55 protein-coding genes, 1 tRNA gene and 1 riboswitch (1 of these 57 running past the window's edge) are annotated in these 57,671 nt (G+C 42.7%); of the genes, 5 read left to right on the top strand and 51 right to left on the bottom strand.

Features of this window, described 5'->3' with window-relative positions; translation table 11 throughout:
• Positions 1-255: 255 nt before the first annotated feature.
• The 15 genes from PHU20_RS17510 to PHU20_RS17580 all read right to left on the bottom strand — a co-directional run bounded on the left by PHU20_RS17510 (position 256) and on the right by PHU20_RS17580 (position 16,318).
• Positions 256-329 (bottom strand) — tRNA-Arg (locus PHU20_RS17510).
• Positions 330-358: 29 nt separating this feature from the next.
• A complete protein-coding gene (locus PHU20_RS17515) occupies positions 359-808 on the bottom strand; it encodes a GatB/YqeY domain-containing protein (protein ID WP_274826707.1) in 450 nt (149 codons plus the stop codon).
• A gap of 89 nt (positions 809-897) precedes the next feature.
• A complete protein-coding gene (gene ftsZ, locus PHU20_RS17520; RefSeq protein WP_274826708.1) occupies positions 898-2,799 on the bottom strand; it encodes a cell division protein FtsZ in 1,902 nt (633 codons plus the stop codon).
• A gap of 48 nt (positions 2,800-2,847) precedes the next feature.
• Positions 2,848-4,173 (bottom strand): cell division protein FtsA, encoded by a 1,326-nt coding sequence (gene ftsA / locus PHU20_RS17525; protein ID WP_274826709.1) that lies wholly within the window; start codon positions 4,171-4,173, stop codon positions 2,848-2,850.
• An 8-nt stretch (positions 4,174-4,181) separates the two neighbouring features.
• A complete protein-coding gene (locus PHU20_RS17530; protein WP_274826805.1) occupies positions 4,182-4,901 on the bottom strand; it encodes a cell division protein FtsQ/DivIB in 720 nt (239 codons plus the stop codon).
• Complete coding sequence (gene murC, locus PHU20_RS17535; protein ID WP_274826710.1) at positions 4,891-6,243, bottom strand: UDP-N-acetylmuramate--L-alanine ligase; 1,353 nt, start codon at positions 6,241-6,243, stop codon at positions 4,891-4,893. The genes PHU20_RS17530 and murC overlap by 11 nt, the downstream gene beginning before the upstream one ends.
• A 6-nt stretch (positions 6,244-6,249) precedes the next feature.
• The gene (gene murG / locus PHU20_RS17540; RefSeq protein WP_274826711.1) at positions 6,250-7,380 is read right to left on the bottom strand and encodes an undecaprenyldiphospho-muramoylpentapeptide beta-N-acetylglucosaminyltransferase; all 1,131 of its coding nucleotides are present in this window, start codon (positions 7,378-7,380) and stop codon (positions 6,250-6,252) included.
• 8 nt (positions 7,381-7,388) lie between these two features.
• Positions 7,389-8,588 (bottom strand): FtsW/RodA/SpoVE family cell cycle protein, encoded by a 1,200-nt coding sequence (locus PHU20_RS17545; protein ID WP_274826712.1) that lies wholly within the window; start codon positions 8,586-8,588, stop codon positions 7,389-7,391.
• A 2-nt stretch (positions 8,589-8,590) separates the two neighbouring features.
• Positions 8,591-9,925, bottom strand: a complete 1,335-nt coding sequence (gene murD, locus PHU20_RS17550; RefSeq protein ID WP_274826713.1) for a UDP-N-acetylmuramoyl-L-alanine--D-glutamate ligase — start codon at positions 9,923-9,925, stop codon at positions 8,591-8,593.
• Complete coding sequence (gene mraY / locus PHU20_RS17555; protein ID WP_274826714.1) at positions 9,926-11,146, bottom strand: phospho-N-acetylmuramoyl-pentapeptide-transferase; 1,221 nt, start codon at positions 11,144-11,146, stop codon at positions 9,926-9,928. It abuts the gene before it with no gap.
• Between the two features lie 21 nt (positions 11,147-11,167).
• On the bottom strand, positions 11,168-12,631 hold the full coding sequence (locus PHU20_RS17560; protein ID WP_274826715.1) for a UDP-N-acetylmuramoyl-L-alanyl-D-glutamate--2,6-diaminopimelate ligase: 1,464 nt from the start codon (positions 12,629-12,631) through the stop codon (positions 11,168-11,170).
• Positions 12,628-14,634 carry a penicillin-binding protein gene (locus PHU20_RS17565; RefSeq protein ID WP_274826716.1) on the bottom strand — a complete coding sequence of 669 codons (2,007 nt, stop codon included), beginning with the start codon at positions 14,632-14,634 and terminating at the stop codon, positions 12,628-12,630. Before PHU20_RS17565 ends, PHU20_RS17560 begins: the two co-directional genes overlap by 4 nt.
• A complete protein-coding gene (locus PHU20_RS17570; RefSeq protein ID WP_274826717.1) occupies positions 14,634-14,954 on the bottom strand; it encodes an FtsL-like putative cell division protein in 321 nt (106 codons plus the stop codon). Before PHU20_RS17570 ends, PHU20_RS17565 begins: the two co-directional genes overlap by 1 nt.
• Before the next feature lie 7 nt (positions 14,955-14,961).
• The gene (gene rsmH / locus PHU20_RS17575; protein ID WP_274826718.1) at positions 14,962-15,855 is read right to left on the bottom strand and encodes a 16S rRNA (cytosine(1402)-N(4))-methyltransferase RsmH; all 894 of its coding nucleotides are present in this window, start codon (positions 15,853-15,855) and stop codon (positions 14,962-14,964) included.
• Positions 15,845-16,318, bottom strand: coding sequence for a division/cell wall cluster transcriptional repressor MraZ (locus PHU20_RS17580; RefSeq protein ID WP_274826719.1), 474 nt, complete (start codon positions 16,316-16,318; stop codon positions 15,845-15,847). The genes rsmH and PHU20_RS17580 overlap by 11 nt, the downstream gene beginning before the upstream one ends.
• A gap of 256 nt (positions 16,319-16,574) precedes the next feature.
• Between PHU20_RS17580 and PHU20_RS17585 the strand changes: the two genes are divergently transcribed.
• Positions 16,575-17,339: an alpha/beta fold hydrolase gene (locus PHU20_RS17585; RefSeq protein ID WP_274826720.1), complete on the top strand. Its 765-nt coding sequence runs from the start codon at positions 16,575-16,577 to the stop codon at positions 17,337-17,339.
• Between the two features lie 11 nt (positions 17,340-17,350).
• Complete coding sequence (yihA, locus tag PHU20_RS17590; RefSeq protein ID WP_274826721.1) at positions 17,351-17,968, top strand: ribosome biogenesis GTP-binding protein YihA/YsxC; 618 nt, start codon at positions 17,351-17,353, stop codon at positions 17,966-17,968.
• Here the strand turns inward: yihA and PHU20_RS17595 are convergent.
• From PHU20_RS17595 to gldB, 4 genes are all read right to left on the bottom strand, one after another.
• Complete coding sequence (locus PHU20_RS17595) at positions 17,963-18,364, bottom strand: GTPase (protein ID WP_274826722.1); 402 nt, start codon at positions 18,362-18,364, stop codon at positions 17,963-17,965. The two genes, yihA and PHU20_RS17595, sit on opposite strands and share 6 nt — an antisense overlap.
• Before the next feature lie 114 nt (positions 18,365-18,478).
• Positions 18,479-19,807: an ATP-dependent 6-phosphofructokinase gene (locus tag PHU20_RS17600; protein WP_274826723.1), complete on the bottom strand. Its 1,329-nt coding sequence runs from the start codon at positions 19,805-19,807 to the stop codon at positions 18,479-18,481.
• A gap of 194 nt (positions 19,808-20,001) precedes the next feature.
• Complete coding sequence (gldC, locus tag PHU20_RS17605) at positions 20,002-20,337, bottom strand: gliding motility protein GldC (protein ID WP_274826724.1); 336 nt, start codon at positions 20,335-20,337, stop codon at positions 20,002-20,004.
• On the bottom strand, positions 20,338-21,294 hold the full coding sequence (gldB, locus tag PHU20_RS17610) for a gliding motility lipoprotein GldB (RefSeq protein WP_274826725.1): 957 nt from the start codon (positions 21,292-21,294) through the stop codon (positions 20,338-20,340).
• Positions 21,295-21,832: 538 nt separating this feature from the next.
• On the opposite strand from gldB, the gene PHU20_RS17615 reads away from it, so the two are divergent.
• Entirely contained in the window at positions 21,833-22,462 is a 630-nt protein-coding gene (locus PHU20_RS17615; RefSeq protein ID WP_274826726.1) for a response regulator, read from the top strand.
• A gap of 87 nt (positions 22,463-22,549) precedes the next feature.
• Here the strand turns inward: PHU20_RS17615 and dnaG are convergent, their stop codons facing one another.
• Positions 22,550-24,529, bottom strand: coding sequence for a DNA primase (gene dnaG, locus PHU20_RS17620; RefSeq protein ID WP_274826727.1), 1,980 nt, complete (start codon positions 24,527-24,529; stop codon positions 22,550-22,552).
• Between the two features lie 68 nt (positions 24,530-24,597).
• On the opposite strand from dnaG, the gene PHU20_RS17625 reads away from it, so the two are divergent.
• Complete coding sequence (locus PHU20_RS17625; RefSeq protein WP_274826728.1) at positions 24,598-24,855, top strand: zinc-ribbon domain-containing protein; 258 nt, start codon at positions 24,598-24,600, stop codon at positions 24,853-24,855.
• Positions 24,856-24,916: 61 nt separating this feature from the next.
• Here PHU20_RS17625 and PHU20_RS17630 read toward each other — a convergent pair whose 3' ends face one another.
• From PHU20_RS17630 to rsgA, 10 genes are all read right to left on the bottom strand, one after another.
• Entirely contained in the window at positions 24,917-26,002 is a 1,086-nt protein-coding gene (locus PHU20_RS17630) for a porin family protein (RefSeq protein ID WP_274826729.1), read from the bottom strand.
• Positions 26,003-26,087: 85 nt separating this feature from the next.
• Positions 26,088-26,828: a hypothetical protein gene (locus tag PHU20_RS17635; protein ID WP_274826730.1), complete on the bottom strand. Its 741-nt coding sequence runs from the start codon at positions 26,826-26,828 to the stop codon at positions 26,088-26,090.
• Positions 26,815-27,378, bottom strand: a complete 564-nt coding sequence (locus tag PHU20_RS17640; RefSeq protein ID WP_274826731.1) for an RNA polymerase sigma factor — start codon at positions 27,376-27,378, stop codon at positions 26,815-26,817. The genes PHU20_RS17635 and PHU20_RS17640 overlap by 14 nt, the downstream gene beginning before the upstream one ends.
• Positions 27,379-27,493: 115 nt before the next feature.
• Positions 27,494-28,471 (bottom strand): polyprenyl synthetase family protein, encoded by a 978-nt coding sequence (locus tag PHU20_RS17645; protein ID WP_274826732.1) that lies wholly within the window; start codon positions 28,469-28,471, stop codon positions 27,494-27,496.
• Between the two features lie 93 nt (positions 28,472-28,564).
• Positions 28,565-29,611 carry a dual-specificity RNA methyltransferase RlmN gene (gene rlmN, locus PHU20_RS17650; protein ID WP_274826733.1) on the bottom strand — a complete coding sequence of 349 codons (1,047 nt, stop codon included), beginning with the start codon at positions 29,609-29,611 and terminating at the stop codon, positions 28,565-28,567.
• Between the two features lie 105 nt (positions 29,612-29,716).
• A complete protein-coding gene (queA, locus tag PHU20_RS17655) occupies positions 29,717-30,766 on the bottom strand; it encodes a tRNA preQ1(34) S-adenosylmethionine ribosyltransferase-isomerase QueA (RefSeq protein ID WP_274826734.1) in 1,050 nt (349 codons plus the stop codon).
• 99 nt (positions 30,767-30,865) lie between these two features.
• A complete protein-coding gene (gene aroA, locus PHU20_RS17660) occupies positions 30,866-32,095 on the bottom strand; it encodes a 3-phosphoshikimate 1-carboxyvinyltransferase (RefSeq protein WP_274826735.1) in 1,230 nt (409 codons plus the stop codon).
• 35 nt (positions 32,096-32,130) lie between these two features.
• A complete protein-coding gene (locus PHU20_RS17665; protein ID WP_274826736.1) occupies positions 32,131-32,457 on the bottom strand; it encodes a nucleotide pyrophosphohydrolase in 327 nt (108 codons plus the stop codon).
• Positions 32,457-32,909: a D-aminoacyl-tRNA deacylase gene (dtd, locus tag PHU20_RS17670; RefSeq protein WP_274826737.1), complete on the bottom strand. Its 453-nt coding sequence runs from the start codon at positions 32,907-32,909 to the stop codon at positions 32,457-32,459. The genes PHU20_RS17665 and dtd overlap by 1 nt, the downstream gene beginning before the upstream one ends.
• Positions 32,910-32,942: 33 nt before the next feature.
• Positions 32,943-33,893, bottom strand: coding sequence for a ribosome small subunit-dependent GTPase A (gene rsgA, locus PHU20_RS17675; RefSeq protein ID WP_274826738.1), 951 nt, complete (start codon positions 33,891-33,893; stop codon positions 32,943-32,945).
• Between the two features lie 110 nt (positions 33,894-34,003).
• Here rsgA and PHU20_RS17680 point away from each other — a divergent pair, with 110 nt between their 5' ends.
• Positions 34,004-34,444, top strand: a complete 441-nt coding sequence (locus PHU20_RS17680; RefSeq protein WP_274826739.1) for a hypothetical protein — start codon at positions 34,004-34,006, stop codon at positions 34,442-34,444.
• Positions 34,445-34,491: 47 nt separating this feature from the next.
• Here the strand turns inward: PHU20_RS17680 and PHU20_RS17685 are convergent, their stop codons facing one another.
• The 21 genes from PHU20_RS17685 to thrA form a co-directional block, all read right to left on the bottom strand.
• Positions 34,492-35,166 carry a head GIN domain-containing protein gene (locus PHU20_RS17685; RefSeq protein WP_274826740.1) on the bottom strand — a complete coding sequence of 225 codons (675 nt, stop codon included), beginning with the start codon at positions 35,164-35,166 and terminating at the stop codon, positions 34,492-34,494.
• Between the two features lie 99 nt (positions 35,167-35,265).
• Positions 35,266-36,348 carry a bifunctional 3-deoxy-7-phosphoheptulonate synthase/chorismate mutase type II gene (locus tag PHU20_RS17690; RefSeq protein WP_274826741.1) on the bottom strand — a complete coding sequence of 361 codons (1,083 nt, stop codon included), beginning with the start codon at positions 36,346-36,348 and terminating at the stop codon, positions 35,266-35,268.
• Positions 36,349-36,360: 12 nt separating this feature from the next.
• Positions 36,361-37,218 carry a prephenate dehydrogenase gene (locus tag PHU20_RS17695; RefSeq protein ID WP_274826742.1) on the bottom strand — a complete coding sequence of 286 codons (858 nt, stop codon included), beginning with the start codon at positions 37,216-37,218 and terminating at the stop codon, positions 36,361-36,363.
• 1 nt (position 37,219) lies between these two features.
• A complete protein-coding gene (locus PHU20_RS17700; protein WP_274826743.1) occupies positions 37,220-38,365 on the bottom strand; it encodes a pyridoxal phosphate-dependent aminotransferase in 1,146 nt (381 codons plus the stop codon).
• Entirely contained in the window at positions 38,362-39,189 is an 828-nt protein-coding gene (locus PHU20_RS17705) for a prephenate dehydratase (protein WP_274826744.1), read from the bottom strand. Before PHU20_RS17705 ends, PHU20_RS17700 begins: the two co-directional genes overlap by 4 nt.
• 291 nt (positions 39,190-39,480) lie before the next feature.
• Entirely contained in the window at positions 39,481-40,578 is a 1,098-nt protein-coding gene (locus tag PHU20_RS17710; protein ID WP_274826745.1) for a serine hydrolase domain-containing protein, read from the bottom strand.
• Positions 40,579-40,663: 85 nt separating this feature from the next.
• Positions 40,664-41,458: a head GIN domain-containing protein gene (locus tag PHU20_RS17715; protein WP_274826746.1), complete on the bottom strand. Its 795-nt coding sequence runs from the start codon at positions 41,456-41,458 to the stop codon at positions 40,664-40,666.
• 17 nt (positions 41,459-41,475) lie between these two features.
• Positions 41,476-42,576, bottom strand: a complete 1,101-nt coding sequence (locus PHU20_RS17720; RefSeq protein WP_420828688.1) for an acyloxyacyl hydrolase — start codon at positions 42,574-42,576, stop codon at positions 41,476-41,478.
• Positions 42,577-42,674: 98 nt separating this feature from the next.
• Positions 42,675-43,628, bottom strand: coding sequence for a methylenetetrahydrofolate reductase [NAD(P)H] (gene metF, locus PHU20_RS17725; protein WP_274826748.1), 954 nt, complete (start codon positions 43,626-43,628; stop codon positions 42,675-42,677).
• Positions 43,629-43,795: 167 nt separating this feature from the next.
• On the bottom strand, positions 43,796-46,522 hold the full coding sequence (metH, locus tag PHU20_RS17730) for a methionine synthase (protein WP_274826749.1): 2,727 nt from the start codon (positions 46,520-46,522) through the stop codon (positions 43,796-43,798).
• Positions 46,523-46,590: 68 nt separating this feature from the next.
• Complete coding sequence (locus tag PHU20_RS17735; RefSeq protein ID WP_274826750.1) at positions 46,591-47,592, bottom strand: homocysteine S-methyltransferase family protein; 1,002 nt, start codon at positions 47,590-47,592, stop codon at positions 46,591-46,593.
• A 229-nt stretch (positions 47,593-47,821) separates the two neighbouring features.
• A riboswitch (SAM riboswitch) is annotated at positions 47,822-47,942 on the bottom strand.
• Between the two features lie 94 nt (positions 47,943-48,036).
• A complete protein-coding gene (locus PHU20_RS17740) occupies positions 48,037-48,615 on the bottom strand; it encodes a precorrin-2 dehydrogenase/sirohydrochlorin ferrochelatase family protein (protein WP_274826751.1) in 579 nt (192 codons plus the stop codon).
• A gap of 2 nt (positions 48,616-48,617) precedes the next feature.
• Complete coding sequence (gene cobA / locus PHU20_RS17745; RefSeq protein WP_274826752.1) at positions 48,618-49,385, bottom strand: uroporphyrinogen-III C-methyltransferase; 768 nt, start codon at positions 49,383-49,385, stop codon at positions 48,618-48,620.
• Positions 49,378-51,471 (bottom strand): nitrite reductase, encoded by a 2,094-nt coding sequence (locus PHU20_RS17750; protein ID WP_274826753.1) that lies wholly within the window; start codon positions 51,469-51,471, stop codon positions 49,378-49,380. Before PHU20_RS17750 ends, cobA begins: the two co-directional genes overlap by 8 nt.
• 126 nt (positions 51,472-51,597) lie before the next feature.
• On the bottom strand, positions 51,598-52,845 hold the full coding sequence (locus PHU20_RS17755) for a sulfate adenylyltransferase subunit 1 (protein ID WP_274826754.1): 1,248 nt from the start codon (positions 52,843-52,845) through the stop codon (positions 51,598-51,600).
• Between the two features lie 69 nt (positions 52,846-52,914).
• Entirely contained in the window at positions 52,915-53,823 is a 909-nt protein-coding gene (cysD, locus tag PHU20_RS17760; RefSeq protein WP_274826755.1) for a sulfate adenylyltransferase subunit CysD, read from the bottom strand.
• Positions 53,824-53,847: 24 nt separating this feature from the next.
• Complete coding sequence (locus tag PHU20_RS17765; protein WP_274826756.1) at positions 53,848-54,471, bottom strand: phosphoadenosine phosphosulfate reductase domain-containing protein; 624 nt, start codon at positions 54,469-54,471, stop codon at positions 53,848-53,850.
• A 26-nt stretch (positions 54,472-54,497) separates the two neighbouring features.
• Positions 54,498-54,764: a DUF2061 domain-containing protein gene (locus tag PHU20_RS17770; protein WP_274826757.1), complete on the bottom strand. Its 267-nt coding sequence runs from the start codon at positions 54,762-54,764 to the stop codon at positions 54,498-54,500.
• Between the two features lie 226 nt (positions 54,765-54,990).
• Positions 54,991-55,401 carry an RrF2 family transcriptional regulator gene (locus tag PHU20_RS17775; RefSeq protein WP_274826758.1) on the bottom strand — a complete coding sequence of 137 codons (411 nt, stop codon included), beginning with the start codon at positions 55,399-55,401 and terminating at the stop codon, positions 54,991-54,993.
• 50 nt (positions 55,402-55,451) lie between these two features.
• Positions 55,452-56,621 (bottom strand): trans-sulfuration enzyme family protein, encoded by a 1,170-nt coding sequence (locus tag PHU20_RS17780; protein WP_274826759.1) that lies wholly within the window; start codon positions 56,619-56,621, stop codon positions 55,452-55,454.
• Between the two features lie 2 nt (positions 56,622-56,623).
• A protein-coding gene (thrA, locus tag PHU20_RS17785; RefSeq protein WP_274826760.1) for a bifunctional aspartate kinase/homoserine dehydrogenase I crosses the window boundary here: on the bottom strand, positions 56,624-57,671 show its final stretch. The gene runs 2,339 nt beyond the window's last position; only the last 1,048 of its 3,387 coding nucleotides appear in the window; the start codon falls outside the window, past its right edge; the stop codon is at positions 56,624-56,626.

Raw genomic sequence — 57,671 nt, forward strand, 5'->3', positions numbered from 1 at the left:
AAGCCACGAAACCATACAGGGATTGGCTAACGCCTTTCCCTACAAGGCTCCGCCTTGAAAGTCAAAAAGCCACAAAACCATACTGGGATTGGCTAGCGCCTTTCCCTACAAGGCTCCACCTTGAAAGTCAAAAAGCCACGAAACCATACAGGGATTGGCTAACGCCTTTCCCTACAAGGCTCCGCCTTGAAAGTCAAAAAGCCACAAAATCAAAAAAGCAAGCTTTATGATTTAGCTTGCTTTTTGACTTATTCGTGACCCCGGAGGGATTCAAACCCCCAACCCTCAGAGCCGAAATCTGATGCGCTATTCAGTTGCGCCACGGAGCCAGATAATATAACACTCGGTTAAGAGCGCGCTAATATAGTTTATTTTTTACAATGGAGGAAATGGTTTTTCCATCTGCTTGTCCGGCGAGTTCCTTGGACACTATGCCCATAACCTTCCCCATATCCTTCATACCTTCCGCACCAATGGAATCAATGGTCTGTACCACCACTTTCTCTATTTCCTCTTCGGTCAATTGCTCAGGTAAAAATTGTTCTATTATGGCAGCTTGTGCAAGTTCTGGTTCAGCCAGATCCTCACGCCCCTGCTCTTTGAAGATCGCTGCACTATCTTTTCTTTGTTTAACCAATTTTTGAACCAACTTGGTTTCTTCAACTTCGGATAATTCGCCCCCTGCCCCACTGCTGGTCTGTTCTAAAAGCAAGGCGGATTTAATGGCCCGCAACGATTCCAACGCTACGGTATCCTTAGCTTTCATCGCTGCCTTCATTTTTTCCATTACCTGTGTTTGCAAACTCATAACCCAAAATTTTTTAAGACTACGAAGATAAAAAATAAACCCGAAAATAGCGCTTATTTTCGGGTTTAAAGTAGGTTGTTCACCAGTGGTTAATCCACATTGTCATGTAAAAATGAGTTGTTGGAACGCAATTGGATCTCATCATTACTATCCTCACTCAATGTAGTCCTGGAAACTTTCTTTTGAATCGGATTTTCGTTTAAGTTGACACCATGTCGCTTATATGCCGGTTCCTTTTCAATTTCATCGATATTACTCAGGTTATTCTGGAATTTATAATTGAAATCCTTCAGTTTCCTTCTTCGTTCATCGGCACGTTGTTTCAATAGTTCCTCTATGGGGCTATCCATAGGGTCTACTTCTTCAATTGGCTGCGGAGCTTTTTTTATGGTTTTCCTTTCAAAAACCAGTTCCTCTTCCATGATTTTCGGCTCAAACTCCTCGGCCTTTGATTTGGCCCCCGTAAGCTTGTTCTCCAACTCCATATAATCATCCAAACTATATCGGGTCTCACCTTCCTTGTTATATTCCAAAACCGGAATGACTTCCACATGCTCATTCACGTCCATGTCCTTAACCTCATCGTTAAGATTAAAGGTTACGACATTTTCCTTTTCTTCCTTCGCATCATTCAATGGCATATCAAAACTGAAGGTAAATTGATCTTCATCGACCTTCGTTGATGGAACTTCTTCCTGATCGATCACTTCAATGTCCCTGACCTTATCCTTGGTTTCAAAAATCACAAAATCATCTTCAGAAACATTTTCCGCAATGACCTCGTCGTAAAAAACATTGAAGTTCCTGATATAATTCGTGGTCGGGATCAAATCCAAACCATCATTTTGTTCCTTTTTCGATTTAACGAACAATGAAGCGATTTCCTCTTCATCTTCCACCAATTGGTGCACCACGTTTTGGGGTGTTAGATTCTGGACAGCTTTTTGCTCATCTTCAAGGGTATGGATTATTTTTTTTGATTCCGTATTTACGATATCATCTTGTTGATCTACATTAAAACCCGTAGCAATAACGGTTACTGCTATGGCCTCGCCTAAAGATTCGTCCTCACCGACACCCATTATGATATTGGCGCCAAACCCGGCTTCCGTTTGTATATGGTCGTTTATTTCACCGATTTCATCAATAGTGATTTCCTGTGAGCCTGAAACGATCAACAGCAATACGTTCTTGGCCCCCGAAATCTTATTATCGTTCAACAAGGGTGAATCCAACGCCTTCATTATGGCCTCATTGGCCCTTGAAGAACCGGACGCCATCGCAGAACCCATGATAGCGGTTCCACTATTGGAAAGAACGGTCTTAGCGTCGCGTAAATCTATATTCTGTGTGTAATGATGGGTAATAACTTCTGCGATACCGCGGGCAGCGGTTGCCAACACTTCATCTGCCTTGGAAAAACCAGCCTTAAATCCAAGATTACCGTACACCTCCCTTAACTTGTTGTTATTGATGACTATGAGCGAGTCAACATTAGCGCGAAGTTTCTCGATACCCTGTTGGGCTTGTTCACATCGCATTTTACCTTCAAATTGAAAAGGCATGGTTACGATACCAACGGTAAGAACATCCATTTCCTTGGCCTGCTTGGCAATGACAGGGGCAGCACCAGTACCTGTTCCCCCACCCATACCGGCAGTTATGAATATCATCTTTGTGGTAGTGTCCAACATGGCCTTTATGTCTTCCATACTCTCTATGGCAGCTTGTTCCCCGACCTCGGGATTTGCCCCGGCACCCAACCCTTCGGTCAAAGAGACACCAAGTTGGATTTTGTTTGGGACCGGACTATTGTTCAAAGCCTGTGAATCGGTATTGCAGATAACGAAATCAACACCGTTTATTCCGGCTTGGAACATGTGGTTTATGGCATTGCTACCACCCCCACCTACACCAATGACCTTTATGACATTGCTTTGGTTCTTTGGTAAATCAAAGGAGATACTATCTATTTCAGTGTTCTTGCTCATACTGTTTATATTACTGGTTTTTATAAGTGTTCTTTTTATACACGCCGATTATTCCGCGTTGTCCAAGAAATCCTTCAATTTTTCGGACCATTTATCAAATACTGATTTTCGTTCCCGTTTCTGGGGCGTTCCATTCGCGTTTACTTCATCTTCATTGGCAAAGACCATTTCCTTCTCTTCTTGTTGATCTCTTTGGGGAATTTTAACCTTTCTATCGTTCTTAACGGCGTTCATTAGCAATCCAACCGCGGTAGCATATAAAGGACTTGCGACCTCCTCATCGGAATCCCCTGCCAAATGCTCATTGGGGTACCCGATCCGGGTATCCATTCCGGTGATATATTCAACCAATTGCTTAAGATGTTTTAACTGACTACCGCCACCTGTCAACACAATGCCCGCAATCAATTTTTTCTTTTGCTCGTCGTGCCCATAGTTCTTTATTTCAACATAAACCTGCTCGATGATCTCAACAACCCTGGCATGGATTATCTTCGATAGGTTCTTAAGGGTGATTTCCTTAGGCTCACGACCCCGTAATCCGGGTATGGAGACTATTTCGTTATCTTTATTTTCACCTGGCCATGCCGATCCGAATTTGATCTTCAAAAGCTCGGCTTGCTTTTCAATGATCGAACAACCTTCTTTTATGTCTTCGGTAATAACCCCCCCTCCAAAAGGGATGACCGCGGTATGACGGATAATTCCATCCTTGAAAATGGCCAAATCGGTAGTACCGCCTCCTATATCGATCAATGCAACGCCGGCTTCTTTTTCCTCCTGACTCAAAACGGCGTCTGAGGAAGCCAATGGTTCCAAGGTGATTTTCCCCAAATCCAATCCGGCACTTTTAATACACCTACCTACATTCTTTATGGACGACACCTGACCTACGACCACATGAAAATTGGCCTCGAGCCTTCCTCCGTACATTCCCATGGGCTCTTTGATCTCTGCTTGCCCGTCTACCTTATATTCCTGGGGCAATACGTGTATGATCTCCTCTCCGGGAAGCATAACCAGCTTATACACCTGATTGCACAGTCTATCCAGATCATCCTCATTGATCACTTCTTCAGAATCTGCCCTCGTGATGTAATCACTATGCTGTAGACTACGGATATGTTGGCCGGCGATACCTACGACCACGGACCCTATTTTCAATCCTGAATTGACCTCTGCTTGCTCGACCGCCTGTTGGATCGATTTTATGGTTTGGGTTATATTATTGACTACACCTCGGTGTACACCCAGACTTTTAGACCTACCGATACCCAATATCTCAATTTTGCCATATTCGTTTTCCTTACCGATTATGGCCACTATTTTGGTAGTTCCAATATCTAACCCAACTGAATATTTCCCCTGTTCCATTTCCTTACTTATATTTTGGTGCACACTACTTGATTGTTAAACTCTAGACTTACAACATTGTATTCTCCCAAGGTACCATCCTTGTCCGCTTTTGAGTAAAATGCCTTGAAGTTGTTGAATTTCACATCCAAATTCACTATGTCCCCCAAGTTTACTACAAACTGTTCCATCCGAAACCTTAATTGATAATGCCCCACATCAACGATATGGATACCAATTACGTTCTTTCGCAAAAAATCGTCTTTGTTTATATATTGTAAAGTTTTATAAACATCCTCGATACTTTTACCTGTCACCTTTCCCGTGATCAATGGGACTCTTGCGGAATGACTGACGGATAACGGCATACGTTTCCCTTGATCATCCAAATAACACTTCAAATCCCCCTCTATTCTTCCGATTGGCTTACGTTGTGTGATTTTCGACGTAAGCTCCCCATTTACAGCAAGATACACTTGGGCACTTTTCACCATTTCATTGGTCTCAATGACCTTCTCTATAGTATTCAAAACTAATTTTTCTTTAGGCACATTTACAAGGGGTCCAAATTTTTGTATTAACAATTTATTAACCATGCCTTCGGTGATGTACAAATTGTTATCCCCTATGAATTCTATATGCACTTCCTTTACGTTTTTCCGACTACTCCTATGGTTCGAAAATGCGTATAGTCCTGTTATGACGAACAGTAGAACCCCCAGTTTTATGTAGTTCCAATCAATGCGCATGTTCATATCCATTTTGTATTTTTGACACTTCCAATCCAATATCCCCAGCACCCATAGTCACCAGTATATCAGGACTCTGCGACTTTATCTCTTCCAAGAGATCGTCTTTACTTACCAGTTTTTTCTTCGGGCCCGCTATCTTATCCAGCAACCATGACGCGGTAATCCCCGGTATGGGCTCCTCCCTTGCGGGATAGATATCCAACAAAAGAACACTCTGGAATTTCGACAAACTTTCCGCAAAGGCATCGGCAAAATCCCTGGTCCTGGAAAATAGATGGGGCTGAAAAACCGCCAATACCCCCTTATTCGGATGCATTTCGGTAATTGCCTGATATACCGCATTTATTTCCGTCGGGTGATGTGCATAGTCATCGATGAAAACAAAATCTTCCCCCTTGATCTTATATGAAAATCTACGCTGCACCCCTTTAAAGGTCTCCAAAGCCTTGACCAAAAGATCAGGTGAAGCACCGACTTCCAGTGCCATTGCAAAGGCCACAAGTCCATTAAGCAGATTGTGCTTTCCCGGTTTGTTGAACCTGACTTTGGCCATGGTCCTCCCCGGCGTTACCAAATCAAACACATAAGTCCCTTTTTGGATCCTTAAATTTTGGATACAAAAATCCGAATCATCTTCAATACCATAGGTTATGCCCTTTATCGGCAAACCCTTGCGAACGAATAATTTACCTTCAGGGGCTACCTTATCCGCGAATTCCCCGAAAGACTTTATCAGTTCATCCTTGGTACCATAAATATCCAAATGGTCGGCATCCATAGAGGTAATACAGGCCACATCGGGATGTAATCTCAAGAACGAACGGTCGAACTCATCGGCCTCCACAACGGAATATTTCGACCCCTTGTACAAAAAATTACTGTTGAAATCTTCCGAAATCCCTCCTAAAAAGGCCGTAAACGGAGTACCCGTCTCATTCAGCAAGTGTGCCAAAATACTCGAAGTGGTCGTTTTGCCATGGGTACCCGCAACTGCAAGACAAAACGTATCCTTGGTAATGAGACCCAAAACCTCGGATCGCTTTAATACCCCAAAACCATGGCCTAGAAAATACCGGTACTCCGAATGGTTCCCGGGTACGGCAGGCGTATAAACCACCAAGGTATTACGGGCATCCAAAAAGCGATCATCAATGGCCTTGACATCATCATGGTAATGGATCGCGATACCCAATTCGGAAAGTTCTTCCGTTAACGGGGTCTTGGTTTTATCGTAACCTGCAACATTCTTTTTAAGGAACTTAAAATAACGCGCTAAGGCGGACATACCTATGCCCCCTATGCCTATAAAATATACGTTATGTATTTCTTTAAGATCCATTTATCCTTACCCTATCAATTTTTCAATTTCATCAACAATCGAAGCGGTCGCATATGGCATCGCCAACTTCTTGATGTTTTTTCCCAATTGTTCTTGTTTTTCCTTTGAGTGTAACACTTCCGAAAAAACTTGCTCAAAACTTCCGTCCAAATCCTTTTCCTTCACCATTACCGCCGCATCTTCGTTTACCAAAGCCCTGGCATTCTTCGTTTGGTGGTCTTCGGCCACATTAGGCGAAGGGATAAAAAGCACTGGTTTACCTACGATACAAAGTTCGGACACCGAGCTTGCCCCTGCCCTCGAAATGATCATATCGCCGGCCGTATAAGCAAGATCCATCCTATTCAAAAAATCAAGCACCTTAACGTGTTCCGAATTGAACTTTTTATATTCCTCAAAATAGATCTTACCACATTGCCAGATTACCTGAATTCCCAGATCCTCGAAATAATCCAATTTTTGGGCAATCAGCTGGTTGACCCTTCTTGCCCCCAAACTTCCACCCAATACCAAGAGTACGGGCCGATCGGGATTCAATCCAAAAAAGTGCAACGCTTCCTCTTTACCCGTTCCCAAGGCCACCAAATCCCCTCGGACAGGGTTACCGGTTTTTACGATCTTATCCGACGGAAAAAAAGCCTCCATACCATCATAGGCCACACAAATTTTGGCTACTTTATCTTTCAACAATCTATTGGTTATGCCCGCATAGGAATTTTGCTCCTGCAAGACACACGGTATTCCCCGGCCGGAAGCTACCCTTAAAACGGGACCACTGGCAAACCCCCCGGTACCGATTACGGCATGGGGTTTGAATTTGGATACTATTTTACCTGCTTTGAACAAACTACTTATCAATTTAATCGGAAACATCAAATTCTTTAAGGTCAGTTTGCGTTGTAACCCGGTTATCCATAATCCTTCGATCCGGTACCCGGCTTGGGGTACTTTTTCCATCTCCATTCTATCCTTGGCCCCTACAAAGAGAAACTCGGCATTCGGATGCCTGTTTTTCAATTCATTCGCAATGGCGATGGCCGGATAGATATGCCCCCCTGTACCGCCACCGGAAAGTATGAATCTAAGAACTTTTCCAGGGTTCTTACCATCCGCTAAGTTTTGCTCTTTTAAGCCCATACCTCAATTTATAATTGTCCACTTAAAATCTCCAACGGATTGGAATCATCCATCCCGATTTGTGTATCCTCCACTTCTTCACTTTTTCTACTGGCACTCAATATGATCCCAATAGCCAAACATGTCATCCAGCTAGACGTACCCCCACTACTGATCAACGGTAGGGTTTGACCCGTTACCGGAAATAGCTCTACGGCTACCGCCATATTGATCATGGCCTGAAAAACAATGGGCAATCCCACTCCCAGTACCAACAATTTACCAAAGATCGTTTTATTGGCATTGGCCACCACTACGATACGAAACAATAGCAGCAGGTAGAAAAACATAAGGACAAATCCCCCCAACAAACCGTACTCCTCAATAATAATGGCATAAATAAAATCCGAAGAACTTTGTGGCAAAAAGTTTTTTTGAACACTCTTGCCCGCCCCTCTGCCGATCAATCCACCAGAGGCTATCGCTATTTTCGCCCTTTCGATTTGATAATCGGCCTCGGTATCCTCGGGGTTTGCGAAATTCTCTATCCTACTTATCCATGTATCCACCCGATTGGGAAACATATCCGGTGCCACCTTGGCGGTCAAAACAAACAGGGTTAGGAACAAAATACCCGTACCCACGATACCCAGCAAATATTTTATGGGATATCCGCCCAAAAAACACAACAACAACACCATGGAAAACATGATGGCGGCGGTGGAAAAGTTAGCGGGCAGAATCAATATCAACACCAAGAATACCGGTAACCATAGGGGAAGTATGCTTTTTTTAAAGGTGATGACCTCATCCTTGACCTTGGTCAGATAGCGCGCCACATAAATCATCAAAACCACTGCCGCAAGATTGGAGGTCTGAAAGGTGAAACCAACCAAAGGGATACGGATCCATCGACTGGCATTGGCCCCATCAATAGTGGTTCCCTGTGCCAGGGTAAACAGCAATAACACCAAAACAATCGGCATTGCAATCAAGGAAAGCCCCTTAAAGAAATGAACGGGAATTTTATGGACCCCATAAATAATACCGAAACCTAAAAACAGCAAAAAGGCATGTTTCACCAAATGTCCGCCAGTGGTACCATTACCGACCACATAGACTAAATTACTACTGGCGCTATAGACGGGCAAAAACGAAAACAAGGCCAAAAGTGCAACTACGGCCCAAATGGCTTTATCCCCTTCGATATTTTTAAAAAAGTTCAACACCCCTATAGATTTTTAACAGCTTCTTTAAATTGATCACCCCTATCTTCATAGTTCTTGAACAGGTCAAAACTCGCACAGGCCGGTGACAACAATACGGTATCGCCACGTTCGGCTATTTTGTAGGCTACTTTCACGGCCTCATCCATAGCAAAGGTTTCAACCAAAAGATCGACAACATTACCAAAGGCATCAATGATCTTTGAATTATCAGTACCCAAACAAATAATGGCCTTGACCTTTTCGCGTACCAAAGGCATCAATTCCTTATAATTATTACCCTTATCGACACCCCCGACAATCCAGACCGTTGGAGCGCTCATGCTATCCAACGCATAATAGGTCGCATTCACATTCGTCGCTTTCGAGTCATTGATATATTGGACATGCTGAATTTTAAGCACCTTCTCCAAACGGTGCTCCGCCCCCTGGAAATTGGCTACACACTCGCGTATGGTCTGCTTTCGGATTCCAACAAGCTTGGCCGCCAATGATGCCGCCATAGTGTTCTTTACATTGTGTTTTCCTTCCAGTGCCAGTGTATTCTCTTTCATTTCAAATGTTTCGTTATTAATCTTTATTATTATTTTATCATCTTTTAAAAATGCCCCTTGATCCATTTCCTTTTTAATCGAAAATGGCATTAACATGGATTTAACCGGGTGCTTGGCCAACCAACTTTCAATCACTTCATCGTCTGCATCATAGATAAGGTAATCTTCAACGGTCTGGTTCATTGCAATCCTGAATTTAGACGCTATATAATTCTCAAATCTGTAAGCATAGCGATCTAAATGATCGGGTGTAATATTCGTGATAATGGCCACATGGGGCTTAAACCCTACAATGCCATCCAACTGAAAACTACTTATTTCCAATACATAATTCCCATACTCATTTTCAGCAACCATCTTGGCGAAACTGTCACCGATATTTCCTGCCATCCCGACACTTTGCCCGCCTCCCTTTAAAATATGGTGGGTAAGCATCGTAGTCGTGGTTTTGCCATTACTACCCGTAATCCCTATGATTACCGCATCGGTAAATTGTGATGCGAATTCTATTTCGGAGATCACAGGGATGCCCGCCTCGACCAACTCAAGGACCAAAGGAACCGTATCAGGTATTCCCGGACTCTTCATGACTACATCCGCATGTAATATCCTTGATTTGGTATGGGCCTTTTCTTCCCAATCAATCCCATAATGTTCAAGAACTTTTTTATACTTTTCCTTTATTTCCCCTTTATCGGAAACAAAGACCCTATATCCTTTTTTCAACCCCAAAATGGCAGTACCTACGCCACTTTCCCCTCCACCAAGGACTACCAAGCACTCCATTTATCGGACTTTAAGGGTAATGACCGTTATTATTGCCAACATGACACCCACAATCCAAAAACGGGTTACTATCTTGCTCTCATGATACCCCCTTTTCTGATAGTGATGATGCAACGGTGCCATCAGGAATATCCGCTTTCCTTCCCCTAGGGTTTTCTTGGTATACTTAAAATATCCAACCTGCAACATGACGGAAATGGACTCCGCAAAGAAAATCCCGCACAATACCGGTATCAATAATTCCTTGCGTATGATAATGGCTATTACGGCGATTACCCCACCAATGGTCAAACTCCCGGTATCCCCCATGAATACGGTAGCGGGAAACGCATTGTACCACAAGAAACCGACCAAGGCACCTACAAAGGCCGTAATAAAAACCAATAGCTCACCAACACCTGTGATGTACATAATATCCAAATAGTCGGAAAATATAATATTCCCGGACACCCAAGTAAAAACCCCCAGGGTAAAGACGATGATCGCCGACGTCCCGGCCGCCAATCCATCTATCCCATCGGTTAGGTTCGCCCCATTGGAAACCGCCGTAACGATCAATATGATCATCGGAATGAATATCAACCAGGCATAATCCTTGGCCCCTTCTCCGGCCCAAGCGATAAGGTTACCATAATCGAATTCATTGTTCTTTATGAAGGGTACCGTTGTACGGGTTGATTTTATATCGGCCCCTTTGACCTGCTCAACCTTGTACTCGGCGTTTATTATGGTTTTGTCATGATCACGCATTGTTACTTCGGGATGAAAATACAAGGTAGCCCCTACGATGAGCCCTAAAACCACTTGACCCAAGATCTTAAACCGCCCTTTCAATCCCTCTTTATCCTTTTTAAAGGTCTTGATATAATCATCGACAAACCCGATAATCCCCATCCAGAGCATTGTCACGATCAAAAGAATGATATAAATATTAAGGATATCGGCAAACAACAATACAGGGATCAATGTGGCCAAAATAATTATGAGACCACCCATGGTAGGCGTACCTGCTTTTTGCTCTTGACCTTGCAGTCCCAGGTCCCTGATCTGCTCCCCGATTTGCTTTCGTTGCAAAAACAAAATCACTTTTTTACCGTAAACCGTAGCAATAATCAAGGAAAACAGAATGGTCATGGCCGCACGAAAGGTGGTAAAACCGAAGAGGCCCGCCCCCGGCAGCTGGTATTCCTTTTCCAAATATTCAAACAGATAATATAGCATTCCTAGTGATCGTTATGTATTTTATTTATCCAATGTCCTTAAAACTTCCCTTACTATTTTAAAATCGTCGAAATCAATCCGCTTCCCATTGGTTTCCTGATAGGTTTCGTGTCCTTTACCTGCGATAAGGATAATATCTTTGGGCATCGCCAATTGACAGGCCGTCTTTATCGCCTGTTTTCTATTTTCTATAGACAATACTTTACCGACATATTGAGGTTCTACCCCGGCTTCCATTTCCTCAATGATGACCGCTGGAAGTTCAGACCTCGGATTATCGGAGGTGAAAATGACCTTATCACTCATTTGGGCAGCGATTTTACCCATTACCGGACGCTTAGACTTGTCTCTATCGCCACCACACCCCACAACGGTGATGACGTTTTCATTTCCTGTCCTCAATGTTTCGATTGTCTCAAGTACATTCTTCAAAGCATCCGGAGTATGGGCATAATCCACTATAGCCGTAATTTTTTCTTTTGATATATGATATTGGAACCTTCCGTCCACAGTATCCAATTCACTGAGTAAACGAAGGGTCTCCAATTTTTCTAGCCCCAACAAATCGGCCGTGGCATAAATGGCCAAAACATTGTAGGCATTAAAACTCCCAATAAGTTTCGTCCACAATTGATCCTCATCAATCCGCAACAATTGTCCGTCAAACTGATTCTCAAGAATCTGGGCCCTATAATCGGCATAGGTCTTTAAAGCATAAGTGACTTTTCTGGCCTTGGTATTCTGTACCATGACCAAACCGTTCTTATCGTCGATGTTGGTAAGGGCAAATGCTTTTTTCGATAAATTATCGAACAATGATTTCTTGGTATCACGATAATCCGCGAACGATTTATGGTAATCCAAGTGATCATGGGTAAGATTCGTAAATATCGCCCCTTCGAACTGTAACCCTTCGGTTCGTTTTTGATGGATCCCATGGGAACTCACCTCCATAAAACAAAATTCGACCCCCTCATCGTTCATTAGGGCCAAGTACTTATTTATGGTCAAAGCATCAGGGGTGGTATGCAATGTTTTGAATTCCTTGTCATCGACCATTATTTTAATAGTGGATATCAGCCCCACCTTAAAACCGGCCTTTTTGAACAATTGATACAATAGACTACTTATGGTGGTCTTACCATTCGTTCCCGTGATTCCGATCAATTTTAAATTTCGGGATGGGTTCCCGTAATAATTGGAAGCCATTATGGCCAAAGCTTTGTTCGCATTATCGACTTCGACATAGACCACACCGTCTATCAATTGCTCGGGCATCGTTTCACACACAATGCAGACCGCACCCGAATCAATGGCCTTTTCAATATACTTATGACCGTCTGTCAAAACCCCTTTGATTGCCACAAAGACATCATCCAAACCCACTTTTCGCGAATCGAAAGTTATGGCATTTACCATGGTAGTGGTAGAACCACTCACCGCGGAGATACTGACCCCGAACAATATGTCTTTTAATAGATTCACGAAAGTTCCAATATTATCGTTTTAACTTTATTGATATCCGTTCCCTGCGAAATGGATTGTTTTTTGACCTTACCGTTACCTTTGACTTCTACATTCAATCCCAGGTTCTCAAGGATGGCTACGGCATCCATACCGCACATTCCCTTTACGTTAGGCACTTTTTCATATTTCTTTTGGGCTTCGGCATAGTACTTTTGATACGATTGTTCCAATCGCTCATCTTCCTCCTTGATCATTTCAACTTCATCGACCAATGGACTGGTGGCGTATACCTTTTGGGCCACCGATTTAAAAACAGGTCCCGAAACATCGGCCCCATAATATCCTACACTTTTGTCGGGCTCATGAATGACCACGATACAGGAATATTTCGGATTTTCGGCAGGAAAATAGCCCGCAAAAGTGGAAATATACCTTAGTTTATCGGGATCCTTGGACACATAATTCTTTTGTGCCGTACCTGTTTTACCCGCCATGGAAAAATTAGGGGAATACAACCTATGCCCCGTTCCGTGTTTTTTCTCCACAACATCCTTAAGTAACTGCTGTACTTTTTCGACGGTTTCCTTAGAGCATATTGAAGGATTGATCACTTCCTTATCAAATTTCACAATGGTCCTGTTCCACTCTTTAACCTCTTTGATCAATCTGGGCTTAACCATTTCCCCATCGTTCGCAATGGCATTATAAAAGGTCAGAACCTGCAGGGGCGTCATCGAGACCTCGTAACCATAAGCCATTTGCGCCAAGGAAAGGCCAGACCAACCCTTATCGCCGGGAGAACGCAATACGGGTTTACCTTCTCCCTTTATCGGCAGCCCCAATTCCGCACCGACCCCCATACTAAGAAGACGGTTCACATATTTCGAAGGCTTCTCTTTATAGCCGTTGTGGATTGTTTTTGCAAAAGCCGTATTTGAGGAAACCTCAAAAGCCTTTGCCATTGAAATTTTACCATATCCCCCGTGTTTGGAATCCTTTACCCTATGGTTATAGATCTTCCAATATCCTTTTTCCGTATCAACAACCGAACTCGTATCGATTACCTTATCCTCCAAAGCGGCAACCAAATTCATTAATTTAAAGGTCGATCCCGGTTCATGGGACTCCCCAATGGCATAGTTCAATCGCTCGTAGTATTTTCCTTCTTGGGTTCTACCCAAATTGGAAATGGCCTTAACTTCCCCCGTTTGGGTCTCCATAACGATCACCGTCCCATGTTCGGCCTTATAATGTTCCAATTGCCTTAACAAGGCATGATGGGCGATATCCTGAATATTGATATCTATGGTCGATATCACGTCGTACCCATCTTTTGGCTCAACGATATTATCCATACCGATGGGCTTCCATTGGCCCTTCGCTATTTTTTGTTTTAAACGCTTACCCTCAACACCGCGCAAATACTGACCGAAAGCACCTTCCAATCCAACCCGGGTATAGTAGCCGTTTTCATCCCTTCGTTCATACCCCACACTGCGTTCCGCGATTTTCCCCAAAGGGTGTTCCCGAACCGTTTTCTGCTCAACGATCAATCCGCCCTTATACGGTCCTTTATTCAACAAAGGAAAGCCCTTAACAGCCATATAATCGGAATAATCCAGATTGCGCACCAAAAGTGTGTACCGATTTTTATTGGCCTTCGCCTTACGTAAGATCTGTTGGTAATGGGAAGACGTCTTTCCGGTCAACTTGGACAACGCATCGGAAAGCGGCTTTACATTCTCTTTGAAATCGGCATCACTTACGGTAACGGCATCAAAGCGAATCGTATATTTCGACACCGAGGTTGCCAACAAGCTACCATCATCGGAATACAGGTTACCCCGATTTGGCGCAATGGTAAACATCTTCTCTGTTCGCTTATAGGCCAGATCCCTGTATTTATCCCCATCCACCAATTGGATGGACACCATCTTGAAAAGCACGGCACAAGCGAACAGGAATAGAAATACCGCCACAACGTATAACCTATTTAATATTCTCTTTTCGGAAACTGCCATTATTCCTTAAATGATTTAACCTTTATTTTCTTTGGGGGTGTTTCAGAGGGATACAATCCCTTACTTTCCACAATCTTCGTAATTGTGGATTCCAACTTTAAACGCTGTACATCGGAACGTAGTTCAACAAATTCGCTACGCAGTTCCTTCACCTCTTCGTTCAGGGCGGCAATCTGATGCACTTTCCTATCGGCACTGTGTGAACTACCGATCATCACCGTTGCCAAAAAGGAGACGAAAATAATAAACAACCAGTGTTTCGGGGCGTCTCCGCTCACCAAAAACTTACCTTTCAAGACGTCCAATATTCCTTTTTTCATCGTGTTGTCAAATGCGTTCCGCTATTCTCAATTTCGCACTTCGCGCCCTGTTGTTCACTGCAATTTCCTCTTTCGTCGGCACTACCAAACCACCAACTTTCCTTAAGGGCACATCAATGTTCCCATAAAAATCCTTCTCAGGCTCCCCTTCGAACAGTCCCGACCTAATAAAGCGTTTCACTAACCGATCCTCCAAAGAGTGATAACTGATAACACTTAATCTACCACCGGGTTTCAGCAATTCAGGCACCTGTTGTAAAAATTCCTTGATCACCTCGATTTCCTGGTTCACCTCTATACGGATGGCCTGATAAATCTGGGCCAAGATCTTATGCTCTTTATGCTTTGGTAAAAACCTCCCCAACACCTCCTTCAATTGGGCCGAGGTTTTTATCGGAGCTTTCTCCCTACTTGCAACGATCACATTCGCCATGGCGTTGGCATTTCGCAAATCACCATATTGAAACAACACCCGCCTCAAGTCATTATATTCGTAGGAATTCACGACATCATAAGCCGATACAAGTCCTTTTTGACTCATTCTCATATCCAAATCGGCATCAAAACGCGTGGAAAATCCACGTTCCGCCTTATCGAACTGATGGGAAGAAACCCCAAAATCGGCCAGGATACCATCTACTTTTCGAATGCCATAGAACTTTAAAAACTGCCTTATATACCTAAAATTTTCATTGATCAATGTTAACCTAGCGTCATCCACTTTGTTATCCAACGCCTCTTCATCCTGATCAAAAGCAAACAACCTACCTTCCGGACCGAGGCGTTTCAGGATTTCTTTTGAATGCCCTCCTCCTCCGTAGGTCACATCCACATAAACCCCATCGGCCTTGATATCAAGTCCATCAACGGACGCCTCGAGAAGTACCGGATTATGATACATCAGGAATGTTTTCACCTAGACCTCCCATAACTTCCTCTGCCAAGACCTCAAAATCATCATCAGTGATCTCGATGGCCTTTTCATAACTGTCCTTATCCCATATCTCAATAATATCAACAGACGGACTTAGCGCTATTTCCTTTACGATGCCCGCTATTGACATTAGATTTTTCGGAATCAACAACCGCCCTGCATTATCAACCTCAACCTCTTTTACCCCAGCCATGAAAATGCGAATGAAATCATTGTTCTTTTTAACAAAGCGATTCAACTTTTTGATCTTAAGCATCATCTCGTTCCACTGGGCCATGGGCCAAAGCTCCAAACAAGCACCACTGACCGAACGCTTTAAGACAAAGCCTTCGTTCAAAACCGGCAATAGCCTATTTTTGAGGGCAGATGGTAACATTACCCTACCTTTGGCATCAGCTTTACAGTAATATGCTTCGTTAAAATTTATCACCCTAAACGGTTGGTTTTCTTATATAGAACTCAAATATATAGAATTTATTACCACTATTTACCACTATTTACCACTTTGTTAATAAATTCATGGCTTTCGAAGCTTTTTTCGGCCATGGGCCGAGTTGACACCTTTCGTGGTTTTTAAAAAAAGCTTTGGTTATTCCTTAGTGAAAACAGCCAATTACCAATCAGATCAATAGATATATCAATAAGGAATTGCCTATATTTGTCAATTCAGACCAGAAGTATTCTCAATGGAAGAAAAGATTATTACAGAGGGCAAATACCGATATATTGAGAAAGGAGAAGGAATCCCGATTATTATTTTGCATGGACTTATGGGAGGTTTAAGCAATTTCAAAGGGGTCTCTGAACATTTCCCGAAAAAAGGCTACAAAGTGTTGATCCCGGAATTACCCATCTACACCATGCCCCTGTTAAAGACCACAGTAAAGAGTTTTGCCAAATACCTTGAAGGCTTCATAGAATATAAAGGGCTGAAAGATGTGATTTTATTGGGCAATTCCCTAGGAGGACACATAGGACTGCTACATACCAAATTGTACCCCGAAATGGTAAAAGCCCTTGTCATTACCGGTAGTTCCGGACTTTATGAAAGTGCCATGGGTGATGGGTACCCCAAACGAGGCGATTACGAATTCATAAAGAAAAAGGCCCAAGACGTATTTTATGACCCTGCGGTCGCAACCAAAGAAATCGTTGATGAAGTTTTTGCAACGGTAAACGACCGGGTCAAACTGGTAAAAACATTGGCCATCGCAAAGAGTGCCATTCGCCACAACATGTCCAAGGACCTGCCCAAAATGAAAACCCCCACCTGTATAATCTGGGGGGAGAACGACTCGGTCACCCCTCCCAATGTGGCGAAGGAATTTCACGAACTATTACCCGATTCCGAATTGTTCTGGATAAAGAAATGCGGGCATGCCCCGATGATGGAGCACCCCAACGAGTTTAATGAGATACTCGATGCCTGGTTGGAAAAACGGAATTTTTAAACCCGAATTACATGAAAATCAAGTCGGCCGACTTTGTAATGAGCAATTCCGATGTTGCCAAATGCCCTAACGAGCCTTTACCCGAGTACGCCTTTATCGGCCGGTCCAATGTCGGAAAATCCTCCTTGATAAACATGCTTACAGAACGTAAGAGTTTGGCCAAAACATCGGGAAGACCGGGAAAGACCCAACTGATCAATCATTTCAAAATAAACGACAATTGGTTTTTGGTGGATTTACCGGGGTACGGTTACGCCCGTGTTTCCAAAAAGGACAAAAAAACTTTTCAAAAATACATTACCGATTACTTTTTAAAACGGAAACAACTGGTAAGTGCCTTTGTATTGGTTGATATTCGTCATACCCCACAGAAAATAGACATGGAATTCATGGAGTATCTGGGCGAAAACATGATTCCGTTCAGTATTGTGTTTACCAAAGCCGACAAATTGAAGCCCGCGAGCATCGCGAAGAACGTGGATGCCTATCTCAACGAATTGATGACCGGTGTTTGGGAAGAAGCCCCCAACCATTTCATCACCTCTTCATCCAAGAATGTTGGGCGGGAGGAACTGCTGACCTATATCGACGAAGTTAACCGACTGTTTTTTGAAGAGAACAAATTATAACCCCATTCTCGATTGTAGCAATTGAATCAATTCTTCCGGATTTTCGATGGCATCAAGTCGATCCTTGGCCACTAGCACCTCCATACCACCTTTTGAAGCCACTAAGATTATGGGATACTGAAACGCATAACCGAATTTTGAAGCGTATTGTTTTTGAAACTCATCTTTATGCAAGAATTCCAATTCCCTTGCAGCTTTTTTCCTGAAGTCTTTCCAAGCCTTCTTTTCAGAAAATACCCCGAAAGTCACATTACAAAGATTACAATCGTATGTTTTCGGACTCCATATTTTATGCAAACTATCCATGACCCCATTGCGGATACCGGAATTCGCATTATACACAAATATGAGCTTTTCCTGATTTGATTTTCCCCGATGTAAAGTCCCCGAATCCATATTTCCTTTCTGAATTGGTCTTTCGGGATCCAAAAAACTTACAATGATGTAACACGGGCCATACGTGATAGCGGTCAGCAGCTTAAAGCCACTGACCGCATTATGGTTTCGATATTATCTCATTTCGAATGGTTGCCCGGTACTTTCAAGCGCGGCAAACCAGAATCCACCCTCCATGTTGATCTTCTTTCTTGAAGAAGTAACGGCACTGATCGGCAGGTACACATATTGGTTATTTACCACGCCTACAACGAACTTCGTTTTACCGGCCATGGCCCCATGGAGCGCATGATATGCCAAACCGCTACAAAATACGCTATCGCCTGGATTGGCAGGAGCACTTCTGATGATATAACTTGGATCTATATATTTAATGGTCACCTCGTAATCCTTTTTCTTGAAGAACTCGGAAATTTTATTCTTTAGCAATATTCCGATATCATCATGTTGAATATTCCCGGAAGCATCGGTAACTTGCTCCTTGTCGTCTTTATCGAATAAATTCTGTCCGGCCCCTTCGGCTACAACGATAACCGCATGTTGTTTTGCATCCAACCGCTTCTTCAGGGTTTCCAAAAATCCGTTTTCCCCTTCGAGTTCAAAATGCATTTCGGGAACCAGGACGAAATTCACCACAGGCATCGAAATCGCTGCAGAAGCCGCAATGAATCCACTGTCACGCCCCATTAGTTTTACGATGGCTATACCGTTGTAAGCCCCTGTCGCTTCATTATGCGCATCCCTTATAATCGCATTTGCCACATTATATGCGGTTTCAAAACCGAATGTTTTGTCTATGATACTGACATCGTTATCAATGGTCTTGGGAATACCGATAATCGATATGTTCAATCCTTGCCTGGCAATTTCCTCTCCAATGGCGTTGGCGCCTTTTAACGTACCATCACCACCGATTGCAAATAGCATATCGATACCATTATCATAAAGGGTATTCACCATTTCCTCCACGTCTTGCCCCCCTCTTGAGGAACCTAGGATGGTTCCACCAAATTGATGGATGTTATTTACGCTCGCGGGAGTCAAATCGACAAAACCATGCCCATAAGAGGGTATTAAGCCTTCATATCCATAGCGTACCCCTACAATCTCCTTAACCTCATAAAAATAATGGAGCCCCATGACCAAACTACGGATCACATTGTTGATACCAGGACACAATCCGCCACAAGTGACTATTGCCGCTTTGGTCTTTTTGGTATTGAAGTATATCTTTTCCCTAGGACCCGCTTTCTCCAAGGTAACGGGCTCTAAATTTTCATTAACACAATTATCGTGGTCTTTCAACGAGATGTGTCGCAATATCCTATCGTTATCGGTAACAAAGTTGAAGATATCATCACCTTTTCGCTTACTTAAACCCAAAGGTGAATCATATGTAGCTTCACCTAAAACATCGATATCAAATTTCTCTACGTCTGCCATATTTCGATTGTTTGTTGTTGTATTAAAACAAGCTTCAAAAGTACTACAATTGCGTAAAAATCGCACACTGATTCAAGCCAATCTTACATTAAATTTTTCATTTTTCGGATTATGCCCCAATCGGAATTCAACTTAGGAAGTCATTTCTTCTTGTTCGAACCTTAAAAATTAAAATATTGGCAACGAATTCCCGATTATTTATTCAATTCAAGCTTTTCTGCAAAATATGCACAAAAATCCTTCATGGTCGCCGTCATTTTTTCATCTTGGGTCGCTTTCATAAACGTATCCGACATCGCGACCAAGGTTTGATGAAAGAACACCTTCATCTCATCAACAGGCATATCCTTTGTCCATAAATCTATCTTCAGGGATTCTTGGTTATTACTATCCCAGACAGACAACATCATTGCTTTGGCCTCCTCATTATCGATTCCCCCATCTTCAGCGGACCAGGTAAGTTTTTCGGGTACCCGGTTTTCATCCAACCCCACTTTTAAACGTATTTCGGATGTATGTAGTTTTGCCATTTATTTATTTGGTTTGTAATTCGATTTTTTAAATATCTCTTCTCCGGAAAGGTCCATGAGCTGTTGCAAAGTAAGCGTATTGCGATCCATAAAGGAACGTACGATCTGCCAGCCTAAATAACGCCCCAACCGTCCTGGGGATTCGTTATCAAGCTCCAATCCGAATTTCGAAAAAGGAGCTGGGTCCAGAAATCGTTTTGCCAACTTGTTATCCGTACTGTAAAGCAATTCCCTTTCGACAAAATAACGCCAAATAGGCTCCTCATTGGCCTGGGCCCATAGTAATTGATCATCGGTGTAGCCTATTTTCCGTTCATCGGTCTGAAAGGGCATTATCCTATCCTTGAGATACAGAATCTTGCCATAATATATCAGCTGTTCCAAAAAGGTACGGTCTTTGGGCAGGGGTACTTTTTTATTGGCATAAGCCCCTGCAATATCACTCACCATAAAACGACGGTCCATCTCCGCGGCTATATATCGCTGCAATCCTGCATAGTACTTATGTTCGGGACCCAGATAATTATCCAACCCCACCAGCAACAAACTGTCGGCCAATATAACGCGATTTTGATAATCAACATCATTGGTCACTGTGATCATTCTTGGAATCCGATCTTTTGGGAAGTAATACTTAATATACTTAAACAACATTTCAACATCGGAAATCTCCTCATCAAAATCCTTGAATTCCGCCATGACCTCCCCTCTCAATTCAATCTGAAGGGAATCATTCAATTTGGCCACCCATACACTATCGGGAGCAGGAAAAAAATATGGATATGCCTTTCTCAGTTTGGGAATATCCTCTGGGGTAGCTTGCGCAAATTCATTGTCGAATCTTGAAACCTTCAGTTGCAAAGGAATTTTACTCACTGCTTCCGCAATTTTATCCTCATTCTTACAACCTACGATGGTAAAAGCAAATACGATGAATAAAAAAAGTGGGTTTTTCATAAAAAGAATCATCCTTTAAATTTTAACCTTAGACCGTAAGGTTTTATTTTTATCGGCAAAGTTAATCGTTTTAACCAAATAAAATCTTCCTTGAAAACCGAAGTTCAATAAGTTGGGCCGTTTGCAAGGGCCGTCCAAGATTCCACTGTTGCATCACCCACCCATGGTTTTGTACCGATAGGCGTAGGAACAGGGCCCAAATCGGCACTTCTTACCCTGGGTCGTCATGGGCGATGAAAATAAAGACAAGGGAAAGACCCCAAGGGAATTTCATGGAAGGGAAAACGGATTTTCGGTGTTATCAAAAGACGGGACACCACCATTCAACCTTAAAAATTGAACGTTAAACCTATTATTTTATTCCGAATGCATAAAAACAACCGCTTAACTAGTAATCAAGCACATAAGACGAGTAAAATACCATAATATCTCAAATAAATTCAATTTTGCCTAAGGAATTAAAGGAATTAGCCCTACATTGTACGTCATATTTTAAATACGTCACTATGGGTGAATTTTCAAGAAAAAAAACAACAAGATGATCAAAGTGTTAATTGCTGACAACCATCCTATTATAAGAATGGGCGTTAAACAAGTATTGAACAATGCAAGTGGATTTGAAGTTATCGACGATGTTTCAACTACTTCCGAGCTTTTCAGTAAGCTGGAAACGACTTCCCCTGACGTGGTAATGTTGGAAATGGACATTCCGGAGATCAATGGCATCGCCACGTTAAGAAAGATTAAAAAAGAATACCCCAACGTTCGGGTGTTAATGTACAGCGGACAATCGGAGGATGTATACGCACTTAGCACCATTAGGGCCGGAGCTTCCGGTTACCTATCTAAATCCGCGGAAATCGATTATATCATTTCTGCCGTTAAAAAAGTAAGTGAAGGAAACATGTTCATAACCAACGAACTTGCCCAACGATTGGCTTTTGACGAAGGAACCCAAAAACCCCGCAGATTCTTCAGAAAGTTGTCTACAAGGGAAGTGGAAGTCCTAAAACTGTTGGCCAGTGGAAAACGCAACAAGGATGTGGCCGAAGGCCTGAACCTTAACGAAAAAACCGTAAGTACCTATAAGGCCCGTTTAATGAAAAAATTAAACGTGGACAATATGGTCGATTTATTGCAACAAGCCAAGGCCTTGGAGTTGTATTGAATTCAAAAATTGACAAAACCGAAAAAACCTGACCGAATGGCCAGGTTTTTTTTGTTTGGAACATCCCCAAAGTACGCTTTTCAAATCCTAGGACAGTACCCGATTCAGTTTTTTATTCAATAGCTTGTTCAATTGAAGATAATTCATGATCTCCTCCAAGGTTTCGGTATTATCCGCTGTTCTTTCTTCCGTACTATTCTGCAAAACCTCCATTCTTTTTTTGATCAAATAACACCGAAGCGTCAAAATAGTTTCACTTACCAATTGGGATACCCCTACTTCCTTTTCCTTGGGATATATATCCTTGCTTTCCCATTTATGCAGGGTATACTTCTCCTCTTCCATTAAAATGGAAGATATCTCGGTCACCATTTCTTGGTCCAATTCGGCGATAAAGGTATTGACCGCAAAATCCTGCTTTTGGTTCAGTTCCTCGATCAACTTGTAATATATATTTTTGAAATTAGGATTTGTCAATTCAATTTCGTCATCCTGAAGGTCCAAATATATTTTCTCAAAAACCTTGGCCTCCATCGATTCAGGCTCCAAAACCAAATCACCCTGATCATTCTCTTTCAATATCAAGTCCTCAAAATTTTCTTGCCGGTTACCATATAACAGCAATAGCTCTATGATCTTTCGTTCCAGTTCGTATTGCACATCGACCTTTTGGGGCAAAGGCTCATTTTTAACCACCTCAAAAGCCTGCTGTTCCTGTTTAACTTTCTTGGCGGCATCGGCAATATCCTTTTTACCGATCTGGGCCAGGGTGTTGAAAAGGACAGCTTCGGAAATGTTCATGATCTGGGCACATTCCTGGATATAGATCTCTTTTTGTATTCGGTCCGGGATTTTTGAAATGCTATGTACGATATCCCGTACCGTATCGGCCCTTTTTATGGGATCGTTGGCAGCCTCCTTGACCAATAGGGAAGCCTTGAATTGGATAAAGTCCTTTGAATTTCCCTGTAGATATCGGTTCAATTCCTCCAGATCATTGTTCTTGGCAAAACTATCGGGATCTTCACCCTCTGGAAAAGTGCAGACCTTTACGTTCATCCCCTGTTCCAATATAAGGTCTATCCCCCTTAGCGACGCCCGGAGTCCGGCGGCATCACCATCGAAAAGGACGGTTATATTTTTGGTCAACCGGTTAATAAGTCTGATCTGCTCAGGGGTCAATGCCGTTCCACTGGAGGCCACGACATTATGGATCCCCCTTTGATAAAATTGGATCACATCGGTATACCCTTCTACCAAATAACAATTATCCTCTTTGGCAATGGCTTGTTTCGCGTGATAGATGCCGTAAAGCACCTTACTTTTATGGTAAATATCACTCTCTGGGGAATTTAAATATTTGGCCGCCTTTTTATCGTTGGTCAGGATCCGCCCCCCAAAACCCAAAACCCTTCCGCTCATCGATTGGATCGGGAACATGACCCGCCCTTTGAACCGATCGAACTTCCTTGGATTGTTGGGATTGTTCACATCCTCCTTTACGATGGTCAATCCCGTTTTCTCCAAATAATGGAGTTTATACCCTTTGTCCAAGGCTGCAGTGGTAAAACCGTCCCATTGATCCAGGCAATACCCCAAACCGAATTTCTTTATGGTTTCGTCGGTAAAGCCCCTTTCCTTGAAATAGGTCATCCCTATGGCCTTGCCGAGTTCGGATTCCCAGAGCATTTGTGCAAAATGCTTTTGGGCGAACTCAGAGACCAGATACATGCTTTCGCGTTCATTGGCCTCCTGCTTCTGCTCATTGGTACGCTCGGTCTCCTCTATTTCGATATTGTATTTCCTAGCCAAATACTTTATGGCCTCGGGATAGGTGAAGTGTTCGTGCTCCATTAAAAAAGCCACGACGTTACCCCCTTTTCCGCTACTGAAGTCTTTCCAAATCTGCTTTACGGGCGAAACCATAAAGCTGGGCGTACGCTCATCGGAAAACGGACTAAGTCCCTTAAAATTGGAACCTGATTTTTTCAACTGCACAAAATCGCCTATGACCTCCTCCAAACGGGCGCTCTCATATACTTTGTCTATGGTCGATTTTGAAATCATTCGTTAAATGAAATAGCCGATAAAAATAGGTAATTTTTAGCTTATCTTAGTTATTCAATTCAATACAGATGATTCTATTCTTCGGCACACGCCCCGGAAAGGGACAAATGGTTAATCTCCCCAATGTGAAATGCGTATTTTGCGGACAGGCCAATACACTTTCCGCATGGACCCAAGCGAACTATTTTCATTTATTTTGGATCAAGATCTTCAAGATATCCACCCAAAAAGCCATCGAATGTTCCCATTGTAAACGTGTGTATTACAAAGAGGAGTTTACCCAGGAAATGGTCGACGCCTTAAAACAGGTCGATCTTATGGACTAAATAGGCCATAAACCGATCAAGGCACCGGCTTTGGCCAAGACCCTATACAATGAAGTATTATTCATAAATCGAAACGAAGGCCTAGGGAGATGTTATGCTGATCCACCAAAGCATCCTTGAACATTGGATTAAGATCATACTTTGCATACAACAACACCCCTTCCACACCGGCATAGGCACTTAGACCATAGATCAAATCATTGGTATTATATCCTCTTTTTAATTTATCCTTTACATTCTCCCCATCCCGATCGTATTTTAATTTTTGACGGGTGCCCAGATTAAAACCACCATACGCGCCTATGCCCAATCGGAATTGGTTCTTTAAGGAATACCGAATACTATTATCGGTTCTGTGCACTTTGGACGGTCCCAATTCAAAATGGACAGGGAATACCAGATTATCCATCCGCAACTTGGATTTCTTTAATTCATATTCAAATTCCCGCAACACCACTTGCCCATCTTCTTCCACGAAATACTGATTGTCATTAGGCTTTAGTCCGTTGAATTGCAAAGAGAAGCCATAATTGAACCGTAAAAAATTACTGTGTTCAAAAACCCTTGTACGCCAGGACCATCCCATTTCAAAAAAACGGCTTCCACCAATTTTATACGGGGAATCGTTGATGGATTGCCCATCGATCAAGGCATTGTTTAAACCTATGGCGAAAACAAAATCGGAATAGGTCCTACGGTCATATTTCAACTCCCTTTTCTGCTTTCTTTTTGTTGCCAAAAGTATTGTTGAGCCATCGGACCTCTTGAGGTTAAGATTGAATTCAACAGCGGAAATACCCGTAGAATCGGTGGCTTCCACATTCATGACATTACCATTGTTACGTTCGAGTAGAAGAATTTCATTATCGACGATTGCTATCCGGTTTTCAATGTTCAAGGCCCTCTTCTTAGCGGCGGACTCCTTGAGAAGTTTAGCCTCTTCATAGCTTATTTGGTTTTTCCCATACCGCTTGTTGATTTCCTCAACCTCAATTTTCAATGCTTCCTTTTCCTGTTCGCCAATAAGCTCTTTTTTAGCTTTTAACATTTCAATCTTGCGTTGATAATCCCCGTTTTCCTGGGCAACGGCCTCCTGGACTGCAAAAGCCGTTAACCAAACTGCTAGATAGATAATAATGACCCTCATACTGATTTTGATTTTTAGGACCCTCCTCTCCCACCCTCATTAATAGAGGGTAGAATAAAGAAGATCGTTGATTGATTGATGAATATTAATCGTTGCGATCAGCGACCGCTGTTCTTACTTTATGGAACCCTGTTTTCAAGGATTCGAAAATCTGCTCCCTGAATGTCCGATCAAGATCATTTTCGACCTCATCGAGCAAAGCCATGGCATCGACCTTACCCTGTTCATTAAAGATCTCTTCACTCAGGATTTCCCGTTGGGCCTGCCGCAATAAGGAATCTACTTCGGCGTCCGTTACTTGAAGGTCGGAACCTTCCAAAAGTTCGACCTGCACGGCCAATTCCGCTACTTTAGCGGCTATAAGATGTTCGGTTTTCAAGTCTAGGGTTTGGGAACTTCCATCCGAACTGACCCCTTCCGATAATGCAAATCGGGTTTCACGGTCAATTACCCCTTTGGTCGGAATTGCAGCAGGACCATCCTCTTTACGTAATTTTTCCTTATCCGATTCGGCGAAATTGTCTTCTTCCTTGATCGGCCTTATCAATACCGCTTCCTTTTTAGGATCATTGTTTAGTTCCCTTGGCGCTTCAACCACCTCGATTTCCGTCTTTATGGGCATGCGCTTTGACTTGAAAAAAAGCGCTGCTACCAACAACACCCCGATAAAAGCTGCCGCTACGCCATACCAAAAGAACGGATTCTTTTTTTTAGGGGCGACTTCCGGCAACTGCGCTGACAATATATCCCATGCACCTTCGGAAGGACGGATTTCCCGTTCATTCAAATGCTTTTTTATATGTTCTTCAAACTTATCGACTTCCATAACCTATAATATTTTGGTGCTGCAATCGCTCTTGCAATAATTTTCTCGCTTTGAACAATTGCGATTTTGAGGTGTTTTCCGAAATCCGTAAAAGTTCCGCGATTTCATGGTGCTTGTACCCTTCGACCACGTATAGGACAAAAACCATCCTATAGCCTTCGGGCAAGGCATCGATCAACATTTGAATATGCTCCACATCCAGATCTGTTGTCAGCGATTGCGTCCCCACTTCATTGCGTTCATACAAATCGTCATCATACACCACAAACTGTTGTTTTCTGATATAGGAGATACTTTCCCGAATCATTATCTTTCTGATCCATCCTTCGAAACTCCCTTTGAATTTATAAGAATCCAGATTTTTAAAGACCTTTAGAAAACCGTTGATCATCACATCCTCTGCAAAATGCAGGTCTTTTACATATTGCCTACAGACCCCCAACATTTTAGGTGAAAATTTCCCATAAATACACTGCTGCGCTTCCCGATTTCCCGCAGCTGCCCTTTTAATGAGTTGTTTCTCGTTCTTGTAAATTGGGATGATCTTCACACTAATCGGTTTGGCTTCTATAAAGATAGACGCAATAAAAGGGAAGATAGTTGCCTGAAAAAGAAATAATAATTGTTTTTTTTGACCAAACACCTAAATTACAGGCGTTAGAAAACTATTTTTTTCTATCAACCACGTAATTAACCATCAATTCCAAGGAATCCCGATAATTGGTTTGGGGATAGGTGAGTAATATATCGAGGGCCAGTCGCTTGAATTCGTGCATTTTGCGTTCAGCGTAGTCCAATCCCCCTTGGTCTTTTACAAATTGAATGACCTCCCTTACCCTTTTTTTATCGCGATTGTGGTTTTTTACGGAATTGATCAACCACTTTTTCTCCTTTTTGGAGCAATTATTGAGCGCATAAATCAACGGCAAGGTCATTTTCTGCTCCTTGATATCTATACCCGTGGGTTTACCGATCTGTTGATCACCATAATCAAATAGGTCATCTTTAATCTGAAAGGCCATACCGCAGTATTCCCCGAATTTCCTGAAAGTTTCCACTTCTTCAGAATCAGGTTTGACCGAGCAGGCTCCCATACTACAGCAGGCAGCGATCAATGTTGCGGTTTTTTGACGTATGATATCGTAATAGACATCCTCTACAATATCCAATCTTCTGGCTTTCTCTATCTGCAACAGTTCCCCCTCACTCATTTCACGTACGGCCACGGAAATGATACGAAGCAAATCAAAATCGCCGTGATCCAAGGACAGCAACAATCCCTTGGAAAACAAATAGTCCCCGACAAGAACGGCAATCTTGTTCTTCCATAAGGCATTTATTGAGAAGAACCCCCGTCGTTTGTTACTTTCATCCACCACATCGTCATGAACCAAACTTGCGGTATGGATAAGCTCTATTATCGATGCCCCCCGATACGTCCGTTCATTGACTTCCCCATTATTCAGAAGTTTTGCGGTCAAGAAAACGAACATAGGCCGCATTTGCTTCCCCTTGCGGTTAACGATGTAATAGGTAATTCGGTTCAACAGGGCGACTTTCGAAGACATGGAGTCTCGGAACTTATTCTCAAAAAGTTCCATTTCCCGAATAACGGGATCTTTTATTTGGGCAACTATTTTCAAGTAATAGGGTTTATTGTCTTACCTGGTTTGGCGGTTAAATTTAGGGAAAAAATCGAGGTAAACAGAAAATTCAAAATTTTGCATGCAGAATTTCTAGGACTTATTCGCCAACTGACCACAGGCAGCGTCGATATCCTTGCCCCGGGAACGTCTAACGGTTACCGTTATCCCCCTTCGTTCCAAGGTGGTTACATACATCTCGATGGCCTTATCATTGGCTTGTTGGAATTCCCCGTCATCGATGGGATTATATTCGATCAAATTTACCTTTGAAGGGGCAAAGCGGCAGAATTGGACCAAGGCATCGGCATCTTTTTGGGCATCATTGATCCCTTTCCAAACCACATATTCGTATGTTATCCTATTTTTGGTTTTCCCATACCAATATTGAAGGGCCTCCCTAAGGTCTGCCAAGTTCATCTGGGCATTAAAAGGCATTATCGAAGTACGGATCTCATCTATCGCGGAATGTAAAGACACGGCAAGGTTGAACTTTACGCCTTCATCGGCCATTTTCTTGATCATTCTTGGAACACCCGACGTGGATACCGTGATTCTTTTGGGCGACATGCCCAAACCTTCAGGGGAGGTTATTTTTTCTATCGCCTTCAATACGTTTTTATAATTCATCAAAGGCTCCCCCATGCCCATGAACACGATATTACTCAACGGACGATCAAAATACAAACGACTTTCGTTATCTATGGCGACCACCTGATCGTAAATCTCGTCTGGATTCAAATTACGCATGCGCTTTAACCTGGCCGTGGCACAGAATTTACAGTCCAAACTACATCCCACTTGACTGGACACACAGGCGGTTGTCCTGGTCTTTGTCGGAATAAGTACGGACTCGACGACTAAATCATCGTGTAGACGAACGGCATTCTTAATCGTGCCATCCGAACTCCGTTGCATTAGATCCACCTTAATGTGGTTGATCACAAAATTAGCGTTCAATAAGTCCCGGGTCTCTTTCGAAATATTGGTCATTACTTCAAAGGTATGGGCAGATTTTTGCCATAGCCATTCATAGACCTGATTACCCCTGAATGCCTTATCCCCACTTTTCACGAAAAAATCGCGGAGCTGCTCCAAGGTCAATGCCCTTATATCCTTCTTACTGGTTTTTTCCTCCATTTCATTTAGGCAATAAAAAATCCCACAGTATTTTCAAATCGATAAAGTGGGATTTTACATTTCGGTAATTTCAAAATCCCCATCACTTAGGAGATCGTTATAAGTCTATAAAATCAACATGGCATCCCCATAAGAATAAAACTTATAGTTCTCCAATATGGCTTCTTTATAAGCCCTTTTCATTAAATCGTGGCCAATAAAAGCAGATACCATCATCATCAACGTTGATTTTGGCAAATGGAAATTGGTTATCATACACGTAGCAATACTGAAATCATAAGGTGGGAAAATGAATTTGTTCGTCCACCCATTAAAGGTATTCAATGTTCTCTCCGAAGAAACGGCACTTTCCAAACCACGCATGGCAGTAGTACCAACGGCACATACTTTTTTCTTGTTCGTTTTGGCGGCATTGACTATTTCAGTCGCTTTTTCATCAATGATCAGCTCCTCACTGTCCATCTTATGCTTTGAAAGGTCCTCTACCTCGACCGGATTGAACGTACCCAGACCAACATGCAAGGTAACCTCCGCGAAATCGATGCCTTTTATCTCCAATCGCTTTAATAGATGCCTGGAGAAATGGAGTCCGGCCGTAGGTGCCGCAACAGCCCCTTCATGCTTGGCATAAATGGTCTGGTAACGTTCCTCATCTTCTGGCTGAACCTCCCTTTTAATATACTTTGGCAATGGGGTCTCTCCCAATTCGCGAAGTTTTCTTCTAAAATCAGAATAAGAACCGTCGTATAAAAAACGCAATGTTCTTCCTCTTGAAGTCGTATTGTCTATAACTTCTGCGACCAAACTTTCATCTTCCCCGAAATACAGTTTATTCCCAATACGTATTTTTCGCGCGGGATCGACCAAGACATCCCAAAGACGTTGTTCTTCATTAAGCTCCCTTAAAAGGAACACTTCGATACGTGCACCTGTTTTTTCCTTATTACCATACAATCTGGCTGGGAAAACTTTGGTATTGTTCAATACCATCACATCACCTTCATCAAAATAATCGATCAGGTCCTTGAACATTCTATGCTCTATTTTTCCTGTCTCCCTGTGAATGACCATTAATTTGGATTCGTCCCTGTTTTCAGAAGGATACTCGGCCAATAACTCTTTTGGAAGTTCAAAATTGAAGTGTGATAATTTCATATGGTGTACGTGTTGTAAATTTTATTAGCAAAATTTTGCGGATGCAAATATACGACCTTGAGATAGGGGTTGTCAAGTAAAACAATGATTAAATGACAACTACAACTCTTGGAGCTGAAACCCCAAATGCTTTAAGTCGTCCCAAAAATCGGGATAGGATTTTGAAACCACCTCGGCATCATTGACTGCAAATGAAGTTTTTAAGGCCAATGGGGCAAAGGCCATAGCCATTCTATGGTCATTATACGTGTCAACAGCCACCCCCGATTTCAAATTGTCGGCAGGCTCTAAATGGAGTGACTTGTCCGTTACGGCAACATGGGCCCCGAATTTTGATAGCTCGGCCTGCATGGCCAGCAACCTATCGGTCTCCTTGATCTTTAGGGTATGTAGCCCTGTCAATTCGCAACCCATGGCCAACCCAAGACAGGTAACCGCTATGGTCTGTGCAATATCAGGGGCATTGGCCAAATCGAAGTACACTGTCTCCTGCTGAGGGTTTCGCTCTTTTTTCAGAATGATCTTATGTTCTTGGTACGTTGTTTCAACCCCAAAATCCTTATAGATTTCAGCAAGGACACTGTCGCCCTGAAGGCTTTCTTTTTTGTACGAACCCAATTCGATAACAGATCCTACTTCACTCAAGGCAACAATACTGTAGAAATAGGAAGCGGAACTCCAATCCGATTCAACAACCAAGGTAATGGGGTCAACCTTTTGTTTTGGGGAAACCTTTATGGTATTCCCGATGAAAGATGTGGTCACCCCAATTTGATTGAGTAAACCCAAGGTCATTTTTATATACGGAACGGAAGTTATTTTTCCTATCAATTCCATTTCAAGACCATTTTCCAAACTCGGGGCTATCAAGAGCAATGAGGAAATATATTGACTGCTGATGTCCGCAGGAAGACGAACACTGTTTTTCGTTAAATTCTTTCCTTGTATTTTGATGGGTGGATAGCCTTCTTCATTTTGATATTCGATATCGGCCCCCAAACCCCTAAGGGCATCCACCAAAACCTTTACAGGTCTTTCGGTCATTCGTTTGGAACCCGTCAACACCACATGCTTCCCTTCTTGGGAAGCGAAATAGCCGGTCAAGAAACGCATTGCCGTACCCGCATGGTGTATATCAACCGTACCATTCTCGATGGCCAGCCCTTTTTTCATGACCACGGCATCATCGGAATTGGAACTGTTTCGTATGGAAATATCGGGATATAGGGCTTGCAATAAAAATGACCTATTCGATTCGCTCTTCGAACCCGTGATTTGGATACTGGACGTTAATAAATGCTTTGACGGACCAATTAGGTGTAACTTCAAGTTGTATCGTTTTTATAGAAGGATCAAATATACTATTATTTGAGTTTTTCGTTATTATGATGCCTATCGTGGTCCCTTTTGGTCTTTATGGCCATTTTTTTATCAAAAGCAGCCTCAAGGTCTACCCCGGTTTGATTGGCAAGACATAAAACCACGAAAAGAACATCTGCAAGTTCTTCGCCAAGGTCTTTGTCTTTATCGGACGCTTTTTCACTTTGCTCCCCGTATCTACGGGCGATGATCCGTGCGACCTCCCCTACTTCCTCGGTAAGTTGGGCCATATTGGTCAGTTCATTGAAATAACGCACCCCGTGCTCCTTGATCCAATTATCTACCTCCTGTTGTGCTTTCTGTATTCCCATTATTCTTTATTTTTTGTATCGATAATAATCGTCACAGGGCCATCGTTCAATAAGTCGACTTTCATATCCGCCCCAAAAATACCGGTACCCACTTCCTTACCCAGGTCGGTCTGAAACCTTTGCACGAATTTCTTATATAAGGGTATCGAAACATCGGACTTGGCCGCCTTGATATAGGAAGGCCTATTTCCTTTTTTGGTCGAAGCTTGCAGGGTAAACTGGCTGACCACAATGGCATCCCCTTCTTTCTCCAACAACGATTTATTCATGACTTGGTTTTCATCATTGAAAATCCGAAGATTGACGATTTTACGGGAGAGCCATTCCACATCACTTTCATCATCTTCATACCCCACTCCCAATAGAATAAGTAGTCCGTCCCCTATTTTGGAGACCATTTCACCATTAACCGAAACACTTGCCCGAGAAACCCTTTGAATTACAGCCTTCATGACCCTACCCCTGCATTTTAATTTGAAATAATTTTATGGTTTTTCAAAGATATCAATTCTATAGGTATCGTCATCCCCGGTTACCATCTGTACATAACTCTTGTATCTGCTCCAGGCCACTTCATCATTTTCAAGCGCTTCTTTCACTGCACATTTGGGCTCATCCAAATGCAGGCAGTTATTGAATTTGCATCCGCTTTTGAGCTTGAAAAATTCAGGGAAATAGTCCCCTATTTCATCTTTTTCCATGTCAAAAATACCAAAGCCACGGATACCAGGGGTATCGATTATCTGGGCATCGAAACTTAAATCGAACATCTCGGCAAATGTCGTGGTATGTTGTCCTTGAAGATGCTGTTCGGATATTTCAGTGGTCTTAATCTGCAATGAAGGCTCTAAAGCGTTGATCAGCGTGGATTTTCCCACCCCGGAATTTCCGGAGAACATACTGGTCTTCCCGACCATCAATTCCTTTACCTTATCCACATTTTTTCCCGTTGTTGCAGAAAGCCCTATGCAGGTATAACCGATTTTCCGATAAAGGGCCGCCAAATACTTCACTTCCAACAACTCATCTTCATCATAACTGTCTATCTTATTGAAAAGAAGTATCGCCGGAATGTCATAAGCTTCCGCCGTAACTAAAAAACGATCGATAAAAATCGTATAGGTCTTGGGGTTCTTAAGGGTCACCAATAAAAAAACCTGATCTAGGTTTGCCGCTATGATGTGGGTCTGCTTCGAAAGTTTTACCGATTTTCTTACGATGTAATTTTTGCGGTCCTCGATTTCGGTAATAATCCCGATGGTCTCTTCATCGGCATTTTCCACCTCGAAAACAACATGATCCCCGACCGCTACGGGATTGGTACTTTTAATCCCTTTTATACGAAACTTGCCTTTTATACGGCATTCGAAAAAATCCCCATTAGTTGCTTTTACCGTGTACCAACTTCCCGTTGATTTATAAACAATACCCTTCATCAAATAGATTAAAAAAAAGAAATTGGTGCGATTTGAACAAAATAACGATTTTTCTGGCTAACAATTAATTTATCTTTACTTTATTAATAACCTATAACAAAATCAGTATTATGAAAAAAACCAATCTATTCGCTTGCCTAATATGCCTTATTACCTTTAGTCTAGGTGCCCAGGAATTCAAGGTGATTACCAGTGTAGAATCGATCGTACCCAATGGTTTGGGAAGATCACGGATCATCAGTGCCTTAGAGGACAAAGATTATAAGGAATTCTCAAGTGTACAGACCGAGGAGGACAATACCCGGAACAAATCGAAAAGAGAGGAAATCCGCGTTAAGAATTTTGAGGAAACCAAATTGCTGAATTTCTATAACCTAGGAGGTATCCGTTTCCAGAATATTGCTGCCAATGACGCCATTATCACTTCTAAGATAAACACAATGATCGCTGAGGGCTGGGAGTTGGCCTTCGTGACCAGTGCCGTTGAAAGTGAAGGGGGCAAAGGTGACGGACAAGGTATTTTCATTACGAGGTATATTTTTAAGCGATAAATAACAGCCCATAAAAAAGCCGGTTTTTTAACCGGCTTTTTTACCTCTTAATCCACGATATGGACCCTGCCACCGGCAAGGGTTTTTTTATTGACATCCTTGGGGCTGCCATATACATAAACATCGCCCCCTGCCCTTACGTTGATATCGACCTTTTCAGAAGCGAATACTTCAGCCTCACCTGCAGCGGTAATCTTTACATCGGTATTGGAGGTATGAAGTTTCCTGCCTTCAAAAACCCCACCCGTATTCAAAACGACCCATTGGTTTTTTGCCAATCCGGAAGCTTCGACAATGCCACCGGTCACGGCCCTTACTTCCAAATCAACGACATTCAAACCGGCTTTGATCCGGGCACCTTCCTGTGAACGTATTTCAAGATGGTCCTGTTCGATCAATTCGTTACAAACGATCTTGGCACCTTCATTACCGTCAATCACATCCAAACGCTTGTAAAACACCTCGATAAAGGTATCCTCCCCTGTAAATTTCTTATCCAACTGCATTCTTAATTTCAGCGTACCATCCGTATTCACGAATTTGATATCATAAACATTTTCACCTTTTATGACAATCTTATTTTCGTCCGATTTTATAAGATTCACTTCTATGAGATCGAAAACCTTTATTTTATTGAAATCCCCTACTTCTTTATCTATCATTCTTTGGGCCGATGCGGTCAGGCCAACCAGTATCGCAAAAAGGAAAAGTATTTTTTTCATCACTGTTCGTTTATTTTACCTAAAGATGCCCATGATCGGATAATGTTACAGTTTTCAAAAAAAAAAAAATCCTGATTTCTAAATCAGGATTTTTTTTTGCTAGCCTTGCATGATCTTTTCTTGATGATTGATGGACTCCTGGTGGATGGCCTTGAACATTCTAAGGACAAACTCCTCACTCAGCCCCTTAGATTCCCCTTCGAGGATCATACTGCCAAGAATGGAATTCCATCGGTTACTTTGCAGTACCGAAACATTCTTTTGCTTTTTAAGGGCTCCGATCCCGTCTGAAATCTTCATCCGCTTACCAAGCATATCGATCAATTGATTATCTATTATATCTATCTGGGCCCTAAGGTTACTCAACTTGCTATTGAATTCGGCCTCTTCATCGGATTCTTTACGGATGCGTAGATCTTTCATAATCTGTACAAGGGTTTTTGGTGTTACTTGCTGTGCAGCATCACTCCATGCATTATCGGGATCATAATGGGTCTCAATGATGAGTCCGTCAAAATTAAGATCCAATGCTGTTTGTGAAACGTCAAAGATCATATCCCTATTTCCTGTAATATGTGATGGATCATTGATCAATGGAAGGTCTGGGAATTTGGTCTGTAATTCAATGGCCAACTGCCATTCCGGAATATTCCTGTATTTCGATTTCTCGTAAGTGGAAAATCCCCTATGGATAACCCCCAGCTTCTTTATATTCTTGCTATGTAACCTTTCAACGGCCCCTAACCATAATGATAGATCCGGGTTTACGGGATTCTTGACCAACACGATCTTATCCGTTCCTTCCAGAGCATCCGCTATTTCCTGTACGATAAACGGACTTACCGTAGAACGGGCACCGATCCACAATAAATCGATATCGTGCTCCAAGGCCAATTCAACATGTGCTTTGTTCGCTACTTCGGTTGCGGTCTTTAAACCGGTTTCTTCCTTTACTTTCTGTAACCATTTAAGGCCCAAAGCGCCAACGCCCTCAAAATTACCAGGACGTGTTCTAGGTTTCCAAATACCGGCCCTATAGTAGTTTACATCGGTATCTTTAAGTTCGTGGGCTATTTTCAAGACTTGCTCTTCAGTTTCCGCGCTACATGGTCCTGCAATTACTAACGGATGATCTAGTCCCAAATCATCCAACCATGTTCTCATTTCTTTTGAATTCTCCATTTTACTTTCCTCTTATTTGTTCAAAGGTATTCCTTTTAATATTTCCTTGATTTTATTCGTATTGTTCATTTCATCATAAATGCCGGTATAGTCATCATTGAGCAACAATCGTTTAAACGCTTTCAGATTTTGGATATACTCGTCCAAAGATGCTACGACATTTTCTTTATTCTGCTCAAAGATGGGGGTCCACATGGCTGGCGAACTTTTTGCCAAACGCACCGTACTTTCAAATCCACTCCCCGCCATGTCAAAGATATCCCGTTCATTTCTTTCCTTATCAATTACCGTCTTCCCTAACATAAATGAACTTATATGTGACAAATGGGAAACATAGGCGATATGCTTATCGTGGGCCACGGGGTTCATATACCGTATTCTCATTCCAAGTTCCTGAAAGAGTCCCAAGGCCCTTTCCTGAAGTTTAAAGGCGGTTTTTTCAATCTCACAGATAATATTGGTCTTCCCAAGATACAAATTTTCAATGGCCGCGGACGGACCTGAAAATTCGGTACCCGCAATCGGATGGCATGCCAAGAAATTCCTCCGTTTGGGATGCGCGTCCAAACTTTTACATAAGGCTGCTTTGGTAGAGCCTGCATCGAAGACCACACAATCATCATTTACTTGATCCAATATTTTCGGCAGTTCTACCAACATGGCATTCACAGGAATACTTACGATTACGATATCTGCTGAAGGCAAGTCGGCATAACCGGCTTTATTATCGATTAAATCAAGGGCCATTGCCTCTTCCAGATGCGACACATTGGTATCTATGCCAAATATTTTAGCCTCGGGGTACTTCCGTTTTATATCCTTGGCCATGCTGCCCCCAATTAAACCAATACCGACTACGAATACATTCATTTCAAAACCTATCTAATGCAACTTTTATTTTTTCCTCCTTTACACAAAGTGAAAATCGAATATAACCTTCACCATTACTACCGAAAATCGTACCTGGGGCAATAAAGATATCCTTATCATAGAGCACCTTATCGATGAAATCCTCTGAAGCCAATGAATTTTCGGGCAATTTTGCCCAAACGAACATCCCCACGGCATTCTTGTCATAAGTACAGCCGAGTGCATCGGCCAATTCGAAGATCAGCTTCCTTCTACTTTGGTAAACCCCTTCCAAAGATTTAAACCAATCCTCCCCACTTTTCAATGCCGCAATGGCTCCTTTCTGAATTCCGTAGAACATTCCCGAATCCATATTGCTCTTTACCTTTAATACCGCATTGATATGGGCTTCATTACCAATGACCATACCCACGCGCCAACCGGCCATATTAAAGGTCTTACTCAAGGAATTCAATTCCAACGCCACTTCCTTTGCCCCATCGATGGCCAAAATACTGAAAGGTTCCTTATTGAGAACAAAACTATAGGGGTTATCGTTCACCAAAAGAATATCATTGTCCTTGGCGAATTGGACCAAACTTTTCAATTGTTCCCTGTTGGCCGTGGTCCCTGTAGGCATATGGGGGTAGCAGACCCACATTATCCTTACTTTTGACAAATCCTGTTGTCCCAAAGCTTCCAAATCGGGAAACCAACCATTTTCCGCATTCAGATCGTATTGCCTGGGGATGGCCCCTACCAACTTTGTTACCGAAGTATAGGTCGGGTAACCGGGATTGGGTATCAACACCTCATCCCCAACATTCAAAAAGGCCATACTGATATGCATAATCCCTTCTTTGGACCCCATTAGGGGTAAAATTTCGGTAAGGGGATCGGCAGCTACACCGAACTTTGTGTTATAAAAATCAGCAAATCCTTCCCTCAGTTCCGGCAATCCTTGATAACTCTGGTACTGATGCGCCCCTTGATCGGTCAATGAATCGGTAATGGCATTTATCACCGCTTCCGAAGGTGCCAGATCGGGACTTCCTATTCCCATATTGATTATCGGCTTACCCGCAGCAATGAGTCCACGTACCTCCCTCAACTTCTTGGAGAAGTAGTACTCTTCAACCGTTTTCAATCTATCGGCGGTTACTATCATATTCTTGCATTTTTATATTCCCCCAAAACCTTGAGATCATGGGACATGATTTTCAAGAGCGATTTTGCTTTTGCAAAATTATCATATTCATCAAAGGTCACATCAACAAAAAAGGCATATTTCCAAGGAGATTCGATTATTGGCAAGGATTGTATCTTCGTCAGGTTCAGATTGCAATCACTCATCACATTCAATACGGTTGCGAGACTGCCCCGTTTATGATCCGTAACAAAGCGCACCGAAGCCTTATTGATTTCATTTTTCGGCAACTCCTTGTTCTTCGTCTTTACGATAATGAATCGGGTCGAATTGTCTTTTATGGTCTGTATTTGAGGGGCGATGATCTCCAGGTGGTATAAATCGGCCGCCACTGCCGGGGCGATAGCCGCAATCCCCTTGAGTTGTTTATCGTGAATCTGTTTGGCGGTCTCCGCAGTATCCACATCCTCTACCATTTTTATATGCGGATAGGTCTTTAAAAATTCACGGCATTGCAAGAGGGCCATGGGATGGGAACGCACCTCGGAAATTTCTTGGATCGATTGCCCTTCCAACGCCATTAAATTATGATTGATGTTCAGATAGTACTCCCCGATAATGTGAAGGTTTTTATCATTGACAAGGGCATAATTCGGGATTATGGATCCCGCGATGGAGTTTTCAATGGCCATTACCCCTTTATCCGCCGTGGCATCCAACAAGCAGTCGACCAAGTTATGAAACGACATGCACTCTACGAGTTCACATGTGTCATTAAAATAATCCAAGGCTACCTGATGATGGTTAGACCCTTTGATTCCCTGTATGGCTATCTTTAAACCCATTTTTTTTCCATTGGTTATATGTAACCGACATTTTTTTAACAAAAAAAGTCCCGTTTTTCACGGGACTCAATGTTATATTTTTTGTTTGCAATACACTACAACAGTCCCGTTTCCTTCCTAAAAAAGAAGAAAAAATAAAAACCGTTATAGAAATACTGCTTTCTCATTATCTTGAAAATCTGCGGCTAAGGTAATTATTAAATTTAAAAAACTAATTCAAAGTCTATCTTTTTTTTATTTTTTTCTGAAAAAACTGCTATTGCGCTGTTTTTTACGATGATAAACCCGATTTTATTGGCAATCGCTTAACATTATCGCCACCGATTTATCCAACACATCCTGTATTCTTGGGTTCGTACAATTGGTCAGGATGGAAAAAACCATCCCCTCATTGGGGTAGATGAACAAATTGGAATAGCCTCCAACCCCATTCCCTATATGGCCAAAATACGATCGGCCCTCCGCATCCTGGCTTACCTGCCAACCCAAACCGTAGTAAGTGGATGCGCCATTTATTTTTTGGGCCGTTAAAAATTCGGAGACCAACGCATCGCCCAATACCCCTTCTTTTAAATAGGCCTGACCGAACTTGGCTATATCATCTGCGGTTGACAAATAACCGCCACCAGCAATTTTATACCGATTATTTACCGGTATCGCCTTATAAAACCCCGATTTTCTTCGGGAATAGAATTCAACCAAATGGCGATCACCCTTTCCCATTTCCACTCGATCCCTGGATATACCATTTTCCCCAAACGTATTGGAAAGTCCTAAAGGCACCAATACCTTTTCCTTTACATAGTCCTCAAAAGGCACCCCGCTGGCCTCCTGCATGGCCAATGATATCAGTACCCAATCATAACTGTTATACTGATAACCGGTTCCCGGTTTAAAAAGCAGGTCATCATCCTTGAAGATCCTTAAGCCATCCTTGATGGTATAGGGCTCATCCAACCCATATTCCCTTCCTTTATACCCTCGGATCCCTGCGGTGTGGCCGGCCAATTGACGAATGGTAAAATCATGTTCTTTCTTCGGAAAGTAGGGCACATAATCGTATAGGGAAGCATCCAGATCAATAGTCCCTTCCTTCACCATATGAACCAGGGCCGTTGCCGCAATGTTTTTCGAAATACTGGCTATCCTGAACACGGTGTGTCGGGGATCTACTTTTATCCCTGCTTCCAAATCCGCATATCCGTAGCCTTTTTGATACCATATTCCACCATTCTTACGTACGGTAATTGCCAAACCGGGTACCCTCTTTTCGGTAATCAGCGCATTGAGCAGATCATCGACTTCCTCCAGCCTTTTTAAGGGCCTTTCCTGCGATGGTCCACTTATGGGTATCCATAGATTTTTCAGATATGCGATAAAGGATTTCAAATCACCAAACTATTATACACCCGGCAAAGTAGCTTCTTCTTTGATCGGGCTTCAACAGAAGACCTAAAGGTACTTTTTCCTGGCTTCAATCCATAAAAATAAGCTTTCCGGTATACAATTCCTCAACCTCTATGGTGTCGGGTTCGTTATACCCTATAACATCCCCAGTGCCGCGAATTACACCCGAAATGGATTCTTGCGGATTTACTTGGATATCATTCGTGCCGCGATGGTTCAATATTACGGAATTTGCCATTAGGTTTTCCGCTTCAATCCTGGAATCCCCGGCTGCCACCGTAATGTTAATACTATTCGAAGTGCCTTTCAATTTAAAATAGGCAATACCGTTTGTCAAAATCACCAGACTTTCGGAATCCACTTCCAAGTCGAATTCCCCGTCCGTGGTTTCCATGTCCGGATCTGTATAACTTTCGGAATACAAGGTAAGGTCTTCGTAACTTAAAACCCCATCACTGCTTATCGACAACCCGGTATTACTCCTGATTTCGGTTATATTGGGGGATGTTACATATACTTTGGTAACGCCGTAATCCCTAAAAAGGTTACAACCATTGTCATTGCTTAAGAGCAAACGGCCATCAACGACCTCTGCGGTAATTTCATCCATAAGGAATTCCCCCGTTTCAATTTCAACCTTTTGGGTATCCCCTTGTTTCAAGATGAGACTTACCTTTTCAAGTACGGTTATCTTGGTGAATTCGGATACCTCGATTTCATTACGTACGATATCACCCGTTTCCTGAATGCAATCCGGGGCATTTTCACTATTGCAGGAAAAAAAGAAAAACACGCATAAGAGCAAGCCCTGCCTCCCTATATTCCAGGAGTGCTTCTTCGGTAAAACTTTTTTGCTTCGCATTTTCAATGTCCTGTCTTTTATAATCTGACCCCCACCCCAAACTCAACAGCCTCTGCCTTGGCTCCATGTGATTTTAGGGTTATGGCCCCAAATATCGTATTTCCAAAATATCTTTTCAACCCAATCCGATTGTACATTCGCCCTTCAAAATCAAAAGGATAATACACGTAATATCCCAATTGCGTTACCACCGACATTTTATTGATGAACAGTTCATGTCCAACAAATACCCCAACCCGCCTATAGTCATCATCGGCAGAAACCCCATTTTCAGGGAAGGAAATAGACTGGTAACGGATCAACTCCTTTAAAAATCGGGAGAAAAAGACATCCCCTCCGATTTGGATCGCACTCTTTCTCCCGATGCGTTTATCGGCATAGGCCGAAACGATATAAAAGGGATACTGCCCCATATCAATGACATCGCTCTCATTCAATCCGGCCCTGAAAACCAAATTGTATCGCATCGGTTCCGTAACCCTTTCCTTTTCCCGCTTGGGCAAAAAAGCCATTTCCTGTCCCCCATCCAAATCGTATATCAGACCAGCGTTCAAAGCAAAGGTATTGGTAGAGGTATTGGGGGCCTTGAAATTGGCATTTGAATAGTGAACCAATGAAATCCCCACCTTAAAGCCCAATCCTTTAAATAGATTCTCTTTATGGTAATTCAACATCAAATATGTGGAACTTAACAAATGGGAGCCATAGGCATTGTTCCTGAAATTATCGTATTTGTCGTAGGGGTCGGTATTGTAGGCTACGCCCTGTCCTATCCGAAACTGCATCAGCCGCCTAAAGAAGTAAAAGTTATAATGGGCATAAATACCATAATTATCCCCCAGGGTGCCATTATTCATGTTTTGATAGATGAACGATGCCCCGATATCGGGATAATTGAATTCTTCCTGCCAAGTTTCATCCCCATACGTTTTTCGGTTATAGCTCAATATAATTCCGGCCGGATGGTTCGAAATAAGATGCGATATATCGGTATTATGGAGCAATACCGAACCATAAAACTGGTTAAAGTCCATCGTATATTTTTTGACTTTTCCACTGTCTTGGGAAAAACCGATCGAACATACAAATAGAATAACGGGGAGCAACCTATGGTTTATCAAGGGCAAAAGAAATTAAAATGCTTATGCAGGGCACGAAGTTAATACATTTGTTTACACATTGGCGGTAAGACGGCCTTTGAATTAAAAACAATAATTTAAAACACCTCTCTTGCAATGGCGTGTATATTATCCGATTTACCCATAGAATAATAATGTAAAACCGGCACCCCGGCCGCTTTCAACTCTTTTGATTGCTGAATGGCCCATTCCACACCAACTTGACGAACGGCCTTGTTATCCGAACACGCATCAACGGCATCGATCAAATCCTGGGGAAGATCTATACGAAAAACCTGGGGCAATAACTGCAGGTGTCTTTTGACCGCCATCGGCTTAATCCCGGGAATGATCGGAACGGTAATTCCCATTTCCCTTGCTGCTGCCACGAATTGAAAATACTTTTGATTATCAAAGAACATTTGGGTCACCACATAATCCGCACCGGCATCGACTTTCTGCTTCAACCGCTTAAGATCTGACTGTAGGGATGGGGCCTCCAAATGCTTTTCAGGATACCCGGCCACCCCAATACAAAAATCGGCATGATCGTCGTTTTCGATCATTTCGTGCAGATATTTCCCCTGATTCAGGTTATGGATCTGTTCTACCAAATTCACGGCATAGGCATGCCCGCCTTTTGTAGGTTCGAAATATTTCTGTTCACTTCGGGCGTCGCCCCGTAAGGCCATCACATTTTCAATTCCCAGGTAATGGCAATCGATCAACACATATTCGGTTTCCTCTTTGGTAAACCCACCGCACAGGATATGTGGAACGGTATCGACTTGATACTTATGTTTTATAGAAGCACAGATACCAACGGTACCCGGGCGCATACGGGTCAACTTCTTATCCAACAGCCCGTCACGATCAATATAAATATATTCTTCCCGTGAAGTGGTCACATCAATAAAAGGTGGTTTGAACTCGATCAAAGGATCGATATTGTTATACAACTCCTGTATGCTTCTTCCTTTTACCGGTGGAATCAATTCAAAAGAGAACAAAGTCTCACCTTTGGCATTCTTAATATGTTCTGTTACTTTCATTTATACTGCACTTATGGTATATTGTTCATTCCTGTAATGGCGTTGCCCTATCGGGCCCGGGCTATCCGCTATATTTTTTTCGCAAAAACCACTATTTGCCCAAAGGGTTTTTAAAATCCATATGGGCGAAAAAAGATGCCGCTTTTATCCCTAACGCAAAATTTTTCCTAATCATCACTTATATTCGGTGCCAACCATTTCATAGCGTCTTCAAAGGGCATTCCTTTTCGTGCCGCAAAATCCTGTACTTGGTCTTCCTTGATTTTTCCCAAACCAAAATAGCGGGCCTCGGTATTTGCAAAATAATACCCACTTACACTGGCTGCGGGCCACATGGCCAAACTTTCGGTAAGCGCTACACCGATCTTCCCTTTTACCCCCAAAACTTCCCATAAGGTCAGTTTCTCCAAATGGTCGGGGCATGCAGGATATCCCGGTGCGGGGCGTATGCCTTTATACCCTTCATTGATCAATTCCTCATTACTTAATTGCTCATCCTTGGAATAACCCCAGTGGTTCGTACGTACCTCCTTATGCAGGTATTCGGCGAAGGCCTCCGCCAAGCGGTCGGCCAAGGCCTTGATCATTATGCTATTGTAATCATCATGGTCCTTTTCATATTTCGCGGCCAATTCCGCGGTACCAAATCCCGTACTTACACAAAAACACCCTACATAATCATCCAAGCCCTCCGCTTTGGGAGCGATAAAATCAGATAAGGCAAAATTAGGCACCCCTTCCCGTTTTTTCAACTGTTGCCTCAAGGTTCTGAAAACGTATTTTTTACCTTCGGCCTCTATTTCAATATCATCCTCATTGACCGTATTGGCCTTGAACAGTCCGAAAACCGCTTTTGCCTTTAGCAGTTTCTTTTCAACGACTTCCTTCAACATGGCCTGTACATCGGCAAACAATTCCGTTGCCTGCTTTCCAACGACCGCATCGGTCAGGATATCCGGATATCTTCCGTGTAACTCCCAACTTCGGAAAAAAGGCGTCCAATCGATATAAGGTACCAATTCACCCAGATCAAAATCCGTCAATACCTGTATACCCATGGTATTGGGCTTTTTAATAGTGGCATTCCCCCAATCAATTTGAAACTTATTGGCCCGTGCATCTTCCAAAGATCTGTATTCTTTATGTTTTGAACGGTTTTTGAATTTATCCCTAAACGTTTCATAATCGAGCTTGATCGATCGCTTATAGGTTTCCGATGTATCTTTTTGTAACAAATCGCCGACGACCGTAACCGCCCTGGAAGCATCATTGACATGGACCACGGCATTCTGGTATTCGATATCTATTTTTACGGCGGTATGGGCTTTACTGGTAGTAGCCCCACCTATGAGTAGGGGCACGTTAAAATGCTGTCTTTGCATTTCCTTGGCCAGAAATACCATCTCGTCCAATGAGGGCGTGATCAAACCGCTTAAACCGATAATATCCACATTATTCTCCTTGGCGGCCGCAATGATCTTTTCCGGAGGCACCATTACCCCAAGGTCTACGATCTCATAATTGTTGCAGGCCAAAACGACACTTACGATATTTTTTCCAATATCATGGACATCCCCTTTTACGGTGGCCATAAGGATTTTCCCGGCCGCCCCCCCTGAGACCGCATCGGGATTGTTTTTCTTTTCCTCTTCGATATAGGGTAAAAGATAGGCCACTGCCTTCTTCATGACACGGGCCGATTTTACGACCTGTGGCAAGAACATTTTCCCACTTCCGAACAGGTCGCCGACAACATTCATACCGGTCATTAAATGCCCTTCGATAACCTCAATGGGTTTATCCACACTCTTACGGGCGGTTTCCACATCTTCCACGATATATTGGTCGATACCTTTGACCAAAGCCCGTGTAATCCTGTTCTGTAAGGGTTCTTCCCTCCAGGACAGGTCCACTTTGTTTTCCTTGGCTTTTCCCACTACCGATTCCGCAAAATCCAACAATCGTTCGGTAGCATCGTCCCTACGATCCAGGATCACATCTTCGACATATTCCAGTAAATCCTTTGGGATATCATCATAAACCTCCAACATCGCAGGATTTACGATACCCATATTCAACCCAGCTTTAATGGCATGGTAAAGAAAGACCGAATGCATGGCCTCCCTGACGGGATTGTTTCCCCGAAAACTAAAGGAAACATTGCTTATACCCCCACTAACACTACAATAAGGCAGGTTCTCCCTTACCCATTTAGTGGCCTCGATAAAGTCGATTGCATTTCGCCTATGTTCCTCCATTCCGGTGGCAACGGGAAAAACGTTCAAATCGAAAATGATATCCTCGGGTGCGAAATGGACTTCGTTGACCAAAATATCATAAGATCGTTTGGCAATCTCGATCCTTCTTTCGTAGTTATCGGCCTGGCCAACCTCGTCAAAGGCCATGACGATTACGGCAGCACCGTACCGTCTGATCAGTTTTGCATGCTGAACGAATTGTTCCTTACCTTCTTTTAAACTGATGGAATTCACCACCGATTTGCCCTGAACGACCTGTAACCCTGCCTCAATGATCTCCCATTTGGAACTATCGATCATAATGGGCACCCTTGCGATATCGGGTTCTGCCATCAACAAATTCAAATACTTGACCATGGCCTCTTTCCCATCGATCAGTCCATCATCCATATTGATATCGATGACTTGGGCCCCACCTTCGACCTGATGACGGGCTACATCCAAGGCCTCATCATATTTATCCTCTTTGATAAGACGAAGGAATTTTCGTGACCCGGCCACATTGGTACGTTCCCCAACATTGATGAAATTACTTTCAGGGGTTACGATCAAAGGTTCCAGACCACTCAGTTTTAGGTATCTATCCCCTTGCAAATGATCGGATGTCGCTTGTTTATCAGTCTCTTGACTTACCATCGCATTTTATTTTTTTGTTGACAAATACATCGCATTTTATATCGATTTTCACCCTATTCAAACAACCACTATTTATCAACCAATGATTTTCTAGGTTTATGGTCCTTTACCAAGGCTGCCATTGCTGAAATATGTTCCGGGGTCGTTCCACAACAACCTCCGACAATATTCACTAAGCCCTTTTCCAAATATTCCTTTATCTGTTCGGCCATTTGTTCGGCGGTTTCATCATACTCCCCAAAAGCATTTGGCAAACCGGCGTTCGGGTGTGCCGAAACCGCGAAATGGGTTTTTGAAGCCAGAACTTCCAAATGGGGAACCAGTTGACTGGCCCCCAATGCACAATTGAATCCGACCGAAAGGATGGGGATATGTGAAATGGAAATTAAAAAAGCTTCTGCCGTCTGCCCGGATAAGGTACGCCCCGAAGCATCGGTAATCGTACCGCTGACCATGATGGGAATATCCACATTACGATCTTCTTTCACCTCTTCTATGGCGAAAAGTGCCGCTTTGGCATTAAGGGTGTCGAAAATGGTCTCGACCAATAACAGGTCAACACCACCATCGACCAAAGCCTCTACTTGCTGTTTATAGGCCAATCTCAAATCATTGAAAGAAACTGCCCTGAACCCCGGATCGTTGACATCGGGAGACATACTGGCGGTTTTATTGGTAGGGCCTATGCTCCCCGCAACAAACCGTGGCTTATTAGGTTCTTTGGCCGTAAAGTCATCGGCTACCTTTCTTGCGATTTTAGCAGCTTCAAAATTAAGTTCGTATACCAGATCCTCCATATGGTAATCGGCCATGGCTATCGTGGTACACGAAAATGTATTGGTCTCAATAATATCGGCACCGGCCTCGAGGTATTTTGCATGAACCGCAGCAATAGCTTCGGGTTGCGTTAATGACAAAAGGTCATTATTGCCCTGTAAAGGACTGGGCCAATCCTTGAATCGCTCCCCCCGAAAATCGGCTTCGGTAAACTTGTAGCGTTGTAGCATGGTACCCATGGCGCCATCCAAAACCAAAATCCGTTCTTTCAGTATTTCTTTTATATCACTCATGCCTCCTATTTTGCAAAAATATTCTTTTCCGTATTCGTCCTTTTGTATTTCATACCCTTACACACCCTCAAGATAAAAGTTTGTAGCGGAACTTTAATATGACACAAGCCGTTTGAAAACTCACGTACTACTAAATTAATTCCACAGTCCTACCATCTATTCCGCTGGAAATGGCTTCGTACGATTGTTGTTACTTGATCAAGGAAAGGGTGAGACAGATGTCTTTTTTTGGTTATCTTCCACGCCTGAATTGTGATAGAATGTAGCACCTTCTTGTCCCCTGTTATGGATTGGGAAAAGGGTTGCCAAGGTTTCTTTGGGTCTAGTCCCTCCGCCTTTCTTGATAACTTTTTCAACGTACTAAAGAACTCAGTGCAAATTAACGGCACTGTTTGCTCAAAAACAAGGAATAACCTTAGTTTTAGGGTATTGTTCCCCTATTTTCTATTTAGAGGACAGGAGGCTTTTGGTCACCTCGTTCATTTTTTCGACTTTCTCCTCAAAATCCCCTTTTAAGGTGCTCCTAAAAGCGTTTAAATTGAGTACCATTTGATTGATGTCTTCCGGAATGACCTCCTCGAAAAATTGCCGTAGTCGTTTGGCCGTTGTGGGGGATTTTCCATTCGTGGAAATAGCGACCTTGACATTGCCTTTTGTTACGATGCCCCCCATATAAAAATCGCAATAAGGTGGATTATCGGCCACATTTACCAATTTATCCATCTCCCGGCAATCTTCATACACCTCGATATTCACCTCCGGCTTATCGGTGGTTGCAATCACGAAGTGTTTGCCTCTAAGGTACTTTTTATCGTAACGGTCTTGGATCAATTCCACTTGATGCCTTTTGGCCAATGCTATGGTACCGACACCAAAATCCGGGGAGACAATGGTCACCTTGGCATCCGGACTCGATTTGGTCAAAAATGTCAGCTTTTCCTCGGCCACGTTGCCTCCACCAACAATAAGTATGGATAACTTTGAGGTCTTGAGGAAAATTGGATATAAATTGTTGCGTTCCATGATTAACGAACCATTTGTTTCTCCAAATGGGTTTTTTGAAGTTCAAGTAGGCGTTCCCGATGTTTTACAACCTCCCCTATTATGATAATGGCAGGGTTCTTTAACTCATTTTCCTCAACGATTTTTTCGATGGTCGAAATGGTACCTACCCCCACCTTTTCATTCTCCCTTGTTCCGTTTTGGATAATGGCAATGGGCGTATCACTTTTACCTTCTTTGGCAAAAAGGGAAACAATGGCCCCTAATTTCCCCATGCCCATCAGTATGACCACTGTGGCGTTGGATTTTGCCGCCAAATGGACATCGTTGGATAATTTATGTTCTTTGGTCGTACCTGTAATCACCCAAAAACTTTCAGCAGATCCTCTCTTGGTTACGGGTATATGCTGGAAAGCGGGCACCGATACCGATGAGGAGACCCCGGGAACCATGGCAACTTCCAAACCATGGGCCGCGGCATATTCCATTTCTTCGGCCCCACGTCCAAAAACAAAGGGATCACCTCCTTTTAAGCGAACTACATGACCATGGCTCAATGCCCTACTCACGATCAAATCGTTGATCTGTACTTGTTCATAGGCATAACACCCCTTTCTTTTACCGACAAAAATATGTTCGGCATTGGGGGCATACGCCAAAAGGCCGTCATCAACCAGGGCATCGTACAATACGACGCTTGCACTGGCCAAAGCCTTTACGCCTTTTACGGTAATTAGATCGACATCCCCCGGACCAGCGCCGATTACTGTAAGTTTCGGATCTTTACACATTTGACAAATCGGCTTTTCTATAGATTTCTATATTCTTCAAAAATTCCTGTGCTTCATTTAAATACCGCTTTGCAAATTCCTCTGTGGGCTCGTTCGTTTTTATCTGAAGTACCTTTTCGGAGAAGCCCCCATCGATCGTAAAGCGTTCGGATTTTACGAAAATTTCATCAAAATCCTTGATGATACTGGCATGTGTGTTCGTTTTCGTTTTTTCAGCAGTCAATAACGCCTTTGCCGCATTCACCATGGCGGCATACGAATGATAAATACTTGCCGCCCATTTTTTTTCATCGATGCATGCAAGGGCATTTTCTATTTTTTCATCACTTTCGTACAGCAAGGTGGCGACAAGGTCGATGACCACCCCTGCGCATTCCCCTACACCAATGGCTTTTTGGTATTTTTTATCGGAACCCCAATCTATATAATCACTTGAGGTAATCGTATCCAAATTCGCCAAGGGCTTTAATAGATCGTAGAAATAGGATTTCCCTTTTTTGGCATAATAGGAAACATAGGATGCGCCATTACCATTCGCTTCAAAATCGTCCAATATCAATCGTAACGCCTCAGGTCCTCTTTTACTGGGCACTTTCAACACCTTATCCGCAAATTCGGCATTGCCATCCCCTAAATTGCCCCCACCTAACAAAATCTGTAACGCCGGTGCCACCAATTTATCCTTGGTTTTTATGGACATCCCTTGAAAACCGATATTTGCCATATTATGTTGGCCACAGGCATTCATACAGCCACTGACCTTGATCAGTACATCAGGATTGTTTATATAATGTGGATATTCCGTTTTGATTACCCTTTCGAGCTCCCTGGCAATTCCCGTACTACTGGCAATTCCCAGATTACAGGTGTCCGTACCGGGACAAGAGGTAATATCCCCCGCTTTGTTGTAACCGGCATCGGCAAATCCCAATTTAAGGAGTTCCGTATAAAAGAAAGGCACCAATTCTTCCTTTACGTAAGGAATCAAAATATTCTGACGTAAGGACAAGCGCAATTCCCCCGCCGCGTATTTTTCAACCAATGTTGCCAACAAACGGGCCTTATCGGTATAGAAATCCCCTAACAGCACTTTGATGCCAATGGCGACATATCCTTTTTGTTTTTGGGAAATGATGTTGGTCGATTTCCAAGCTTCAAAGGCCTCGGCATCGACGATTTCCACATGGGGTATATCCACGACATCCGCTATTTGGGGTTTTGGATAAGCCTCGGCATCTATGGGGTAGCTCTTTACGGGTATGGCCTTTTGCTCTTCTTCGACCAATTGCTTAAACCCTTCCAAACCAACATCCTTCAATAAGAATTTCAACCTTGCCCTAGACCTGCTTTTGCGTTCCCCATAGCGATCGAATATACGTACGACCCCTTCCATCAAGGGAATGATCTTGTCTGCGGGTAAAAATGGGAACAACAAATCCCCGTGTCGGGGCTGGGAACCCAAACCACCGGCAAGCATCACTTTAAAACCACGCACCCCATTTTCGATTTTTGCGATAAAACCCAAATCGTGCATGTAGGACAATCCCGTATCGGCATCACTGGCAGAGAAAGAAACCTTGAATTTCCTACCCATCTCTTGACTGATCGGGTTTCGCAGGAAATATTCGAAAAGCGCATGTGCATATGGGGAAACATCAAAAGGCTCATCAACATCGATACCGGCAGTTTCACTGGCGGTTACATTACGGACGGTATTGCCACAGGCCTCCCTTAAGGTAATATCGTCCTTTTCCAATTGGGCCCAAAGCTCAGGGGTACGGTCGAGATCCACATAATGGATCTGAATATCCTGCCTAGTGGTTATATGCAATCTTCCCGTTGAATATTCATCGGATACCTCACATATTCTCCGAAGTTGGGTTGAGGTCACCTTCCCATAAGGCAGTTTAATGCGAATCATCTGGACACCGAATTGACGTTGCCCATAAACCCCACGCGCCAATCGAAGGCTACGGAATTTTTCTTCATCCAATTTGCCTTCTTTGAACTGCCGAATTTTGGCTTCCAACTCGATGATATCCTTTTCTACTATCGGATTCTCTATTTCTGATCTAAAACTTCGCATATAATTTAATTGAAAAATCTAATATTAATTACTTTTAGGATTTTACCCCTATTTTGCCCATAGTTTTAATAGGCAATTAAACCCGCAAGCGAATGACTATTCGTCAATTCGCTTTGGATTCAAATTTTAGTTGATAAAACCGGCTCCTACGGTGTTATTGGATTGTGGGTCTATTAAAATAAAAGAACCATTGGTCCTGTGATCCTTGAAGGCATCAAAGAAAATCGGTTTGTTCAATTTAAAGGACACTTTCGCAATATCGTTGATCTTAAGGGAATCGACTTCTTCTTCGATACCCGAATAATCCGGATTTATTTTATGGAGAATATTATCCACTTTTGCCAACACCTTATTTACGCCATGTTGTATAACGTACTTGCCACCAGCGTTCAATTCCTTGGAATCCATCCAGGAGATTGTTGCCGTAAATTGCTTATCTATTTTCGGTAAATCGCCGACCTTTACCAACATATCTCCCCTACTCACATTTATTTCATCCTCGAGGGTAATGGTCACCGATGAACGCCTTGAAGCCGTTTCGTATTTTTTGTCGTAAAAATAAATCTCCTTTATTCTTGATTTGGTTTGGGAAGGCAAGGCAACGACCTCATCCCCAACACTTAACTGGCCACCATATACCTTACCTGCAAATCCCCTGAAATCATGGAACTCTTCGGTTTTTGGTCGGATCACGTATTGCACGGGAAATCTTGGCGTACCGGTATTGAAAACATCCTTCTTATCCAATTGCTCCAAATGCTCCAATAGCGTCTTTCCCTTATACCATGAAATATTATCGGTTTTATGAACCACATTATCCCCTTTTAGGGCGCTAACCGGAATAAAGGTGATATTCTGGTCCTGATAATCCCGCTTCTCCATCAAAGTTTCAAAATCGGCCTTGATCGAATTATAGGTTTCTTCCGAATAATCCACAAGGTCCATTTTGTTAATGGCGACAATAACATCCTTGATCCTTAATAGGTTATTGATGAAAAAGTGACGATTGGTCTGTTCGATCACCCCTTTACGGGCATCGATTAAAATAATCGCCGCTTGGGAGGTTGATGCACCCGTCACCATGTTCCTGGTATACTCCACATGCCCCGGGGTATCGGCGATGATATAACTTTTATTGGGGGTCGAAAAATAAATATGGGCAACGTCGATGGTAATTCCCTGTTCCCTTTCGGCTACCAGTCCGTCAGTGGCCAAGGAAAAATCCAAATAATCGTATCCCTTCTGTTTACTTGTTTTCTCAATGGCTTCCAATTTATCGGTAGTCAATGACTTGGTATCGTATAAAAGCCTTCCGATCAAGGTGCTTTTTCCATCATCAACACTACCTGCTGTTGCAATTTTCAGTACTTCCATTTTCGTTATAAATTGTTGGTTTAAAATCTGATGGTTTATCCACAATTGGCCACCATCCACAGATTACCATTAAAAATATCCTTGTTGTTTTCTTTTTTCCATGGCCGCTTCGGACCTTTTGTCGTCTATTCGCGCCCCTCTTTCGGAAATCGTGGAATCCCTGATTTCCTGTACCACACTGGCAATATCAGCAGCTTCCGAAAAGACGGCGGCCGTACAGCTCATATCGCCTACCGTTCTAAAACGGACCAGTTCTTCCAATACTTCCTCATGGTCATCCTGATACACATAATCAGAGTGTGACCAAATCATACCGTCCCTTAGGAAAACCTTTCTTTTGTGGGCGAAATAAATGGATGGGATTTCTATATCCTCCTTTTCGATATATGACCAAACATCCAATTCGGTCCAGTTACTGATTGGAAAGACACGAACATTCTGGCCTAAATCGATTTGTCCGTTCAGCATATCGAACAATTCCGGTCTTTGGTTTTTTTCATCCCATTGCCCAAAGTCATCCCTTACCGAGAAAATACGTTCCTTGGCCCTGGCCTTTTCCTCATCTCGTCTTGCCCCACCGATACATGCATCGAATTTGAATTCCTCAATGGCATCCAACAAAGTGGTCGTCTGCAAGGCATTTCGACTGGAATACCTTCCGGTTTCTTCTTTTACCTTTCCTTGGTCTATGGAATCCTGGACATTCCTAACAATCAATTCCAGACCTAATTCCTCTACCAACCTATCCCGAAATTCAATGGTCTCAGGAAAATTATGACCTGTATCGATATGCATTAAAGGAAACGGGATCTTCGCAGGATAAAATGCCTTCTGTGCCAACCGCACCAAGGTTATGGAGTCTTTTCCCCCGGAAAACAACAGAACAGGTTTCTCAAATTGTGCCGCCACTTCCCTAATAATATAAATAGCTTCGTTCTCCAAAGAATTTATATGTGATGTATCTTTCAATAATGCCATGATTTTCAGCTTTTAAATACTTCGTTATATGTGCAATCCACACTCCCGGTTCTCGAGAACCTTGGTGGGATCAAAATACTTATGTTCGTTTGGAAGTTTCCTTTCCTCCAAGTATGCATCCAATTGTTCATCGGTCCAATGATAAAACGGACTTACCTTCAACACCCCATCTTTACTTAGACTGAAAATATCCAAGGTATCCCTTAGCGCTGTCTGCCCTTTTCTCAGGTTGGTAAACCAAACATCGGGTTTAATTTCCGCCATGGCCCTTTTAAAGGGCTCCAGTTTAACTTGTTCGGTAAACACGGCATGCCTCGGGTCGTCTATCCCGGGAATACCCATGACGACATCGCGATGTGCAGCGGTTTGTTTGGGCACGTACAATTTGATTTTCAAATCCAATGTAGCAATCAGCTCCTCGGCATGGGCATATGTTTGGGGCGTATTATAGCCCGTATCACACCATACCACCGGAATGGAAGAGTCCACTTTGGTGACAGCATTGAGGATAGCTACCTCGTAAGGCCTGAAATTCGTGGTGACCACGGCATTTTTTGAATGCTCAATAGCCCAAGAAACAATCGCTTCGGGTTGAGCTTCCTTGAATTGTTCGTTGAATTCCTTTAATTGATCTTCGGTAAAAGCCATTGTTCTATTATTTTAAAATCCCAACCTTACTTTTTTCCCCAATTAACCAGGTTCCAAGCCCTTTCGTGAAAAAAGTACAGGATCATTTTAGTTACAAAATCAATTGAAGCTATAGACGCGGCTACGGCAATTTTCCCCGTTAACAGATACGATATCAACAATGTATCCAGCGTTCCTACAACCCTCCAACTCAATGCCTTGGCAATACTACGAACTGGACTTTCTGATTTTTTGTCGGTGCCAAAATCACTTTTGGTCGTTTTCTTGTTTAAAATCAATTGGTCTGCAATCATTATTTTTTTAATTTTAATACCCTATCGATTTGATAGAGTATGCAAATTTAGAACTATATCTGAAAATGGCACCTAAAATCCCTACAAATATTAGATTTATCCTATTGATTTAGTAGATTACTAAATTTCAAGCCGATTAATAAAAGAATTATCGATCAAAAATTAATATCGTTGATGAATCTTTTGGAAATTTCGAAAAAGGTTAAACCCGTGGAAGAATTTCGGTTTATTCAATTAAATCGGCTAAGGTATTGTGTCGATAAACCGTCAATGCACTATCCCGGACCTGAAGCATGAGTTTGTGTACGGAACAGGTGGCTTCATCGGGACAATCCTCACATTTTTCGTAAAAATTAAGACTGACACATGGGACCAAGGCTATGGGTCCTTCGAGTATACGCATAACATCGGTCATCAAGATATCCTTGGGTTCCTTAATCAGATAATACCCCCCACCCTTGCCTTTTTTAGAGCCCAAAAGCCCCGATTTACGTAAGGTAAGTAGAATACTTTCAAGAAACTTTTGGGATATATTCTCCTGTTTCGCAATTTCAGCGATTTGTACAGGTTGTCTATCTTCTAAGGAAGCGAGGTAACTTAAAGCCTTTAATCCGTATTTTGTTTTCTTCGAAAGCATTTAGCGAAGATATGTAAAATCTTAGATTCATTTTACCTATAACAACAAAACTAACCTAAGGCTTGTGCTATATCCTGAATAATATCGGTGATGTTTTCAAGTCCGACTGAAATTCGTACCGAACCATCGGTAATACCGACCGATTCCCTTTCCGCTGGAGTCAGCTTACTATGGGTCGTGCTTGCAGGATGCGTAACGATACTTCTTGAGTCCCCAAGATTGGCCGATAAGGACAACAATTGAATCGCATCGAAAAATTTGCGCCCTTCTTCCAATCCGCCCTTTACTTCGAAAGCCACGACACAGCCCCCGGCTTTCATCTGTTTTTTGGCAATCTCATATTGGGGATGGGATTTTAAGAAAGGATATTTCACCCAATTGACCTTTTCGTGTTGCTCTAAATACTCTGCCAATTTCAAGGCATTTTCACAATGCCTATCCACCCTTAGTGCCAAGGTCTCCAAACTTTTGGACAAAATCCATGCGTTAAAGGGCGATAATGCCGGACCTGTAATCCTTGAAAAACGATAGACTTTATCGACCAAATCCGCACTTCCCACAGTGATCCCCGCAAGGACCCGTCCTTGACCATCCATTAATTTGGTCCCAGAGTGAATGACCAAATCGGCCCCGAATTTTATGGGCTGTTGCAAATATGGGGAAGCAAAGCAATTGTCGATGACCAGAATCAAATTGTGTTTTTTGGCAATCTTGCCGAGGGCTTCCAAATCCAATACATCTACCCCGGGATTGGTAGGGGTTTCCGCATAGAGGATTTTGGTTTTCGGTGTCACCATTCGATCGATGGTATGCAGCTCATCTATTTTGAAATAACTATGTGATATATTCCATTTTGGAAAAAAATTCATGAACAAGCTATGGGTAGATCCAAAAACACTCCGTGCCGAAATGATATGATCCCCACTGTCCAAAAGGGCCGCTAACGTCGAAAATACGGCGGCCATGCCCGAAGCAAAAGCGAAACCATCCTCTGCCCCTTCCATTTTACAGACCTTCTCGATGAATTCAGAGGAATTGGGGTTGGAATAACGGGAATATATATTCCTTTCCTTTTCTTCCGCGAAGGAAGCCCGCATGTCCTCTGCATCCTCGAATACAAAACTGGAAGTCAAGTACAAGGGAGATGAATGCTCCAAAAATCGGGTGCGTTCCAGTTGTGTCCTAATAGCTTCTGTTTCGAATTTATGTTTTTTATCCATGATCATCCTTTTTCTGCAATCCGTAATATATCCCCGAAAACCCCTCTGGCAGTTACTGCTGCCCCGGCACCTGCGCCTTGGATCACAAGGGGGTGCTCCCCATAAGATTCGGTATAAATCTCAATAATGGAGTCGGAACCCTTTACCTGCCCCAAAGCACTTTCTTTGGGCACTGAAATCAATTTGACTTCCAAAGTACCCTTTTCCTTGGTTAAATCGCCATGCAAATCCCCAACGTACCGCAAAACATGGTTCGGCTTCTGTTTTTCCTTCATCGCATTAAAGGTATGGTCCAAGATATCCAAATTACCTAAAAAGTTCTGAACGTTCCCTTCCTGAAGGGCTTCGGGAATAAGATTCTGGATCTGTATATCCGAAAACTCATTCCTCAGATCCAATTCACGGGCAAGAATCAAAAGCTTACGGCCAACATCGTTACCAGAAAGGTCTTCCCTTGGGTCGGGCTCCGTAAAACCTTTGTTCATTGCGTCTTCCAGGATCGTGGAAAAAGCAGCATCCGCTTCTGAAAACGTATTGAAAATATAGCTCAATGACCCCGAAAAAACCCCTTTGATCCGCGTGATGTTCTCTCCGGACAAATGCAATAATTTAATGGTGTCAATAAGCGGTAACCCTGCACCTACATTCGTCTCATACAAATATTGCTTTTGGTTTTTATCCAATTCCTCCCGCAATAATCCGTAATAATCAAATCCAAGGGTATTTGCGATTTTATTGGATGACACCAAATCGAATCCGTTTTCCACGAATTCAAAATAATTTGCCACAAAATCCTTACTGGCCGTATTATCGACAGCAATCAAATTCTCCAAATGGTTCTTTTGGGCAAAGTCTATTATATCCTTGATCTCATAAGGAACACCTTTTTCCTTTATCGCTGATCGCCAATTCTTTGAAATCCCCTTTTTATTCAAAAGGACTTTCCTGGAATTGGCCACGGCAAACACATTCAAATCGATGCCTTTTCGTTTCTCTATGGTTTTGGAGGATTTCAGGATCTGATCGATCAGGGTGCCTCCGACATTGCCA

It is taken from the genome of Maribacter polysaccharolyticus, from assembly GCF_028882255.1.
Taxonomy (GTDB): domain Bacteria; phylum Bacteroidota; class Bacteroidia; order Flavobacteriales; family Flavobacteriaceae; genus Maribacter_A; species Maribacter_A polysaccharolyticus.

Bases quoted from the DNA above. Each gene is read 5' to 3' on its own strand.
- PHU20_RS17515 (WP_274826707.1), bottom strand. From the start codon at position 808: ATGAGTTTGCAAACACAGGTAATGGAAAAAATGAAGGCAGCGATGAAA.
- ftsZ (WP_274826708.1), bottom strand. From the start codon at position 2,799: ATGAGCAAGAACACTGAAATAGATAGTATCTCCTTTGATTTACCAAAG.
- ftsA (WP_274826709.1), bottom strand. From the start codon at position 4,173: ATGGAACAGGGGAAATATTCAGTTGGGTTAGATATTGGAACTACCAAA.
- PHU20_RS17530 (WP_274826805.1), bottom strand. From the start codon at position 4,901: ATGCGCATTGATTGGAACTACATAAAACTGGGGGTTCTACTGTTCGTC.
- murC (WP_274826710.1), bottom strand. From the start codon at position 6,243: ATGGATCTTAAAGAAATACATAACGTATATTTTATAGGCATAGGGGGC.
- murG (WP_274826711.1), bottom strand. From the start codon at position 7,380: ATGGGCTTAAAAGAGCAAAACTTAGCGGATGGTAAGAACCCTGGAAAA.
- murD (WP_274826713.1), bottom strand. From the start codon at position 9,925: ATGGAGTGCTTGGTAGTCCTTGGTGGAGGGGAAAGTGGCGTAGGTACT.
- mraY (WP_274826714.1), bottom strand. From the start codon at position 11,146: ATGCTATATTATCTGTTTGAATATTTGGAAAAGGAATACCAGCTGCCG.
- PHU20_RS17565 (WP_274826716.1), bottom strand. From the start codon at position 14,634: ATGGCAGTTTCCGAAAAGAGAATATTAAATAGGTTATACGTTGTGGCG.
- PHU20_RS17570 (WP_274826717.1), bottom strand. From the start codon at position 14,954: ATGAAAAAAGGAATATTGGACGTCTTGAAAGGTAAGTTTTTGGTGAGC.
- rsmH (WP_274826718.1), bottom strand. From the start codon at position 15,855: ATGTATCATAATCCGGTACTTCTCGAGGCGTCCGTTGATGGACTTGAT.
- PHU20_RS17585 (WP_274826720.1), top strand. From the start codon at position 16,575: ATGGAAGAAAAGATTATTACAGAGGGCAAATACCGATATATTGAGAAA.
- yihA (WP_274826721.1), top strand. From the start codon at position 17,351: ATGAAAATCAAGTCGGCCGACTTTGTAATGAGCAATTCCGATGTTGCC.
- PHU20_RS17595 (WP_274826722.1), bottom strand. From the start codon at position 18,364: ATGGATTCGGGGACTTTACATCGGGGAAAATCAAATCAGGAAAAGCTC.
- PHU20_RS17600 (WP_274826723.1), bottom strand. From the start codon at position 19,807: ATGGCAGACGTAGAGAAATTTGATATCGATGTTTTAGGTGAAGCTACA.
- gldC (WP_274826724.1), bottom strand. From the start codon at position 20,337: ATGGCAAAACTACATACATCCGAAATACGTTTAAAAGTGGGGTTGGAT.
- gldB (WP_274826725.1), bottom strand. From the start codon at position 21,294: ATGAAAAACCCACTTTTTTTATTCATCGTATTTGCTTTTACCATCGTA.
- PHU20_RS17615 (WP_274826726.1), top strand. From the start codon at position 21,833: ATGATCAAAGTGTTAATTGCTGACAACCATCCTATTATAAGAATGGGC.
- dnaG (WP_274826727.1), bottom strand. From the start codon at position 24,529: ATGATTTCAAAATCGACCATAGACAAAGTATATGAGAGCGCCCGTTTG.
- PHU20_RS17625 (WP_274826728.1), top strand. From the start codon at position 24,598: ATGATTCTATTCTTCGGCACACGCCCCGGAAAGGGACAAATGGTTAAT.
- PHU20_RS17630 (WP_274826729.1), bottom strand. From the start codon at position 26,002: ATGAGGGTCATTATTATCTATCTAGCAGTTTGGTTAACGGCTTTTGCA.
- PHU20_RS17635 (WP_274826730.1), bottom strand. From the start codon at position 26,828: ATGGAAGTCGATAAGTTTGAAGAACATATAAAAAAGCATTTGAATGAA.
- rlmN (WP_274826733.1), bottom strand. From the start codon at position 29,611: ATGGAGGAAAAAACCAGTAAGAAGGATATAAGGGCATTGACCTTGGAG.
- queA (WP_274826734.1), bottom strand. From the start codon at position 30,766: ATGAAATTATCACACTTCAATTTTGAACTTCCAAAAGAGTTATTGGCC.
- PHU20_RS17665 (WP_274826736.1), bottom strand. From the start codon at position 32,457: ATGGGAATACAGAAAGCACAACAGGAGGTAGATAATTGGATCAAGGAG.
- dtd (WP_274826737.1), bottom strand. From the start codon at position 32,909: ATGAAGGCTGTAATTCAAAGGGTTTCTCGGGCAAGTGTTTCGGTTAAT.
- rsgA (WP_274826738.1), bottom strand. From the start codon at position 33,893: ATGAAGGGTATTGTTTATAAATCAACGGGAAGTTGGTACACGGTAAAA.
- PHU20_RS17680 (WP_274826739.1), top strand. From the start codon at position 34,004: ATGAAAAAAACCAATCTATTCGCTTGCCTAATATGCCTTATTACCTTT.
- PHU20_RS17685 (WP_274826740.1), bottom strand. From the start codon at position 35,166: ATGAAAAAAATACTTTTCCTTTTTGCGATACTGGTTGGCCTGACCGCA.
- PHU20_RS17690 (WP_274826741.1), bottom strand. From the start codon at position 36,348: ATGGAGAATTCAAAAGAAATGAGAACATGGTTGGATGATTTGGGACTA.
- PHU20_RS17695 (WP_274826742.1), bottom strand. From the start codon at position 37,218: ATGAATGTATTCGTAGTCGGTATTGGTTTAATTGGGGGCAGCATGGCC.
- PHU20_RS17700 (WP_274826743.1), bottom strand. From the start codon at position 38,365: ATGATAGTAACCGCCGATAGATTGAAAACGGTTGAAGAGTACTACTTC.
- PHU20_RS17705 (WP_274826744.1), bottom strand. From the start codon at position 39,189: ATGGGTTTAAAGATAGCCATACAGGGAATCAAAGGGTCTAACCATCAT.
- PHU20_RS17715 (WP_274826746.1), bottom strand. From the start codon at position 41,458: ATGCGAAGCAAAAAAGTTTTACCGAAGAAGCACTCCTGGAATATAGGG.
- metF (WP_274826748.1), bottom strand. From the start codon at position 43,628: ATGAAAGTAACAGAACATATTAAGAATGCCAAAGGTGAGACTTTGTTC.
- metH (WP_274826749.1), bottom strand. From the start codon at position 46,522: ATGGTAAGTCAAGAGACTGATAAACAAGCGACATCCGATCATTTGCAA.
- PHU20_RS17735 (WP_274826750.1), bottom strand. From the start codon at position 47,592: ATGAGTGATATAAAAGAAATACTGAAAGAACGGATTTTGGTTTTGGAT.
- PHU20_RS17740 (WP_274826751.1), bottom strand. From the start codon at position 48,615: ATGGAACGCAACAATTTATATCCAATTTTCCTCAAGACCTCAAAGTTA.
- cobA (WP_274826752.1), bottom strand. From the start codon at position 49,385: ATGTGTAAAGATCCGAAACTTACAGTAATCGGCGCTGGTCCGGGGGAT.
- PHU20_RS17750 (WP_274826753.1), bottom strand. From the start codon at position 51,471: ATGCGAAGTTTTAGATCAGAAATAGAGAATCCGATAGTAGAAAAGGAT.
- PHU20_RS17755 (WP_274826754.1), bottom strand. From the start codon at position 52,845: ATGGAAGTACTGAAAATTGCAACAGCAGGTAGTGTTGATGATGGAAAA.
- cysD (WP_274826755.1), bottom strand. From the start codon at position 53,823: ATGGCATTATTGAAAGATACATCACATATAAATTCTTTGGAGAACGAA.
- PHU20_RS17765 (WP_274826756.1), bottom strand. From the start codon at position 54,471: ATGGCTTTTACCGAAGATCAATTAAAGGAATTCAACGAACAATTCAAG.
- PHU20_RS17770 (WP_274826757.1), bottom strand. From the start codon at position 54,764: ATGATTGCAGACCAATTGATTTTAAACAAGAAAACGACCAAAAGTGAT.
- PHU20_RS17775 (WP_274826758.1), bottom strand. From the start codon at position 55,401: ATGCTTTCGAAGAAAACAAAATACGGATTAAAGGCTTTAAGTTACCTC.
- PHU20_RS17780 (WP_274826759.1), bottom strand. From the start codon at position 56,621: ATGGATAAAAAACATAAATTCGAAACAGAAGCTATTAGGACACAACTG.